This is a genomic window from Sphaerisporangium fuscum (genome assembly GCF_018531465.1).
GTDB classification, from domain to species: Bacteria; Actinomycetota; Actinomycetes; order Streptosporangiales; family Streptosporangiaceae; genus Sphaerisporangium; species Sphaerisporangium fuscum.
This window is the reverse complement of record NZ_JAHDTF010000024.1, coordinates 110,943-165,968: the sequence shown is the minus strand read 5'-3', so window position 1 is coordinate 165,968 and position 55,026 is coordinate 110,943. Positions and strand designations below refer to the sequence as shown.

Sequence of the window (55,026 nt, the reverse complement as noted above, 5' to 3'; positions counted from 1 at the left end):
GCGTCCTCCACCGGCAGGTCGCGCAGGAAGCACATGATGAGGCCGCCGGTGACGCCGTGCTCGCGCCCGGCGGCGGCGAGACCGGCCGACAGGCCGTCGATGACCGCCTCGATGGGGACCCCCCGGCGGGCGTGCGCCTGCGGGTCGAAGAAGACCTCGGCGTGCCGGACGCCCTGCGCCGCCGCGCGGGCGACGTAGGCGCGGGCGAGGTCGGCGAAGTCGTCCTCGGTGCGCAGGGCCGCCATGGTGGCGTAGTAGAGGTCGAGGAACGACTGCAGGTTCTCGAAGCTGTAGCGCGACCTGAGGTCGTCGACCGAGGCGAACGGCAGGTCGACGCGGTTGCGGTCCGCCAGCTCGAAGGCCAGCTCCGGTTCGAGGGTCCCCTCGATGTGCAGGTGCAGCTCCGCCTTCGGCAGCTGAAGCAGCTCGATCACGGCTCTCCCGGTCATGTCGCTCGCGGGAGGGCGGCGCCGCCCGCGCTGATAGCCTTCATGGGTAAGGAAACGGCCTGTCCAGGGTACGAGGAGTCGCGCGTTGGTCGTCTTCGCCGGGCAGGGCGACGCGCGCCGTTCGATGGCGCTCCTGTGGCGGGCCTCGGCGCCCGAGAGGTCCCGCACCGGTCCGGGCCCGAAGCCGGGGCTGAGCGTCGACCTCATCGTCGAGACCGCGATCGCCGTCGCCGACGCCGAGGGCATGGCGGCGCTGTCGATGCGCGCGGTCGGTGAGCGGCTGGGGCGTACGGCCATGGCGCTGTACACCTACGTGCCGAGCAAGAGCGAGCTGGTCGACCTCATGTACGACCACGCCCTGGCGGAGCTGCCCGCCGGCTACGACCTCGGCGACGGGTGGCGGGCGGCCCTGACGTCCTGGGCCGAGGACACCTGCGCGTTCTACCTGCGCCATCCGTGGGTGCTGCAGGTGTCGCAGGCCCGTCCGGTGCTCGGGCCCAACGAGTACGTCACCCTCGAGACGCTGGTGCGGATCCTGCGCGCCACCGGCCTGTCGGCGCGTGTGCTGCGGCGGATCGTCGGCACGTTGTTCCACTTCGTGCGCGGGGCCGCGCAGACCATCGCCGAGGCGCGCCAGGCGCCGGCGGCGACCGGGGTCCCGGACGAGCAGTGGTGGCACACCAGGTCGGGCCTGATGAGCGAGGTCGCTCCCGACTTCGCCGAGCGGTACCCGATGGTGGTCTGGCTGGAGAGCGAGGGGCCCGCGGCCGGGGAGGACGACGGCACGCCGTACCTCGAGCGGGAGGCGAGGAAGACCTTCGACGCCGGGCTGACCGTGCTGCTGGACGGCATCGAGGCCGCCATGCCGGCGGCCGTCCCCCCGCCCCCCTAGCGGCTCTCGGCGGCCGGCCGGGAGCGCGGCCGCGCCCCGGCGTGCCAGGCGGCGACGTAGCAGGCCAGGACGGCGGCCACCCCCTCGATGCCGCCGAGCAGTACGCATCGCACCAGGTCGTACAGGCTCACGGCCGCGACGCCGCGGTGTGCCTGAAGGACGGCCCCGGCGACCGCCGCGGCGGTGCAGGCCGCCGCGACCATCACCCGCACGCGGGCGGGCACGCCGGGCGGACGCCCGGGCCGGGCGGGGGTGCGCCGGTACCAGACGGCGAACCAGATCGCGATCGCGGCGAGCCCGCCCAGCGAGCTGACGTACATCACCACGTTGAACAGCCGGTGCACTCCGGCGACCGAGACCCGCATGATCGGCCAGTGCACGACCGCGAAGCCGTCGACGTGCGTGAACGCGTCCCAGGCGAGGTGGGTGACCACGCCGGCGAGCACCGCGGCGGCGGTCGCGGCGAACCGCGGGGACGGCGCCCGCTCCGGCAGCCGCGCCCGCAGCCCGGCGGGGGCCAGCGACGTCAGCGGCGTCCGCACCAGCAGCTGGAACAGCAGCAGCACGGCGAGTCCCACCGGCAGGTCGGCGAGCGGCGCGCCCCACCAGGCATGGGTGGTCTCGGACGAGAAGGGGGTGGGCACGTAGTAGGGCAGGTCGGGCACCAGCGCGCCGACCGTGAGCGCCGCCGGGGGCAGCAGGCGGCGTAAGGGCACGATCGCGGCGACGTGGCTCGGCGTGAAGGGCACCGTCCGATTATGTCGGCGGGCTCACCGCGCCGGCCTCGCGTCCGATCAGTTGCCGGACGGCTCCGCCCGGGGAGCGGGCGCCACGGAGAAGTGGCGCAGGCCCGGGGTGGTGGCTCCCACCAGGGCGACGGCGCCCACGCACAGCAGGCCGCCCGTGACCAGGGCCACCGTGCCGGAGGTGGCGTCCGCGACCAGGCCGCCGCGCATGTTGCCGAGGTCCGGCCCGGCCTGCCCGACGATCTGTTCGGCGGCGCCGACCCGGCCGAGCAGCTCGCCGGGGGTGTGGGTCTGGACGATGGTGCTCCGCCCCACCACGGAGACGGTGTCGGCGGCGCCGGACACGGCGAGGAGGGCGAGCCCGGCCCACGGGTTCGACGTCAGGCCGAACAGGGCGAGCGCCAGGCCCCAGGTCGCCGACCCGCCGAGCATGAGGAGGCCGGGGCGGGAGAGCCTGGTGAAGGTTCCGGAGAAGACGGACGCGGCGACGCCGCCGACCGCGATGGCCGTGAGGAACAGCCCGAGGCTGCGCGGGTCGCCGCCGAACCGTTCCGCGTTGACCAGGGGGAACAGGCTGACCGGCATCGACAGCACCGTGACGGCCAGGGCCGTGAGCAGAGCTCCGCGGATGACGGGGGTGCGGCCCAGGAAGGCCAGGCCGTCCAGGACGCCGCGCAGTCCGGGCCGGGCCGGCTCGTCTCCCGGGCTCATCGGCGGCAGGCCGAAGGCGCCGTAGAACGCGGCGCCGAAGGTGAGCGCGTCGATCAGATAGCAGCCGCCGACGCCCAGCCGGCCCAGCACCAGGCCGGCGGCGGCCGGGCCCAGGAGCAGGGCGCCGTGGAAGGAGACCCCTCTCAGAGCGAGCCCGGCGGCCAGCTGGTGCTCGGGCAGAAGCCGCGGGATGAAGGTGCGCGCCGCCGGGCCGCCGCCGGCGACGAAGCACGACTGCGCCGTCACCAGCACCAGCACCCCGGCGGGCGGGAGGTTCCCGGCGAGGCCCTGCACGGCGAGGAGCAGGGACGTCACGGCCTGCCCGCCGGTGGTGAACAGGTAGAACCTCCGCCGGTCCACACGGTCGATGACCGTCCCGGCGAACAGCCCGAGCACGACGAGCGGGACGGCCTGGGCCAGGCCGACGGCACCGGTCCAGGCGGTGCTCCCGGTCGCCTGCCAGACCTGGAACATCACGGCGACGAGCGTCATCTGGCTGCCGAACCCGGAGAGGGCCTGCCCGATCCACAGCCGCCGGAACGCCGGGGACGACCGTAGCGGGGCCACGTCGATCAGGACGCGTCCGAGTGCCATCAGCGCTTTCCCCTCGGCCGCGGCGGCGCGCACGGGGCGGGCGTGTCGTCATCGAGCATGGGCGAGATCGTAACAGCGCTTACACAATTCTCCTCGATCGGTCTTCTCGGGCTGAGTAGACAGTGTCTACAGCTAACTGGTAGACAGTGTCTATGGAATCCGATAGCTCTCTACGGGAGCGACTGATCGACGTCGGGGTGGAGCTGGTCATGACCGGCGGATCCGCCTCGCTCGGGTTGCGGGAGATCGCCCGCCGGGCAGGGGTGTCACACGGCGCGCCGCGCCGGTACTTCCCGACCCACCACGCCCTGCTCTCCGCCATCGCCCGGCGCGGTTTCGCCGACCTCGCCGCCCGCGTCGGCGCGGCCACCGAGGGCGCGACCTCCGCGCGCGGCCGGTTGCGGACCACTGCGCGGGTCTACCTCGAGTACGCCCTGGAGCACCGCGGCATGTTCGAGCTGATGTTCCGCCACGACCTGCTCGACAGCGAGAAGCACGACGCGCCGGACGGGCCCCGCCTGCGCGAGTCGACCCTCCCGCTGTTCCGGCTGATCGTCGAGCTCGTCGCCCAGTGCCGCGCCGACGCCGGGCCGCCCCCGGCCGTCACCGCCGCCGCCCTCTGGTCGAACGTGCACGGCATCGCGCAGTTGTGGGGCTGGGGAAGCCTGCAGCTCGTCCTGGACACCGCCCCCGGGGACGACCCCCTCGAGCGGCTCCTCACCGCGACGCTGGACGCCCACCTCGGCCCGGCCCGATGACCGCGGCACGGCGCCGCCTCGCCCTCATGGCCAGCGTGGCGGGCGCCATGATCGTCGCGCTGGACGGCACGGTGCTGGTGGTGGCGCAGCCCAGCCTGCGGCACGACCTGCGTGCGAGCGTGACGCAGATCCAGTGGACCAGCACCGCCTACCTGCTCGCCGTGGCGGCGCTCCTGGTCGTCGCGGGCCGCCTCGGCGACCGGTACGGGCATCGGCGGCTGCTGGTCGCCGGGGTGCTCGGTTTCGGGGCGGCCTCGGCCGGCATCGCCCTCGCGCCGGGAGTCGGGTGGGTGATCGGCCTGCGGGCCGCGCAGGGGGTGTTCGGCGCGCTCCTGCAGCCGGCGACGCTCGCGCTGCTGCGGCTGGCCTACCCGCCGGACCGGCTCGGCACGCCGGTCGCCATCCGGACCAGCGCGATCGGCGTCGCCGCGGGGGCCGGCCCGGTGCTCGGCGGCGCGCTCGTCGAGCATCTCGGCTGGCGCGCCGTGTTCGTCGTCAACGTCCCGGCCGCGATCGCGATCGCCCTGATCACCCTCGCCGTACGCGTGCCGGCCCCCTCCCCCGCCGGAGGCCGGCGGCTCGATCTCACCGGCGCGGCGCTGCTGGCGGCCGCGCTGGCGGCTCTGGTGCACACCCTGTCCGGGGTGCCGGCGCACGGGTGGACCGGCGCGCCGACGTGGCTCGGGTTCGCCGTCGTCGCGGGCCTCGCCGCGGCGCTGGTCGTCCACGAACGGCGCGGCGGGCACCCGATCGTGCCGCCCGCGGTCGCGCGCTCGGTGCCGGTGACGGCGTCGATGGCGATCCTGCTTCTGGCCAGCGCCGGCATGTTCGGCGCGTTGTTCGCCGCCACGTTCGTCCTGCAGGACGCGATCGGGCTCGACCCGCTCACCACCGGCGTGCGGGTGCTCCCGCTGACCGTGTTCATGATCGTCGGAGCGCCCGTCGCCGGCGCCGCGCTGCGCCGGTACGGCCCGCGCCGCGTCGCCATCGCCGGGACGGCCCTGGTGGTCGCCGGCGTGGCGGGACTGTCGGGGGTGGGTCCGGCCACGCCCTGGACGGTGGCGGGCGCGACGTTCGCCGTGCTCGGCGCGGGGTTCGCCACCGTCATGGTCACCGCGACGGGGACCGTCGTGGGCGACGCGCCACCCGGGTACGCCGGGGTCGTCAGCGGACTCAAGCAGACCGCCATCAACGTCGGCCCCACCCTCGGCATCGCCGTCGCCGCCGGGACGATGCCCGCCGACGGCCCGGCGCCGGTGGCCGGCCCCACCCTGCTGGTCCTCGCCGGAGTGGCCGCCCTGGCGCTGCCGGTGGCGTCGCTGCTGCCCAAGGCCCCCGCGGCCGATCCCGCCCCCGCCCCGGCCGCGAATCTGGCGGGACCACCGCCCTGACCACCTCGAGAATATTCAATATTGACTATCAGACATTGAATAGTCGAAACTGAATAAAGTCGCCATGGCGGCGGCCCTGGGAGACATCAGGAGCGGGACATGACAGCGGTCAGGACAGCCGTGGTGATCGGCGGCGGGATCGCCGGGCCGGTCACGGCCATGGCGCTGCGGCGGGCCGGCATCGAGGCCACGGTGTACGAGGCGTACGACGGCACGGCCGACGGGGTGGGCGGCATGCTCGGCATCGCGCCGAACGGCATCAACGCCCTCGGCGTGGTCGGCGCGGGGGACGCGGTGCGCGCCGCGGGCTGGCCGGTCGGCACGATGGTCATGCAGAGCTGGACCGGCCGGCGACTGGCCCGGTTCGGGACCGAGGGCGGCCCGCCGATCATGCACGTGGTGTGGCGTTCCGACCTGTACCGGGCGTTGTACGACGAGGCGGTGCGCCAGGGCGTCCGGTTCGAGCACGGCCGTCGCCTTACCGGAGCGCGGGACACCGGCGACGGCGTCACGGCGATCTTCGCGGACGGTTCCACGGCGAGAGGCGACATCCTCGTCGGCGCCGACGGCATCCGTTCCACCGTCCGGCCGATCATCGATCCGGCCGCGCCCGCCCCGCATTACACCGGCCTGCTCGGCTTCGGCGGGTGGGCGGACGATGTCGGCCTGCCCTCCACCGGCGCCACGATGTACTTCGTCTACGGCAAGCGGGCCCTGTTCAGCTACGCCGCCACGGAGGACGGCCGGGCGGGCTGGTTCGCCAACCTGCCCCGGCGCGAGCCGATGACCGCCGCCGAGGCCCGGGCGGTCGGGGGCGAGGAGTGGCTGCGCGTGCTGCGCGAGACGTTCGAGGGCGACCGGTCGCCCGCCCTCGAGATCCTGCGCCGCGCCGACCCCGCCACTTTGGTGATCACCGGCGCGATGGAGGACCTGCCGACCGTGCCCGTCTGGAGCCGCGGCCGCATGGTGCTGACCGGGGACGCCGCCCACGCCACCTCGCCGAGCTCCGGTCAGGGCGCCTCGCAGGCCGTCGAGAGCGCCGTGCAGCTCGGGCGCTGCCTGCGGGACCTGCCCATGGAGAAGGCGTTCGCGGCCTACGAGCGGCTGCGCCGCGGGCGGGTCGAGCGGATCATCGCCAGCGGTGCGCGCACCGACCGGGACAAGGCCGCCGGGCCCGTCGCCCGCGTGGTGCGCGACCTGACGATGCCGCTGTTCATGAAGCTGTTCGCCAAGCCGGAGAAGATGGCCTGGCAGTTCGACTACCGCATCGACTGGGACGCGCCGGTCACCGCCGAGGTCCCGCTCGCGGCCGCCACCGGCAGGTGAGGGCCGCGAGCGGACCGCTCTAGAGGCCGAGGGCCTCGGCGGCGAGCGCGGTGCCGCGGACTCTGGCGGCGATCTTGGCGAAGGCGGTCTCGCGCGAGGTCGAGGTGTCGTCGGCGAACGGGGAGAAGCCGCAGTCGTCGCAGGTGCCCAGCTGGTCGGCGGGAATGTGCCGCGCGGCGGCCAGCACGCGGTCGCGTACCAGCTCCGGCGTCTCCACCACCGGGTCGATGGGGTCGGTCACCCCCACGAACACCCGTATGCCGGGCCGGAGGTTCTCGGCGACGATGCCGAGCACGCGGTCGGGGTCGGGCTCGCCGGCCAGCTCGATGTAGAAGTTCCCGGCCTTCAGCTGGAAGAGCTTCGGCAGCAGGCCCGCGTAGTCGACGTCGGCGCTGTGGGTGGAGTCCTGGTCGCCGCCGGGGCAGGTGTGCACGCCGATGCGGGCCCGCTCGGCCTCGCCGAAGCGCTCCAGCACCTGGTTGTTGAGCGCGACGAAGTCGTCCAGGAGGGCACCGCCGGGATCGAGCTTGAGCGACAGCCGCCCCTCGGTGAAGTCGAGCTGCACCACGTGGGCGCCCGCGTCCAGGCAACGGCGGATGTCGGCCTCGGCCTCGGCGGTCAGGTCGTCCAGGAAGGTTTTGCGCGGGTATCCGTCGATGCCGTCGGCCGGGTACAGCAGGCTCAGCGCCGAGGGGGCGATGACGGCCTGCTTGACGGGCAGGGAGGTGTGGCGGCGCGCGGCCCGCAGGTAGGACGAGGCGCGGACCTGGTACTGGAACGGGCCGGCCGTCAGGCGCGGCAACTGCCGGGTGTGCCCGTCGGCGAACGGGATCACCGCGCCGTCGGGGCTCAGGCTCGTCAGGCCGCTGAGCGGGTAGGTGACGAAGCTCGGCTTGGACTGCTCGCCATCGACCAGCACGGGACAGTCGAGCTGCTCCAGCCGCTGGATGGTGTCGGCGACCGCCTCGTCCTGCCGTGCGGCCAGTTCCTCGTCGCCGACGCGCCCCTCGGCGTGGCCGGCGAGCGCGGCCAGCAGGAAGGAGGGTCTCGGAATACTGCCGATAGGTTCGGTAGGGATGCCCATGCGGACGAACGTAGATCGAGATCCGCCCGCGGGCAATGGCTGGAGTTCCCGCTTTCTCACCGGCTTCCGGCTTCGCCACGGGCGAATGCGGGGACGGCGGGCGGGAGATCGGGCGCCGGCGCCGGCACCCCTGGCCGCGTCACAGGGGTGCGGGGGCGGCCCCCGCACCCCCGCTCGTCAGCTCTCGGTGTCCTGCGTGGGGGTCGGCGCGGGGGTCGGGACGCCGTTCGGCAGGGCGCTGCCCTTCTTCCACTCGGTCCAGCTGAGCTGCCAGAAGCTCCAGCCGTTGCGCCAGTCGAGCTTGCGCTTGGTGCCGGTGACCTGGACCACGTCGCCGCGCTGGGCGATGCCGTAGAACCACTTGGCCCCGGCGGGGGTCGCCCGCACGCAGCCGTGGCTCTGGTTGGACCTGCCGAGGAACTGGAAGTCGCCCGCGCTCTGGTGGACGTACTCGCCGCTGTCGGAGATCCGGACCGCCCAGGGGATCTCCAGCTTGTAGTACAGCGGGTCCTTGGGGTCGGTGACGCCCATCCACCCGGACGTCATGGTCTCCACCTTCTTCTTGCCCATGGCCAGGTGGACGCCGCTGGTGGTCAGGTAGAGGTCGACCCCGTTGCGCACCAGGCCGCCGCGGCCCGCGCTGATCGGGATGGTCTTGGCGAGCTTGCCGTCGCGGCGGACCTTCATGACGTGCCTGCGGGTGTCCACCAGTGCGATGTTGGCGGTGCCGATCGCGAAGCGCCGGGTGACGTCCTTGGCGCCCTGGTTGCCGGGGATCTGGCTCAGACGCGCGGTGAAGAGGACCTTCTGGTGCGGCTTCCAGTACGTCTTGGTGCGGTAGACGACCTTGTTGGGGGCGATCCAGCGCCAGGCGCCCTCGACGGGCTTGTCGGCCTGGACCTGCAGCACCGCCTCCACCGCGGCCCGGTCGGCCACCTGCTTGTCGAAGGTGACGATGATCGGCGAACCGACGCCGATCTTCTCGACGTCGTCGCCCATCGGCGTGATATCGGCGATGCCGATCGCCGCCGCGCGCAGGTGGACGGGGTGGACGCGGGCGCCCTTCGGCGTCGTCCCTCCCCCGGGCTGCGCGGTGCCGGCCTGCGCCGTGACGCCGGCGGGCGCGGACCGTGCGGACGGGGCGCCCTCGGCCGAACAGGCCGCGACCGAGGCGGCGGCGACAAGGGCGAGCGAGACGTAGGCCGTCCGCTTGGGGGTGTTCACGGTCGTACTCCTCATATGGCCTTACGCAGGTGATGCGCGGGGATGCGTTCCATACGTGAGACAACCGAAAAGCTCCTTTTGTGCACACGCCCTGATAACGATCCAGCAACGAGGTACCAGGAGATCGTCAGCCGCCGGGGCCGGTGCCCCACGAGCGGCCGCACCCGCCGACCTGTGAAGGGCGGACCCGGGGCTCAGGCGTGGGTCTTGGCCAGCAGGCCGAGGATGTCGGCGGTGGTGCCGGTCTCGCCCAGGCGGGGGAAGATCTTCTCGACGCTGTGGCGGTGGGCGTCGCCGTCCAGGTCGGTCATGGCGTCGGTGGCCAGGGTGACGTGGTAGCCGTGCTCGTGGGCGGCGCGGGCGGTGGACTCGACGCCGATGCTGGTCGCCACCCCGGTGAGCACGATCTGCGTGACGCCGCGGCGGCGCAGCTGCAGGTCCAGGTCGGTGCCGTAGAAGGCCGACCAGTTGCGCTTGGTGACGACGATGTCCTCCGGGTGCCCCGCCAGCTCGCCGGCCAGCTCGTCCCATCCGGCGGGCCGGGCCCCGGCGGGGCGGGAGACCTCGCTGCGTCCGGGCGGGGCGTCGGAGCCGTCGGGCGCGAAGGTGACGCGCACCAGGACCACCGGGAGTTCGCGGGCGCGGAACGCCTCGGCCAGCTCGACCGTGCGGGTGAGCACCTCGGAGGTGGGGTGCGGGCTGCCGGACGCGGCCAGCACGCCGTTCTGCAAATCGATGACGACCAGCGCGCTGCGGGGGTCGAGGGTGGTGACGGCCATCGCCGTGTCCTTCTTTCCGGTGTCGGACGCCGCGGCGCCGGGACGGCCGACGCGGCGCAGTGAACGGTCGGCGAGGGTGACGGCCAGGAGCGGCACCGCGACAGCCAGCAGCAGCAGGCTCAGCCGGTGCAGTCCGCCCGTGGTGGCCCCCTCGCGGAAGAACGCGGCGTCGGCCGCCGGGGCCAGCACCGCGCCGAGGTAGGTGAAGGTGCGCAGCAGCCCGGCCGAGGAGCCCATCCGGGCGGGATCGGCCTGGGCGTACAGCGCGTTCTGGTTGGCCAGGCCGTTGAGGCCCTGCGGAACGCCGGCGAGCACGCCGACGAGCGCCAGCAGCCAGACGGGGCTGGAGGGGGCGGCCGCCAGCAGTGCCGCGCAGCCGGCGACCTGCACCACGGCGCCGGTGACGAGCTTGCCGCGCACCTCGGCCCGGCGCCCGGTCAGGGCCGTCACGGCGACGGCCGCCCCCGACATCGGCAACAGCAGCAACCCGGCCGCCGACGGGCTCAGCGAGCGCCCCTCCTCCAGCCACTGCGTGAACCCGTACAGGAACGCGTAGCCGGTGGTGTAGGCCAGCAGTTGCCGCACGTAGGTGGCCAGCAGGGCCGGGTTGCCGCGCAGCACCCGCAGGTCGAGGAACGGCCGGGCGGCCCGCAGCTCCCACACGGCGAAGCAGGCCGCCGCGACCACGGTGATCGCCAGGAGGTGGGCGTGGTCCGCGGCCGGCGCCATCAGGAACAGCATGAACGGCGTCAGCGTGCCCGCGAACAGGGCCATGCCCGGGACGTCCACGCCCTCCGCGCGGCCGGGGGCCGACCGCGTGAGAGCCCGGCGCCGGGGCAGGTACAGCGCGCCCAGCACCAGGCAGGCCGCCGACAGCGGCACGTTGACGCCGAAGATCAGCCGCCAGCCTCCGGCCCCGATGAGCAACCCTCCGAGGGTCGGGCCGACGACCGCGACGACCTGGCCGGAGATCGACAGGGCGGCCAGGATGCCGCTCGGGCTGCGCACCCCGGTGCGTTCGGACTCGGCGCGCAGCAGGAACATCGACGCCGGGTAGGCGGCCGAGGTGCCGAGCCCGAGCAGCACCCGGGAGACGACCAGCACGCCGAGGTGGGGAGCCAGGACGCCCGTCAGGCCGGCGACGCCGACCAGGGACGTGCCCGCCAGGTACAGCGGCCGCGGGCCGTAGGTGTCCACCAGCCGGCCGATGACCGGCTGCCCGACCGCCGTGGCCAGGTACAGCGCGGACACCAGCCACGCGGTCCGCGCGGGCGAGACGCCGAACGAGTGTCCGATGGGGACCAGCGCCACGGCCAGCATCGAGGAGTTGACCGGGTTCAGGATCGACCCGAGGACCATCGGCGTGATGAGACGCCGGTCGAACGCCCCGTCCCGCCGTGGCCCGCGCCCGGCGCCGCGGCGACGGCCCACCCCCAGCCCCGGGCTCGCCGGCCCGGCCGCACCGCCGTCCGGGCGGACGTCGTCGCCGTGCGGGTCCGCACCGGCGGCCCCGGTCCCCGTGCCGCCGTCCGGGCGGGTGTCGTCGCTCTCCGGGCCTGCGCCGGCGGCTCCGGACCCGGTGCCGCCGTCCGGGCGAGCGCGGGCCCGGAGCCACGTCATGACTGCGCCACCTCGTCCAGCAGGGCCATGACCTCGGTGATCATCTGGAGCTGCCGCTCGCTGCACCGCTCCTGCAGCGCCCGCGCCAGCCACGCCTCGCGGGCGCGCCGGACGTCCAGCCGCCGCTCGAGCCCCCGCCCGGTCAAGGTCACCAGGCGGCGGCGCCCGTCCTGCGGATCGGGGTGCCGCTCCACCAGGCCGGCCTCCTCCAGGCCCATGACCATCTTCGCCATCGACTGCGGACGCACGCGCTCGGCCGCCGCCAGCTCGCTGGCCGACGCCGGGCCGTGCTTGTCCAGCCGGGTCAGGACGGACACCTGGCCGGCGCTGAGCTCCCCTTCGACGGCCAGCTCCCTGAGCCTGCGCACCAGGCGGCCGACCGCCACCCAGGCGTCCCGCGCCGCCCGTTCCGCCGACTCCGAGACCTCGTCACGCCGTTCGCTCACGCGCCGACCCTAACTCTTCAGCCCAGACTGTGCAATCCAGACTGAACAGTCCAGGCTGTCCATTAGGGCGAGGGTCGCCGGCGATGCTTGGTAGGCTCCCCGGCGTGCGGATTCCCGGGGACGACGAGATTCGCCGGCTGCACGAGAAGCACGCGCCCACCCGGGAGGCGTTCGAGCTCGTGCACACCCACTGCCGGATCGTCTGCTCGATCGCCGAACAGCTCCTCGCCCGCGACGGCCTCGGCCTCGACGCCGAGCTGGTGCGCGCCGGCTGCCTGCTCCACGACATCGGCGTCTACCGGCTCTACGACGCCGAGGGGAACCTCGACCACGCCCGCTACGTGCGTCACGGCGTGCTCGGGCACGAGCTGCTCCGGGAGGAGGGGTTCCCGGAGGAGATCTGCCGGTTCTGCTCGTGCCACACCGGCATGGGCCTCACGCGTGAGGACGTCCGCCGGCAGGGGCTCCCGCTCCCCCCGGGCGACTACCTGGCGGTGTCGGGCGAAGAGCGGCTGGTGATGTACGCCGACAAGTTCCACAGCAAGACGACCCCGCCGACGTTCGTCTCCGCCTCCTCCTACGCCCGGCAGGTCCGGCGCTTCGGCGAGGAGAAGGTCGCGGCCTTCGGGCGGCTGCGCGAGCACTTCGGCACGCCCGACCTCGCGCCGCTCGTCACCGCCCACGGGCACGCCCTGGTGTGACCGCCACCGGCCCGGCCCCGGCCGCCGGGTGGGTGCTGAGTAGCATCGCTGCTGATGGAGGTGTACCACTTACGCTATTTCGTCGCCGTCGCCGAGCAGCTGAACTTCTCCGAGGCGGCGCGGCGGTTGCACATGGCCACCTCCCCCCTGAGCCGCCGGGTGCGTGATCTGGAACGCGAGCTCGGTACCGCCCTGTTCGAACGCGACTCCCACCACGTCCGGCTGACCGAGGCCGGCGCCGCGCTGCTCCCCCTGGCCAAGGAGATCCTCGGCCGCGTCGACGACATTCCTTGGCGGCTGCGACAGGCCACCGGCGAGGAACCGGTGGCCGTGCTCGTCGGCGTCCCCCCGGGCCTGCACACGCGGCTGCGGGAGAGGCTCCGGGAGCTGGAGTGCCGCTGCGCGGGGCGGCACACGATCAGGCGGTGGCCGGGGGTGACCGACGACCTGGTGCGCGGGGTCGAGCGGGGCGAACTGGCCCTGGCCCTGGCCCGCCTCCCCGTGCACGGCGCCGGGCTCGCGGTGCGGGAGGTGTTCTCCGAGCCGCTCGGCGCGCTGCTGCCTGCGGCGGAGTTCGGCTCGCGCACGTCGGTCTCCCTGGCCGAGCTCAGGGACCACGCCTACGTGCTCCCCGCTCCCGGAACGGCGCCGGCCTATTTCCGGCAGATCGACGAATGGCTCTCCTCCGCCGGGATAAAGAAACGTGTCCAGTTGAAGTCCGCCGATTACGCGAGCGTCGGGGAAATCATCGCCGGAGGGTCGGCTTTCGCCGTTTCGATGCTCGATCCCGAAAGCACCATGCAGAAATACCGGGATGAGCAGAACGTAATGCTGCCGTTCTCCGATTTCCGCCCCGCGCTCGCCACCGGCCTCGTGTGGCGCTCGGACAGATTCGATCAAGACGCTGACGTGCGCGAAGTCGTCGAGCGGGCGCAGGAGATCTTCATGCCCCCCTTCACGGACGCCCCGGCGTGACCGGCGCGGTCACGCCGCCTTTCTCCAATCGGCACAGCCGATAGTCAGCATTGCTGAAGTTCGGGCGGTACCGTCGAAATCGTAGGAACCAGAAAGCGCACGACGGCGACGTCGGTGTTATTCCAGGAGTCACGATGCCGAGAACACAGGGCCCCGGCCGGACGGCCACCGGCCCCCTGGCGGGGGTGCGGGTCATCGACATGTCGACGGTGGTGATGGGCCCGTACGCCGCGCAGATCCTCGGCGATCTGGGCGCGGACGTCGTCAAGATCGAGTCGCCCCGGGACGTCGTCCACGCCGGCACGATGCGCCGCAGCCCCGGCATGACGTCCCTGCACCTCAACGTCAACCGCAACAAGCGCAGCGTCCGGCTGGACCTCAAGGACGACACCGGTCGTGAGCGGGCGCTGGAGCTGATCGGCGCGGCCGACATCCTCATCACCAACATGCGGATCGGCGCGCTGCGCAGGCTCGGGATGGACCACGAGTCGTTGCGCGAGCGGTTCCCCCGGCTCGTCTACGCGCACGCGCAGGGGTTCCGTCCCGACTCCGACCGGGCGGAGCTGGCCGCCTACGACGAGACCATCCAGGCCGCGTCCGGCATGATCGACATGGCCGCCCGCGCCGGCGACCTCGGCGAGCCGGTGGTGCTGCCCACCATCCTGGCCGACAAGGTCTCGGCCCTGACCATCGCCTACAGCGTCCTGGCCGCGCTGGTCCACCAGCGCGCCACCGGACAGGGGCAGCTCGTCGAGATCCCCATGGCCGACACGATGATCGCCTTCAACCTCGTCGAGCACCTGCAGGGCAGGACGTTCGAGCCGGCCCTGGGCCCCACCGGGTACGCCCCGGCGATGAACAGAGGCCACCGCGCCCGCCCCACCAGAGACGGCCTGGCCATGATCATCCCCTACACTCCCCAGAACTTCCGGGACCTGTTCGCAGCCGCCGGCCGGCCCGACCTGGCCGAGGACCCGCGCCTCGGCGGCGCCTTCGTCGACGCAGTGCAGGACGGCGCCGCCCTGTCCGAGCTCGTGGAGTCGGTGACACCGCTGCTGACCACGGCGGAGTGGGCGGAGGTGTGCGCCAAGCACAGCATCCCCTTCGGCCCGGTGCTGCGCCTGGAGGAGGCGGCCGAGGACCCCTATGTCCGTGAGGGCCACCTCCTGGACCTCGCCGAGCACCCCACCGAGGGGCCGTACCGCGTGATCGGCATCCCCATGCGCTTCTCGGCGACCCCCGCGTCCGTCCGCCGCCACGCGCCGCGCCCCGGGCAGGACACCGAGGACGTGCTCGCCGAGCTGCCCGGGACGCGGCCCGCCTGACCCCGAAACGACCTTCTCCGACTCTCCTGTGACAGGTGATGTGCGATGACCTCCGCCGCCAAGACCGACCCCGACTTCTTCGGCTTCGCCGACCTGCTGACCGACGCCGAGCGCGCGAGGCTCGCCGGGATCCGTGAGTATCTGGAACGCGAGATCAGGCCGCTCGCCGACGCGGCGTGGGCGTCCTCGGAGTTCCCGTTCGAGGTGATCCCGAAGTTCGCCGAGCTGGACCTCGCGGCGCTGTCCGCCCCCGCGTTCAGCGGCGCCGAGCCCGCGCGGGCGCTGTTCAGCGGCTTCGTGTCGCTGGAGATGAACCGCGTTGACCCGTCCATCGCGGTGGCGCACGGTGTGCACGCGGGCCTGGCCATGAGCAGCATCGACGGGGGCGGCGACGACGACCAGCGCGCCCGCTGGCTGCCCGACATGGTGAAGTGGAACAAGATCGGCGCCTTCGCGCTCACCGAGCCGGAGGGCGGCTCGGACGTGGCGGGAGGCATGCGCACCACCGCGCGCCGCGAGGGCGGCCACTGGGTGCTCAACGGCGCCAAGCGGTGGATCGGCAACGGCACCTTCGCCGACCTGGTCGTGGTGTGGGCCCGCGACGTCGCCGACGGCCGGGTGAAAGGCTTCGTCGTCGAGAAGGGAGCCCCCGGCTTCACCACGAGCAAGATCGAGGGCAAGATCGCGCTGCGGAGCGTGCAGAACGCCGACATCAGGCTGGACGACGTGCGGGTGCGGGAGGAGGATCGCCTGCAGCGTGTCAACGGCTTCCGGGACGTCGCCAACGTGCTGCGCAGGACGCGCGGCGGGGTCGCCTGGCAGGCCCTCGGCGTGTCGGTGCGCGCCTACGAGCTGGCCCTGCGCTACGCCGGTGAGCGGGAGCAGTTCGGCCGGCCCATCGCGGGCTTCCAGATGATCCAGGATCTGCTGGTGAGGATGCTCGGGAACGTCACCGCGTCGTTCGGCGTGGTGGTGCGCCTGGCGCAACTGGCCGACGAGGGCGAAGCGACCCCCGAGCGGGCGGCGCTGGCCAAGGCGTTCACCACCACGCGGATGCGCGAGGTCGTCTCCTGGGCCCGGGAGCTGTTCGGCGGGAACGGCATCGTGCTCGACCACGAGATCGCGAAGTTCTTCGCGGACGCCGAGGCGATCTACTCCTTCGAGGGCAGCCGCGAGATGAACACGCTCATCGTCGGCAAGGCCGTCACCGGGCACAGCGCCTTCGTCTGAGCACGGCGGGCGGCGTGCCCGGCCCTTCGCCGGGGCCCGGCACGCCGTCGCCGTCAGCCCGCGGAGGCGTTCGAGTCGCCGGACGGTTTCACGCTCGCGACGTCGTGCGCCCGGAGGGCGGTCTCCACCGCCGCGACGGTCGAGCTCGAACCCGACGAGCCGCTCGTCAGGCCGAACGGCTGGCCCGCGAACTTCAGCCGCACGATGACGTTGTCGAGCACGGACGGCGTGCCGCCGTTCTTGTCGTTGTTCGTCGAGGTCAGCCACAGGCCGCCGTCCGGGGTCTTGACGACGGTGCGCAGCCGGCCCCAGCGGCCGTTGAAGAACGCCCTCGGCGTGTCGGTCGTACTGCCGGTGATCTTCATGACCCACAGGCGCTCACCGCGGACGGCCGCCATGTAGATCCAGTCGTTGACGATCTCGATGCCGCTGGGCGAGGCGGAGGCGACGTCCCACTGCCGCACCGGGCTGACGTACGCCGAGTTGCCGCACTTGCCCTCGCAGTTCGGCCAGCCGTAGTTCTTGCCCGGCTGGATCAGGTTGAGCTCGTCCCAGGTGCTGTCGCCGAACTCGGCCTCCCACAGCCGTCCCTGCGAGTCCCACGCCAGCCCCTGCGGGTTGCGGTGGCCGAGGCTGTACACGCGGGGGGCGCTCGGGAACGGGTTGCCGGGCGCGCCGGCGCCGGTGGGCGTGACGCGCAGGATCTTGCCGTTGAGGGAGTTGAGGTCCTGCGCCCGGTCGGGCACCTGGCCCTCGCCGGTCGTGATGTAGAGGTATCCGTCCGGCCCGAACTTGATCCGGCCGCCGTTGTGGAACTTGTTCTTGGCGATACCGGTGACGATCGGCTCGCGGGGGCCGATCTGCCCGTTCTCGTACTTGAACCGGGCCACGCGGTTGTCGGAGGAGGAGGTGTACATCACGTAGACGTAGTGGTCGGTGGAGAAGTTCGGCGAGGCGGCGAGGCCGAGCAGGCCGCCCTCACCGCCGGTGGTCACCGCTTCGGTGATCTTGCCGACGACGGTCTTCTGGCCGCTCAGCGTCACCCGCACGATCTCGAACCGGTCGCGCTCGGCCACCAGGGCGCTCTTGTCGGGCAGGAAGGTGATGCCCCACGGCAGGTCGAGCGTGGTGACGTCCTTGTCGTAGACCGGGTCGCCGCCGGTCGCGGTGGTGCCCGTCCTGACGGTGATCGCGGCGCTGCGGGACGAGGTGTTGCCGTTGGCGTCGAACGCCTCGACGGCGAAGGAGTAGCTCGTGTTCGGCGTCAGCCCGTCCGCGGTGGCGGTGAGGTCGGGCACCGTGGCGAACCTCGTCCCGTCGCGGTACACGTTGTAGCCGGTGACGGCGACGTTGTCGGTGGCGGCGTCCCAGGCCAGGGTGATGCTGCTCGCCCCGATATTGGTGGCGTGCAGGTTCGGCGGCGTGCCGGGCGGCTGGGTGTCGTCGCTCGGCGGCGTGGTGACGTCGACGTTGTCGCTGCCCTGCGAGGCGTTCCCGGCCGCGTCGTAGGCCAGGACGCTGAGCACGTAGCGCGTGTTCGGCGTGAGTCCCGGGACGGTCGTGCTCGTGACGTTGCCGCCCACGACGGCCAGCACGTTCCCGCCGTTGTAGATCTTGTACTGGGACACGCCGACGTTGTCGGCCGAGGCGTCCCAGGCCAGGTCGACCGACGTGGGCCTGACCTCGCCCACGACGCGCAGGTTGGACGGCGCGGACGGCGGCTGGGTGTCCGACGGTGCCGAGGCGCTCAGGCGGTCGAGGTTGGGCCCGCCGTTGGCGGTGGTGGCGGTGGCCCGCACCTTGTTGGCCCCGGCGGTCAGGACGGCTCGCACGGTCTTGCCGGCCCAGGTGTCCCAGTTCCCGGTGCCGGGGAAGGACACGCCCGAGGAGACGACGGTGCCGTTGACCGTGACGTCCATCGGCCTGTCGACCGTGGTGCCGTTGGCGTACCGCAGGGTCAGGGCGTAGTCGCCGGCGGTCGCGGCGTTCACGGTGAACTCGACGTAGGAGCCGGTGACGTTGTCGTAGTCGACGAACCCGGTGCCGGTGTACCCGGTGTGGTTGGACTCGACGACGCCCCGGGAGATCGTGGCGTTCTCGGCCTGGTAGTCCGGGCTCGGGGCCGCCACCTCGACGTCGACGTAGTCGAGGTTGGGGTTGCCGCCCGCGCTGGTGGCCGTGATCCTGATGGTGTTGGCGCCCGCCTTGACCGGGGCGGTCAGGGTCGAGGTGGCCCAGGTGTCCCAGTCGGCGGTGGCGCCGAAGGCGCGGGCGGCCGAGACGACGGTCCCGTTGACGGCGACGTCGGCGGGCCGGTTCGCGCTCGTGCCGTTGGCGTACCGGATGCCGATGGTGGCCGTTCCGGCCGTCGCCGCGGTGACGGAGAACTCGACGTAGCCGCCCGCGACGTTGTCGCCGTTGACGAAGCCGGTGCCGGAGTATCCGGTGTGGTCGGACTCGACGGCGCCCTGGGAGATGGTGGCCGACTCCGCCTCGTACCGCGTGGGGGCGGCGGAGACGGGGAGGGCCGCCTGCAGACTGAGCAGCAGCCCTGCCACGAGCGCGCCCGCGAGTGGGCGCACCCGGTGTGGAGACCTCATCGGTCCTCCTGCTGGGTCGGGGGGAGAAGGCGGAGGCATTGTTAGGAAGGCTTCCTAACATTTTCCGCCAGAATCGACCAGTACCGCGCACCTGTCAAGACGGTCCCGCCCACGGGAACCGCGGAGCAGCGGGATAAGATCGCCCCCAAACTCCGGCGAAAGCAGAGGGCATGCCAGAGGCGACCATCCGTCCCGCGCGGCGGGACGACCTGACGGCCGTGGCCGAGATCTACGCGCACTACGTGGCCGGCACCGTGATCACCTTCGAGGAGACGCCGCCGACCGTCGCCGACTGGGGGCAGCGGCTCGACGACCTCACCCGCCGCGGCCTCCCCTTCCTGGTCGCCGAGACCGCCGGGGAGGTCGCCGGCTACGCCTACGCCGGCCCGTGGCGTCCCAAACCCGCCTACCGGTACACCGTGGAGGACTCGATCTACCTCGCCCCCGGCCGGACCGGACAGGGGCTGGGCGGCGCCCTGCTGGAGGCGCTGCTGGCGGGGGCCACCGCCGCCGGTGCGCGCCAGATGATCGCCGTGATCGCCGACACCGGCAGCGACGCCTCGGCCGCGCTCCACCGCCGTTTCGGCTTCAGCGAGGCGGGCCGTCTGGCGGACGTGGGCTTCAAGCACGACCGGTGGGTCGACACCCTGCTGATGCAACGGGCCCTGCACCCCGGCACGTCCGGCCGGGCGGAGCGGCCGGATCCGGTGTGACCCCGGCCGCTCCGCCCGGTCCTCGGCTCAGCCGAGGAGGGTTTCGCCGATCCAGCCCGTGGGGCCGCATCCGGGTGGGATCGCGAACACCGCCGAGCCGATAGGGGTGGTCCATTCGTTGAGGAGGTCCAGCTCGGCCAGCTTCCGCTGGACGGGGATGTACTGCCGGGCGATGTCGGCCTGGTAGGAGGCGAACAGCAACCCCGAGTCGGACTTCCCTTCCGCGTTGACGCCCTCGTCGTAGTTGTAGGGCCTGCGCAGCATCCGCATCGAGGGGTCCGGCACGCGGGCCCGCCTGATGTGGGCGAACTCGGAGATCACCGGCAGCCCGGACGGGTCCGTCCTGCCGAAGTCCGGCTCGTCGTGCTCGGCCCGGCCGGTGAGCGGCGCGCCGTCGTCCAGGCGGCGCCCGACGCTGAACTCCCTGCCCGACCGGTCGACGGCGTCCCAGGTCTCCAGTTCCATCCGGATACGCCTGAGCACCAGCGTGGTGCCGCCCCGCAGCCACGACGGCCCTTCGCTCACCCAGACCGCCTTGTCGAACTCCGGCGAGCCCGGCCGGGGGTTGACGGTGCCGTCCAGCTGCCCCATCAGGTTGCGCTGCGTCATGCCCGCCGGCTGGGTGTGGGGGCTGCGACGGAAGCCGCGCTGCGTCCAGCGCACCGTGGCGAAGGCCCGCGCGTCCTTGACGATCACACGCAGCGCGTGGGCGAGGGCGAGGCCGTCGTCGGCGCAGATCTGCACCAGCAGGTCCCCGCCACTCCAGTGCTCCTCCAACTTGTCGATCTTGAAGGACGGCAGCACGGCCACCGACCCGGGCCGCAGATCATCGGCCTTGACGGCGGTGAACAGCCCGGGGCCGAAACCGAAGGTCACCGTGAGCCGGGCGGGCAGCGCGGCGAGTTCGGTCTCGAGGTCGGCCAGGGCCGGTCGTCCGGCGGTGAGCCGGCGGGCGTCGTCGGTGAGCAGCCGCATCAGCCGTACGACGGCCTCACGGTCGGTGCCCGGCCGCAGGTCCAGGCCGAGGAACACGGCGTGGGCCTGCGGGAGGGTGGCGACACCGGCCTGGTGCGGCCCGTGGAACTCCTCGGCCGCCGAGCCGTCGGCGACGGGACGGGCGGCCGGGGCCGCCGCGGGGGCGGCCCGGTCGGGAGCGCAGGCGGCCAGGGCGCCGACCGCGGTGACGGCGCCTCCCGCGAGCAGTCCCCTGCGGCTGAGGCGATGTTCGGGGGTGGACCTCACCGCTCAGCCCTTGCCCTTGTCCATGCCGGGCTGGTAGTCCTCCTTGCCGCCGGCGAAGTCCTTGCCGACCGCCGTGAACTCCAGCTTCCCGCCGTCCTTGAGCGTGAGCGTGAACGGGATCTGCGCGCCCGGCTTCACCTCCTGGCCCACGCCCATGAGCATGATGTGGTCGCCGCCGGGCTGGAGCTGATGGGTGCCGTGCGCCGGGACGGCGAAGCCGCCCTCCTTGGGCCGCATCACCATCTTGCCGCCGGAGTCGACGACCTCGTGCAGCTCGATCCTCGGGGACGCCGGCGAGGACGCCGAGACGACGGTGATCTCCGCGTCGGTGGTGTTGACGAGCGTGCCGAACGCGGCCGTCATCCCCTTCTTGGTGGTCTTGACCCAGGGGTCGGTGATGGAGAGCGCCGGGGCGGCGGCGGGCGCCGCGGTGGACGGCGCCGCGGCGGGGGTGGCGGTGGCGGGCGCGGGGGCCGGGGAACCGCAGCCGGCGAGAGCCGCGGCCGTGGCGAGCACGAGCGCGGCGGGGGCGAGACGACGAGCGAGCATGGTCGAGCCTTTCTGTGGCGGTCCGGAGCAGGCGCACGCCGAAGACGGCCTCGGCGCGGACACGCCGGACACGGAAGGTCACGCTGGTTTCGTGAGCCGGGCGGCGGAAGACGGCCCGGCAGGTCGAGGCCGGGCGGCGCCTCGGCGGCGGCCCGGCGGCATCGAAACGGCCGCGACGCCTCCGGCGACCGGAACGGTACGGTCAGGCGAAGGCGCCGGCGGCCGCCGAAGGCGGACCACGCCTGCTCACCGCGTGGCGCAACACGGCCGAGCGCAGGACCGGGGGCTCGGGGTCGCAGGCCGCCGGAGACGCCGGCGCGTACACCGGGTGCAGGTACGCCACCAGCAGGCGGCGGAGCCGGACGCCGAGCCGTCGCACCAGCCCCCACAGCAGGGCCTCGCCGCGTGCCAGCCACAATCCGGTGAGCGTCACGGCCCACCCGTGCATGAGCAGCATGCCGATGTCCGGCACGAGCCCCGAGTGGACGTGCGCGCCGGTCCCCCAGTGCGCTCCGGTGTGCGCCGAGGAGAACATCACGTGCAGGGCGACCTGCACGGCGGCGAGGAGCGGGAGGATCACGCGGATCGTGCGCTCACGACCCGTCAGGGGCAGCGCCGCGCCGAACGCCAGCACCAGACCGCCGGCCAGGTGGGGCGCCGACAGAGTGCCGCCGCCCAGGACGTGCGCCCCCACGCCCAGCACGAGGCACACCACGGCGAACGTGGCGGCCCGGACGAGGCGGAAGGGGAGGGTCACGGCCATAGGATCTTCATCATCTTATGCCAGGGTCCCGGGTTCGCACCCGGGTATGCGCCAGAAACCCGGACGGTCCAGGCATTCCGGAGTGGAGGCCCCCAGGAAATGCTCGAACCGTCCGGGGCGGGCCGGCACGTGGCCGGTGCCGGCTACTTCCCGCCGCTGACGGGGGTCTCGCCCGCCGTCGCGATCGAGACGGCGCCGGGTTTGCGCGCCCGGGTGAGCAGGTAGTACAGGCCGCCCGCCACGACGGCTCCCGACAGCCAGGAGAAGTCGGTGTTCCCCAGGGCCCGGGCGATCGGGCCCTGGGTGGCGGGCACCACGCCGTACTCCCAGCTCCACGCCGCGATCAGGCCGAGGCCGAGGCTCAGCAACGCCCGGCCGTTGACCGAGACGGCTCCCGGGCCGCCGTACAGCGACGGGATGTCCACGCGCCCGCGGCGCAGGACGAAGAAGTCGACCAGGATGACGCTCGCCCACGGGCTGATCCACACCAGGATCGAGACCATCCAGTTGTCGAAGGCTTGGGCGAAGCTCTCGGCGTTGATGAGGATCCCCAGCATGACCGAGGCGACCACGCCGGCGAACAGGACGACCTTCCACCGGGCCGCGCGGACGCCGATCGACAGCGCGGCGAGCGAGCAGGAGTACAGGTTGAGGATGTTGGTGGCGACAGGGCCGTGCATGATCAGAAGAAGGACGGGCACGGCCATGACGCCGAACGCGCCGATCACGAGCGTGGACGGCTCGCTGCCGCCGCCCGCGCCGGCCAGGCAGGCGCCGAGCGCCGCCAGCCACACCGTCGGCACGTACATGCCGAGCGCGGTGGACCAGAACACCGACTTGCCGGAGGCCCCGGGGCGGACGAAACGGCTGTAGTCCGCGGAATAGGGCAGCCAGGTGATGCCCCAGCCGATGCCGATGGCGGTGAGCAGCTGGGTCACGGCCGTGATCTTGGCTGCCGGGGTGGTCGCGGTGGCCGTCGTCCAGTCCAGGTGGGCCTGGCCGAGGGCGAGCACCGTCATGACCGCCATGATCAGTACGGTCGCGGGCACCGTGTACTTCTCGAAGGTGCGGATGGCGTAGAAGCCGTACAGGGCGAGGCCGAGCTGGACCAGCATGATGATCGCCGCGACCAGGTAGCGCAGGCCCGTGCCCCCGTCGACGCCCAGCTGCCGCAGGACGGCCAGGACCAGGTCGAGCACCACCCAGGTGTTGACGCCGACCCAGCCCATGGTCAGCAGGCACTGCACGAGCCCGGGCAGCACCGCGCCCCTGCGGCCGAAGGCGGCGCGCCCGAGCACCATCTGGTTGACCCCGGTGCGGTGGCCCATCATGTTGAACAGCCCGAAGACGGCGCAGCCCGCCAGGTTGCCCACCGCCACCACGGCCAGGGTCTCCAGCAGACTCAGCCCGAGCGTGATGCCCAGCGCGCCGAGCACCCAGTTGATGGGCGCGATGTTGGCCCCGGACCAGATCCAGAACTGCTGCCACGGTGTGGAGTCGCGGGCGGCCGCGGGGATGGGGTCGACGCCGTGCGCGTCGAACCGGACGGTGTCGGACTGCTCGATGGTGGGGACGTCGTGGGCTGGCATGGCCACCTCTCAATCTGTGATGCGGACCACGAAAGCACCGCGCCCGGCCCGGCAGGGAGTGGAGGAACCTCTAGAGATGGCCCGGTTCACAGGATAAGTTCATAGCGTGTTCTCCCTGAGTTCGCTGACGCGGGACCCCTCTCTCGAACTCCGTGTGATCTTCCCCGGCCCTCCGGGGGCACTGGACGCGGAGGTCGCGTGGGTGCACAACACCGAGCTGGCCGATCCGTCGGCCTACCTGCGCGAGCGCGAGCTGGTCATGACCAACGGCCTGTGGCTCAAGGACGCGACGCCGGAGGAGTTCGTGGCGAACGTGCGGCGCGCGGGCGCCGCGGGTGTCCTGTTCGGGCTGCGGCCCGGCGTCCCGGCCACGCCGAAGGAGCTGGTCGAGGCCTGCGAGGCGGCGGAGCTGCCGCTCATCGAGATCTCGCCGGGCGTGCCGTTCACCGCGGTGTCCCATGCCGCCGCCGCGATGTACGCCGAGGAGCGGCAGAGCGCGCTGGTGGGCATGGTGCGCAGAGGGGAGGCCCTGGCCGGGGCGATCTCGCGTGGCGCGGGCGCCTCCGGCGTGCTCGCCCTGCTCCGGCGTGATCACGACCTGCCGCTCGCCGTGGTCGACCGGGCCGGGCGGCTGCTCGCCGCGGCCGGCGCCGAGCTCGACGCCGCCCGGCTCCAAACGGTGGCCCGGGGCCTGGCCCGCCGCCCGCCGGCGCTGGAGGTGGACCTCGGGGAGGCGGGCTCGGCGACGCTCTTCCTGGTCGGCGCGGTCGGCGACGTCGACGCGGCGCTGGTCTGCCTGCGGCCGGTGAGCGCCCTGAGCCGGGCCGAGCACGACGCGCTGGGACAGGCGGCGCAGTTCCTCAGCCTCGAGGTGGCCAGGCAGCAGGCGGTGCAGGCGATCGAGCTCCGCTTCGCCAGTGAGCTGCTGGAGATGATCCTGTCCGGCGGGCGCCGGGCCGAGGTCGCCGGGCGGCTCCGCACGTTCGGGGTGGACGCCGAGGGGCCGCTCGCGGTGTGCGCCGTGGCCTTCTCGCGGGGGGACGCGGCCACCCTGCCCGGGCTCGCCGAGCTCGTCGGAGACTTCTTCGTCGCCGCGGGGATCCCGGTCGTCGCGGCGGGCGGCACCCAGGACGTCGTGGCGGTGCTGTCGTGGCGACGGCCCGGGCACGAACTGCCGCCGCTGGCGGCACGCCTGGTCAGGGCCGTGGAGGAACGCTTCCCCGACCGGCGCCCGGTGGTGGGGCTCGGGGGGACGGCCGATCACGCCGCGCTGCTGCGGGACCCGCTGATCCGTTCCCGGGAGACGTGCCGGGTCCTGCGGCGAGGCAGGAGCGGCTTCCAGGTGCGGACCTTCACCGAGCTGGGGACGCACCGCCTGCTCCTCGGGCTGCAGGATCCCGAGACGCTGCGCGGATTCGCCGACAGCGTGCTGGCGCCCGTCCGGGAGCACGACGTCAGGCGGATGACGGAGCTGGAGACGACGCTGCGCGCGTTCCTCGATCACGACGGGCAGTGGGCGGCGACGGCCGCCGCGCTCCACGTCCACGTCAACACCCTGCGCAACCGGCTGGCCAAGATCACCGAACTGACCGGCCGGGACGTCGGCCGCACCGAGGACCGCGTGGATCTCTACCTCGCCCTGGAGGCCGACGAACTGCGGTGACGGCTCAGCGGCCCGCCACCGGAGACCGGCGGCGGGCCGCTGAGAGCGCACTCACACCGGGTACGTCAGCGGATCGGCCTCGGGCTCCCGTTGCGGACGGACCGGCGTGGCCGGGTCGCCCGCCGCCGCCATCGCGACGTCACGGCAGCGGGCGAAGGTGACGTCGCCGCGCTCCAGCGCGTACTCGACGAGGCGGCGCAGCGCCTCGATCCGCCCCGGGCGGCCCGACAGGAAGGGGTGCAGGCAGAGGTTGAACAGGCATCGGTAGCGCCGCATGCCGTCCAGCTCCGCCCGCCACAGTTCCAGCGCCTTCGCCGGCGACTCGATCACCGAGCCGATGTGCGGCGCGGGCAGGTAGGCGTACTGCTCCCAGTCGTCCAGCGACCAGTGCACGGGCAGTTCGGTGATCTCACCGGCGGCGGTGGGGATCCGGTACGGCCGGTCGTCGCCCATGAGAGAGGAGTCGTAGCGCAGGCCGTGCTCCGCGACGAGCTCGGCCGTCCGCCAGGTCGACTCCCACAGCGCCGCGCGGTGCCCGGCGATCTCGATGTCCTGGTCGGCGAACACCTCCATCGCCCGCTCGAAGTCGGCCCGCTCCTCCTCGGGCGTCATCGAGGTGGGGGGCCGGTGGCTGTAGGAATGGTGCGCCACCTCGTGCCCCCGCTCCACGATCGAGGCCGCGAGGCCGGGCCGGTGCTCGGCGACCCAGCCCGGCACGAAGAACGTCGCGACGACGCCGAGCTCGTCCAGCAGCGTCAGGATGCGCGGCAGTCCGACGTCGGGCCCGTAGGCCTGGTGCGACATGGTGGTGGCGTGCCGCGCGTATTCGCGGCCCTGAGCGAGGATCGGCGTCTCCGCGTCCACGTCGAACGTCAACGTCGCGACGGCGGCGGCGCCGCCGTGCCAGCTATCGGTCATCTCGTCCTGCCATCACGACTCTCAACTCCCGGCTCGGCGAGTCTTGCGCCATTCGGCGGAGTTCGCCAGCGTCGCCATGGGCTCCAGCATGCCAGGATCGAACTTCTCCAGCTCCGCCCCGGCCGCGAGCCGGCGCGGCAGGTCGGGGTTGGCGAGCGCCCAGCGGCCGATCGCCAGCAGGTCGGCGTGGCCGTCCTCCAGCACCTGCGCCGCCTGCTCCGCGTCGTGCATGCCGCCGTTGGCGATCACGGGCAGGCCGCTCACCTTGCGGGCGAGCCCGGTGATCGTGCTGCCTCCGTCCAGGCGAGCGGTCTCCACCCAGTTCCGGCCCTCGCTGGCGACGTGGAGGTAGGTGGCGCCCGCGTCGGCCAGGGCGGCGAAGATGGCCTGCGCCTCGTGGGCCCCCGCCCAGCGGTGGGTGAAGTCGTTCACCTTGGTCTGCGACAGGCGGACTCCCACGCAGAAGTCCGGGCCGACGGCCGCGCGGATCGCGGCGACCACCTCGGCGGCCAGGCGGACCCGGTTGGCGACGGGGCCGCCGTAGGAGTCGTCGCGCCGGTTGGTGTAGGCGGTGAGGAACTGGTCCAGCAGGTAACCGTTGGCGCCGTGCACTTCGACGCCGTCGAAGCCGGCCTCGGCCGCGTTCACGGCGGAGGCGGCGAAGCCGTGGATCGCCTCCTCGATGTCCGCCACACTCATCTCCCGGGGCGTCGGCCACGAGCCGCTTCCGCCGTACTCGGGCAGCATCCGCCCCAGTGGCGGCACGGCGGACGGGCCGGCCGTGGCGGTCCCGTAGTGGCTGCCCTGGGACAGGGCGCCGGCGTGCATCAGTTGCAGCACGATGGGCACGCCCTGCGCGTGCACCCGTCCGGTGACCTCCCGCCAGGCGGCCACGTGCCGGCCGGTGACGATCCCCGGCTGGTTGAAGTACCCCTGGCTGTAGCGGGTGTCGGTGTAGGTGCCCTCGGTGATGACCAGGCCGAAGCCGCCCCGGGCGAACTCGCCGTAGTAGTCGGCCATCTCGGTGGTCGGCACGCCGTCCGGGGACGCCGACACCCTGGTCATGGGAGAGACGGCGAGCCGGTTGGCCAGACGCAGGTCGCCGATCCGGGTCGCGGCCAGCGCGGGGTGGGTGTTCGTGGCGGTGTTCATCGCGCGATCCATTCCTTGTCGTGAGGGGTGATGAGGTCGATCGCCAGATCCGTCGGACGGCCGCCATTGATGCCGACCACGTCCTGCGGGCACGCCGAGACCACGACCACGCAGTCCATTTCGGCCTGGAAGGTGATCGCGTCGCCCGGCCGGCTGGTCGCGGCCAGCCAGCTCAGCCGCCCTGATCCGTCCACGGGGATCCGCATGAACACGTTGACCGGCTGGGGCGTGTCGTCGATCGTCAGGCCGAGTTCGGCGAGGCAGCGGTCGAGGTTCTCCGCGCACGAGGCATGGCCCTGCGCCTCCCCCAGCGCCGCGTACCGCGCCGGGTCGCAGGCGGCGATCAGCATGTCGTGCCGGCCCGGGGAGGTGTCGGACACCAGGGTGAGGATCGGACGGCGGCGGTTGGTGACGAACGACTCGCCCACGGCGGGGAACAGGCTGCTGGTGTGACTGCGCGTGTGCGAGGCGCTGAGACGCTCCTTCACGTCGCCGGCGGCGAAGGCGAACAGATCGCCCACCTGGCCGCCGTGAAGATCGACCACACGGACCTGATGACCGGCGGCCACGGTGACCGCCCTTCCCTCGCGCGCCGGTACCGGCACGCGACCCTCCGAAGGCATCGTTTTCATGACGGCCAGCCAACCACCACACGCCCGCGCCGACCATGGATATTCACCCAGTAATCGGCTCTCTAGATGGAGCTATCTACAGTGGCAGGCTGCCGCCTCTCATGATCCTTAGGTCTCCTGGCGATCACACAGCCCCCCAAAAGCGACAAAACCTACTATTCGGATAGGCTAACCGGCGAAGTCACCGACCAGGAGAATCACGTGAACAGGAAGACGACGCTGCTCGGCGCCGCCATCGCACTCGCGCTCACCCTCACCGCGTGCGGCGGGGGCGGGGGCGGGACGGAGACGAAGAGCGGCGCCCCGGCCGGCTCGTCCGACCCGGACGCGACCATCGCCATCGGATCGCTGTACGAACCGCAGAACCTCGACAACACCGCGGGCGGCGGGCAGGGGGTGACCGAGGCGTTCAACGGCAACGTCTACGAAGGCCTGTTCAGGCTCACCGACGACGGCAAGGTCGAGAACCTCCTGGCGAAGGACTACAAGGTCGGCCCCGACGGCCTGACCTACACCTTCACCCTGCGCGACGGCGTGAAGTTCCACTCGGGCGAGCCCCTCACCTCGGCCGACGTGAAGTACAGCATCGAGAAGGTCACCGCGGACGGCTCCCAGTCGGCCCGCAAGAGCTCCTTCGACGTCATCAAGAAGATCGCCACGCCGGACGAGCACACGGTCACCGTCACGCTGTCCAGCAGGTCGATCTCGTTCGTCTACAACCTCAGCTACGTCTGGATCATCAACGACACGGCGAAGAACCTGACGACCACCGAGGACGGCACCGGCCCCTACAAGCTCGGCGCCTGGAAGCGCGGCTCCGCGCTGACCCTCGACCGGTTCCCGGGGTACTGGGGCACGCAGGCCACCAACAAGCAGGTGGTCTTCCACTACTTCACCGACGCCTCCGCCCTCAACAACGCCCTGCTCACCAACGCCGTCGACGTCGTGACCAGCGAGCAGAGCCCCGACGCCCTGGCGCAGTTCAGCGGCAACCCCGGCTACAAGGTGAACAACGGGCATTCCACGACCAAGCTCCTGCTGGCGTTCAACGACCGCAAGGCGCCGTTCGACAAGCCGCTGGTCCGCAAGGCCGTCACCTCGGCCATCGACAACAAGAAGCTGCTCAACTCCATCTGGGGCGAGTACGGCACGCTGATCGGCTCCATGGTGCCGCCCACCGACCCCTGGTACGAGGACCTGACCAAGGTCAACCCGTACGACCCGAACCTCGCCAAGCAGGAGCTCACGCAGGCGGGGTACGCGAACGGGTTCGCCTTCACGCTGGACACGCCGAACTACGACCCGCACCCCACCGCGGCGACGTTCATCAAGTCGGAGCTGGCGAAGGTCGGCATCACCGTCAAGATCAACGTCATCACGGCCGACGAGTGGTACACCAAGGTCTACAAGAACCGCGACTTCGCCGCCACTCTGCAGGAGCACGTCAACGACCGCGACGTCGTCTGGTACGGCAACCCCGACTTCTACTGGGGGTACGACAACCCGCAGGTCACCACCTGGGTGCAGCAGGCCGAGCAGGCGGACACCGCCCAGCGGCAGACGGACCTGCTCAAGCAGATCAACCGGCAGATCGCCGCGGACGCCGCCAGCGACTGGCTCTACCTCTACCCGCAGATCGTCGTGGCCTCCACCAAGCTGTCCGGCTACCCGGTGAACGGCCTGAACTCGCAGTTCTACGCCTACGCCATCAAGAAGGCCTGATTGACCCTCTACCTGCTACGCCGGGCCGCCTTCCTGATCGTCTCGCTGATCCTCGCGAGCGTCGTGCTGTTCCTGCTGCTGCGCCTGCTACCGGGCGACCCGGCCAACTCCCTCCTGTCGGTGGGGGCCACGCCGGAGCAGATCGCCGCCGCGCGGCACCAGATCGGGACCGATCGGCCGTTGCCCGAGCAGTTCGCCACCTGGCTCGGGCAACTGGCGACCCTCGACCTCGGGACGTCGTTCGTCAGCACCCTGCCGGTGGGCCCCGAGATCGCCTCTCGCCTCGTGGTGACCGTGCCGCTGACGCTGCTGGCGTTCCTGCTGGCCGTCGTCGTCGCGGTGCCGGTCGGCTACCTGGCGGCCCGGCGCGCGGACCGCTGGTACGGCGCGCTGCTCAACGGCGCGTCCCAGCTCGGCCTCGCGGTCCCGGTGTTCTGGGTGGGCATGCTGCTGGTCACGGCGTTCGCGTTGTACCTGCGGGTCCTGCCCGCCGGGGGCTTCCCGCAGGACGACTGGGCGCATCCGGCGGACGCGCTGACCTCCCTCGCCCTGCCCGTCGTGACCGTCGCCCTGGTCATGTCGGCCTCGCTCACCCGGTACGTGCGCTCGGCCGCCGTGGACGTGCTCGACAGCGACCATCTGCGTACCTTCCGGGCGCTCGGCTCCTCCTTCGCCATGGCGATGTGGCGCCACGGGCTGCGCAACGCGGCCGTGCCCGTCATCTCGGTCCTCGGGATCGAGCTGGCCACCACCTTCCTCGGGGCCGTCGTCGTGGAGAACGTGTTCGCGCTGCCCGGGCTGGGCAGCATGCTCGCCAAGGCGATCGCCCAGCACGACTACCCGGTGGTGCAGGGGGTGCTGTTCGTCAGCACCTTCGCCGTGCTGGTGATCGGCTTCGTCGCCGACCTCGCCCAGCGCCTCGTCGACCCGCGCCTGCGCGGCGCCGTCTCCCGGAGGGACCGATGAGCCGCCGTTCGGTGACGCTGGTGGCCGGCTGCGTGCTCACCGGGCTGATCGTCGCGGTCGCGCTCGTCTCGCTGGTCTGGCTGCCGTTCTCCCCCGAGGACACCTCCGGCGGCCGGCTCGCTCCGCCAGGCCCGCCCCACCTGCTCGGCACCGACAAGCTGGGCCGGGACCTGCTCACCCAGCTGATGATCGGCGCGCGGGTCGCGCTGGCGGCCGGCGCCGGCTCGGTGGCGCTCGGCGGCCTGCTCGGCGTCACCGCCGGCCTGCTCGCGGGCTTCGCCGACCGGTGGCTGGACGACACCATCGCCGCCCTGCTCGACATCCTCATCGCGTTCCCGACGCTGCTGCTCGCCATGCTGGTGGTGGCGGCGCGCGAGGCCTCCCTCGGTTCGGCGGTGCTGGCGATCGGGCTCGCCATGTCGGCGATCGTGGCACGGCTGACCCGGGTGCTGGTCAAACGGGTGCTGGCCCAGGACTACATCACCGCCGCCCGCACGTCCGGCACCTCCTGGCCGCGGGTGGTGCTCCACCACGTCCTGCCCAACATCTGGCCGACCCTGCTGGTCAACCTGGCCCTGCAGCTGGGACTCGCCGTGCTCGCCGAGGCGAGCCTGTCCTACCTCGGGCTCGGCGCGCCCCCGCCGAACGCCTCCTGGGGGCGGATGCTGCAGGAGGCCCAGGCGACCGTGCTCACCGCGCCGGCCGGCGCGATCGCCCCGGGCGTGCTCCTGGTGGCGCTGGTCGTCGGGGTGAACCTCGTCGCCGACGGCCTGCGGGACGTGGCCGACCCCACCAGGCGCAGGAGGACGCGATGAACGTGCTCACCGTCGACGGGCTGACCGTGAGGTCGGCCGACGGGCGGACGCTCGTCTCGGACCTGTCGTTCTCGCTCGCGCGGGGCGCGCGGCTCGGGCTCATCGGCGAGTCCGGGTCGGGCAAGTCCCTCACCTCGCTGGCCGTCATGGGGCTGCTCCCGGCCGGCATGACGGCGTCGGGAAGCGTCACGCTGGAGACCCCGGAGTCCGGGCGGACCGAGGTGATCGGCGCGCCGGAACGCCGGCTCAACGGCCTGCGCGGGCGGGTGGCGACCGTCGTCTTCCAGGAGCCCCTGACCGCACTGGACCCGCTGATGCGGATCGGCCGGCAGCTCGCCGAACCCCTCCGCCGCGTCCGCGGGCTGCGGGGCGCGGCGCTGCGCGAGGCCGTCACGGCGGCGCTCTCGGAGGTGCGGATCGCCGACCCGCGGCGCGTCGCCCGGGCGTACCCGCACGAGATCTCGGGCGGGCAGCGCCAGCGGGTGGCGATCGCGATGGCCCTGGCCTGCGAGCCGGCCCTGCTGATCGCCGACGAACCGACGACGGCGCTCGACGTGACCGTCCAGGCGGAGGTGCTCGCCCTGCTGGACGGCCTGGTGTCCGCGCGGGGCATGGCGTTGCTCTTCATCAGCCACGACCTCGCCGTGGTGTCGCGCGTCACCGACCACGTCGTCGTCCTGAAGGACGGGGCCGCCGTGGAGTCGGGGGCCGTCCTCGACATCGTCGGCGCGCCACGCCACCCGTACACCCGCGACCTCGTCGACAGCGCCCGGCGGCTCGACGAGGCACTCGATTGGAGCCGGCGATGACCCACGACCTCGGCGAGCCGCCGATCCTGGAGGCGCGTGAGGCCGGTTTCGCCTACCGCCGTTCCGCTCCGGTGCTCACCGGCGTCGACGTCCGTGTCACGGCCGGGCGGGGAGTGGCGCTGGTCGGCGAGTCCGGCGCGGGCAAGACGACGCTGCTGCGCCTCCTGCTCGGCCTGTCCCGGCCGACGACGGGAAGCGTCCTGTTCGACGGTGAGGAGCTGTCGCCGCGCGACCGGGCGATGATGCGCGGGTTCCGGCGCAGCGTGCAGCCCGTCTTCCAGGATCCGTACTCCTCGCTCGACCCCCGCCGGCGGGTCGGCGCCATCGTGGCCGAACCGCTGCGCTCCCTGGGACTCGCCCCCCGGCGGGAAGGGGTGGACCGGCAGGTGGCGGCGGCGCTGGAGGCCGTCGGGCTTCCCCCGGACGCCGCCGGCCGCTACCCGCACGAGTTCTCCGGAGGCCAGCGTCAGCGCGTCGCCATCGCGCGGGCCATCGTCTGCGAGCCGCGCGTGCTGCTCGCCGACGAGCCGGTCAGCGCGCTGGACGTCTCGACGAGGGTACGGATCGTGGACCTGCTCGCCGAGCTGCGCGAGACGCGCGGCCTGACGGTGGTGATGGTGTCCCACGACCTCGCCGTGGTGGCGACGCTGTGCGAACACACCGCCGTCCTCGAACGGGGCCGCGTCGTCGAACAGGGCGACACCCGGGCCGTCCTCGGCTCCCCCACCCACCCCTACACCCGCAAACTGATCGCCGGCATCCCCCGGCTCCCCAAGCCCTGACCGCTGAGCCCGGGGAAGGAGGCGCCGGCCCGGCGCCTCCTTCCCGTCGTCAGCCGCGGGGGCGGGTGGACTCGACGAGGCGGGCGATCTCCGGGAGGACGGCCTCGGAGACGGTGATCTTCCGGTCGATCAGCCCGCTGGCGTGGAACAGGTCGGCCGCGCGCTGCTGCTCGGCGACGAAGTCCTCGGTGACCGGGTGCAGGCCGAACGGCCGCGTGCGCAGGGCGTGCTCCCAGGCGTCCACGTCTCCCCCGTCGTCGGCGGCGAACAGCTCGGCCGCGGCCCGGTAGTCGTCCTGGATGCGGGCGTCGGACTCCTGCAGGGCGGCGACGATGGCGGCGAGCTGTTCGGGGTGTTCCTCGGCGAAGTCGCGGCGGGTGAACCACAGGGAGCGGTGGCTGAACAGGCCCTCGGTCTCCACGAGCTCCCTGATGGGCGCCTCGCGCTCCACCCGGGTGAGCGCCGGGTAGGACCCGACCCACGCGTCCACCTGGCGGTCGAGGAACAGCTGGGCGGCGTTGTCGTAGGCGTCGACCGGCTCGATGTCCTTCCAGGTCAGCCCGGCCCGGTCGAGGGCGAACAGCAGCAGCGTGGTCTGCCACGACCCGTGCCCGAGCGCGACCCGCCTGCCGGCCAGGTCGGCGAGGGAGGTGATGGGCGAGTCCTCGTGCACGACGAGCCGTCCGTTCTCGTGCCGGGGCCCGGAGATCGCGACGTACACGATGTCGTGCCCCTTGCCCTGGGCGGTGACGGGCGGGGTGGAGCCGGTGCCGATGAAGTCGTACCCGCCGTCGAACAGGTGGTCGCCATGGACCGAGGGCAGCCCCTCGGTCGGGGCGGGACGGTCCCCGGCGGGGAGGTCGCGCAGGTCGACCCACTCGACGTCGGGGATGGAACGTTCGAGGATGCCGCGGTGGCGCAGCACCCAGAGGGAGTTGTTGCTGGGGAAGAAGCCGACGCGGACGCTCATCAGATGGATCCCTTCGAGGCGGAGAGCGAGGTGGTGGGGGACAGCGGGGAACGCGTGCGGAGGTCGTGACCGCGCAGCAGCGGGAGCACCTCCTCCCCGACGCGGTACGCCTCCTCCAGGTGCGGGACGCCGGCGAGGATGAAGGCGTCGACGCCGAGGCCGATCAGCTCGTCCAGCCGTTCGGCGACCTGCCGGTAGCTGCCGACCAGGCCGAACGCCGGGCCGCCGCGCAGCAGGTGGAAGCCGCCCCAGACGTTGGGCGACACCTCCAGCTCCCGGTGGTGACGCACGGGCCAGGACACGAACGACTGGCTGCGCAGCCATCCGACGGAGTCGCCGTCGGCGCTGCGCAGGGCCGAGGGGTCGACGTGCGCCCAGCCGCGCCGGATCTCGTCCCAGGCGGCCTCCTCGGTGTCGCGGGCCAGCACGTCGACGCGCACGGCGAACTTCGGCGCCCGGCCGAGGCCCGAGCTGTGCTCGCGCACCTGGGCGAACTTGGCGGCCAGCTCCGGGAAGGGCTCCAGCCACGACAGGTAGTAGTCGGCGTGCCGCCCGGCGGCCTCGATGGCGGCCTTGGAGGAGCCGGAGAAGTAGATCTCCGGGAACGGCTGCCGGGCGAGCGGCTCGGGCAGGCCGGCCCCCTCGACGCGGTAGAACCGCCCCTCGTAGCTGAACGGCCCGCCCTGCCACACCCCCTTGAGCACGTCGAGGAACTCGGAGGTGCGGGCGTAGCGGTCGTCGTGGTCGACGCGGTCGCCCCACCACAGCTGGGCGGGCCCGCCGCCGCCGGAGATGATGTTGTAGACGACCCGCCCGCCGGTCGCGCGCTGCAGCGTCGCCGACATGCGCGCCGCCTGCACCGGGTGCAGGAACCCCGGCTGGTAGGCGATCATGAACCGGTAGGTCGTCGTCTCCCGGGCCAGGGCGGCGGCCGCGGCCCACGGGTCGTCGGTGAAGGGGAACGACGGCAGCAGCCCGCCGGCGAACCCCGAGATCTCCGAGGCTCGGGCGACGTCGGCCATGTGCTCCAGGTAGGAGTACCCGTCACGGCGGCCGTCGCGCACCCCCGGGGCGAGGCTGCCCGGCACGACCGGCGCCCACTCCCCCCGGCTGGCCGCCCTGCGGCGCAGCGACTGCTGGTCGCCGTGGGTGCCGATCCTCCAGTAGATGTCAACGGACATGCTCGTCCTCCTTCGCCAGCAGCGGCAGCAGCCGCTCGCCCAGCCGGTAGGTCTCCTCGATGGCGGGCCTGGCGTCCAGGACGAACGTCGTGACGCCCCGTTCCAGGTGGCCGCGGACGCCGGCGGCGACCGTCTCGTACGAGCCGACCAGCCCGAGCGTCCCGCCGGACCCCGGTGACGCGGCGGTGATCCGGCCGAAGCCCGGCCACAGCCCCGTGCGCGGGTCGGGGTCCGGCAGGCCGGCGGCGTCCCCGCCGGCGAGGGTCCACAGCCGGCGCGCCTCGTCCCACGCCTCGTCGTCGTCGTCGCGAGCCAGCACCGGCAGCCGCAGCCCGTGGGCGACCCGCCGCCCCTCCCCCGCGGCCAGCGCCGACAGGTGGGCGACGCCGGCGTCGATGTCGTCCTCCGGGGTGAACAGGTGCACGTCGGCGTGCCGCGCCGAGAGCGCGAACGCCTCCGGCGAGGTGCCCCTCAGGTACACGCGCGGGAACGGCAGGCCGGTGTTGGGCGCCTGGAAGCCGCCGGCGAGCACCTGGTAGAAGCGCCCCTCGTAGGTGTAGCCCTCCTCGTGCCACACGCCTTTGGCCACGGTCAGGAACTCGTCGGCCCGGACATAACGATCCGGCCCCTCCAGGAAGTCGCCCTGGGCGCGCGCGAGGGCGGGCTCCAGGTCGACCTCGACCTGCCACCCGAGCCGGTCGCCGGTGAACCGCTGCAGCGACGCCGAGAACTTGGCGGCGTAGACGGGGGTCGCGACCAGCGGATGGAAGCCGGCCACGACACGCAGGTGGCGGCTGTCGCGCAGCAGCTGGGCGGCCACGACGAGCGCCTCCTCGCCCGCCGGGTCGTACGGCACCAGCGCGCCGCCGACCGTGGCGATCTCCGCGGCGCGGCCGATCTGCGCGAGGTGGTCGAACGGGCCGAAGGCGCCGGGCCGCAGGTCGGTGACGAACGGCGGCAGCGGGCGCCGCGCGGCGAGCTGCCAGTCGCCCCGGTCCCGGCGGAGCGGGTCGCGCCCGTCCCCGCGGGTCGGCACGGTGACCAGGAAGTCGGGCCGGTCCGGCGGGGTCAGGCGCGCCGGGTCCGGCTCGGTGAGGTGTCGCGGGTCCGCCATCAGGCCACCGCCTCGCGCGGGGCGGCGAGCCGCTCGCGGGCCAGCTCCAGCGGCTCGGGGGCGGCCCAGGCGGCCAGGTCGACGTCCGCGTCGAGGAAGCCGTGCACGAGCAGGAAGTCCTTCTGGAGGCGCAGCAGCTCCAGCCGTTCCGGCGACAGGTCGGGATGCAGCGACCGGTGGAAGTCGCCCCGGTAGGCCGTCACCACGGCGTCCGCGCCCGACCTCGTCTCCCCGGCCAGGATCTCGCGGACCCGGGCGAGGTCGCCGCGGGCCCAGTCGGCCGCGCGCAGCGTCTGGACCAGGAACCCCACGACCAGGTCGGGGCGTTCGGCGAGAAGCCGCTCGTGCACGGTGATCGGCCGCGGGGTGCCGTTGTTCACCCGGGTACGCGGGTCGGGGTGCGCGTCGAGGTCGACGGCGACCACCGCGCCGATCTCGGCGGCCTGCTCGGCGGCGCGGGCGCCCTTGGCGTAGACCGCGTCGACCTCGCCGCGGGCCAGTTCGGCGATTCCGGGCCAGGAGAACGCCCGGCCGCCCGCCTCACGGCCGACCGAGGGGTTCACCTGGGCGGCCACCTCGACGAACGTGACGTCGTCCAGGGTGAGCCCGCCCTGGGAGAGGGCGCCCTTGACGCCGTGCAGGGCCATGGCGCGGGGGAAGCTCTTGGCGCGGGTCGCGGCCCACGCGGGCAGCGCCACCCTGGCGCCGGCGAGGTCCGCCGGGCCGGTGATGCCGGAGCCGGCGCGGACCAGGATGGACTGCCATTCCTCGATCCAGGTCAGTCCGATCAGCCGGGTCGGCGCGCCGGCCGAGCGGGCGGCGAGGGCCGGGACGTTGCCGCCCTCGCGGAACAGGCCGAGCAGCCGGTGGTCGAAGTGGTGGTCGGCCAGTTCCGGGCCGGCGTCCTGCAGGATGCCGACGTCCAGGCCGGCGGCCCGGAACTCCTCGGCCAGCCATCCCTGGTTGTGGGCGAGGCCGCTGGCGGTGGGCACGGGGCAGCGGGTGTACCAGATCTTGTCGACGGTCGACATGTGGCTCCTAGTGGGCGGAGGTGACGACACCGAGGTGCCGGAGGAGGAGACGGCGGTGGGCGGCGAACTCCGGGCCGTCGCGGTCGCGGGGATGCGGCAGGTCGATCACCTGGTCGACGGCCAGCCGGCCCTCGCGCAGCACCACCACGCGGTCGGCGAGGCGGACGGCCTCGTCCACGTCGTGGGTGACCAGGACGACCGCCGGGCGGTGACGGGCGCACAGCTCGGCGACCAGTTCCTGCATCTGCAGCCGGGTCAGGGCGTCCAGGGCGGCGAAGGGCTCGTCCAGCAGGAGGATCTCCGGATCCCGGACCAGTGCCCGGGCCAGGGCGACGCGCTGCGCCTCGCCTCCGGACAGCGTCGCCGGCCAGGCCCGGCCGTAGCCGTCCAGGCCCACCTCGGCCAGGGCGCGCCGTCCGGCCTCGCGGGCGGTGGCGGGCAGGCCCAGGGTGACGTTGGCGAGCACTCTGCGCGCCGGGATCAGCCGGGGTTCCTGGTAGACGGTCGTCCGCCGCCGGGCCGCCAGCACGGTGCCGGCGTCGGGCCGTTCCAGACCGGCGAGGATGCGGAGCAGGGTGGTCTTGCCGGTGCCGCTCGGGCCGAGGAGCGCGAAGAACTCCCCTCTGCGGATCGACAGGTCGATCCCGTCCAGGACGGTCTTGGTCCCGAAGGCCTTGCGCAGCCCGCCCACCCGCACGGCGACGTCGGTGGTGGTGGCCGTCATCGCGCCACCACGTGCCCGCGCCACGGCATGGCGAGCCGTTCCAGCACCCGGATGGCCGCGTCGAAGACGAGCCCGAGCGCCGCGTAGACGAGGATGCACAGCACCATGTAGTCGATGCGGAAGTACTGCTGGGCCAGGGTGACCAGGTAGCCGATGCCCTCGGTGGCGCCGATCTGCTCGGCGGCGATCAGGCCGGTGAGCGAGACCGACAGGCAGATGCGCAGCGCCATGAGGATGTTGGGCAGCGCGCTCGGGATGACGACGCCCAGCGCCAGCCGGTGGCCGCGCAGCCCGAACCCGCGCGCCGCCTCCACCACCTTGCGGTCGACGTTCCTGACCCCCAGATAGGTGTAGGCGTACATGGGGACGGCCGCCGACACCGCGATCAGCACGACCTTGAAGGTCTCGCCGACGCCGAACCACGAGATGAACAGCGGGACCAGCGCCAGGAACGGCACGGCGCGCAGCATCTGCATCGTCGGGTCGACCAGTTCCTCCCCCAGCGCCGACAGTCCGGCGGCGACGCCCAGCAGCAGGCCGATGCCGCCGCCGGCGAGCACCCCGAGCCCCGCGCGCCGGCCCGAGGCGAGCAGGTACTCGGTGAACTGCCCGGTGGCGACCAGTTCGCGCAGGGCGCCGAGGACCGAGGGCGGCGTGGCGAGCACGTCGGGCGGGACGCGGCCGCTGCCCGTGCCGTACCACCAGCCGGCGAGCAGGAGCAGCGGCACGGCGATCCGCACGGCGACCGACAGCGCGGGGCGGCGGCGGACGCTCCCGATGTGTCGCGGCGCCTCCAGTCCGGTGGGTCCCGCCTCCGCGGCCCGCGGATCCGGGAGAGCGGGCGCGCCGGAGGCGAGGGTGGTGGAGGCGGGGGCGAGTCTCTCTGCCGTCATGGCGGTCACCCGGACGCGGCGGGCGAGGCCGCGCCGGCCGCCGGCCTGAGATCGAACAGGACGTCGGCGGGTTCGACGTCCCTGGACACCACCCCGTACTTGCGGAACAGGCCGGCCACCTGGCGGATGTCGGCGGCGTCGCGCTGCTCGGCGTAGCGGGGGACGTTGGCGTACCGCGCCGTGGCGATGTCGAAGTCGAGGCGCGGGCCGGTCACCGCCGTCGGGCCCTGCTTGAGGAAGACGTTCTCGAACTTCTCCGGGTTCTTCTTCGCCTCCTCGGTCAGCTCCTGCAGGACCTGCAGGTACACGCGTACCGCCTCGGGGTGCCGTTGGAGCAGTTCGTCGCGTGCCGCGAGGATGGTCAGGTCCTTGTCGTCCAGGTCGCGGCCGTGCACCAGGACGCGCGCGCCCCTGGCGACCGCCTCGGGGTAGGCCCGCACGATCGCCCACCAGGCGTCCACCTTGCCGGTGGCGAACGCCGAGGCGCCCTGGTCGGGGTTGAGGTAGACGCGTCTGACCTGGTCGACGGGGATGCCCGCCTTCTCCAGGGCGAGCAGCAGGAGGTATTCGCCCTTGCCGCCCTTGTTCACGGCCACCTGCTTGCCCACCAGGTCCTTGACGGACCTGATCGGGCTGTCGGGCCGGACGACGAGGCCGTCGGTCTGCGGCGCGGCCGGGTCGGTGACCGGGTCGGTGACCGAGAAGATCTTGATGTCGTGGCTGTTGGCGAGGTAGCCGACGGCCGGTGAGACCGCCCCGGCGAGGACGTTGACCGAGCCGGAGTGCACGGCGTCGACGGTGGCGGTGAAGGAGGCGTAGGAGCCGCCCCACTCGACGGACGCGCCGACGGCCTTGAGCCGCTTCTCCAGGATGCCCTCCCGTTTGGCGTAGGCGAGGGGGCCCGCGTTGCCCGGGTCCTGGAGTTTGAGCACGGCGCCCGTGCCGCCGGAGGACGCGGGACGGTCCTCGGCGGCGGAGGAGGTGCCGCAGGCGGCGGAGAGGGCGGCGAGCGAGACCGCGGCCGTCACGGCCGCGAGGCGCGGGCGCCACCGGGACCGGCGGGGTGCGTGGTGTCGGCGAGATTTCCACATGGTGATGACGAGCCCCTAACGGAAGGCAGGCGGAACCGGCGGCGGTCATGCCGCCGGGCGCGGCGAGGAACCCCTGGAGCAGGGGTGATCAGAGGAAAGGAGAGAGGGGACGTCTCCGGCACGGACGGCGCGCGGGACGACGGACGTTCACCGACAGAGACTGCTGTCCACGTACATGAAGTCCACGGCGCGCCGGGCGGTCAAGTTCACATTCGGCACATTACCTATATTTCAGGTAGGTTTTATGCCAGTCAAGGACGTCTCACATCGCGAGACGATCCGCATCGCTTCGCACCGGCCGCCGGGCATGAAGAAGCCTGCCCGGCCCCTGGTGAGGGGGCCGGGCAGGCGGGTGGAACAGGCCTACGACCGGGCCGTGCGGAGCGGCCGGCTCATCCCGGCCCCGCGAGGGAGGACGCCGCGCGCACGGGCGCGTGCTCGCGCACCGGCGCGTGCCCCGGCAGCCGCCTGCCGTCCCTGACCGGTCCCCGCGTCCGCGTGTCGTCCCGGACCGCCGTGCCGTGCGGGCTCTGCGCGTCCTCCCGGACGGGCGCGAGCGCCCCGCCCGCCGGGACCAGGCGGCCCAGGGCGTCCGCCAGCCGGGCGCGCGACGCCGGGTCGACGGACGCGCCGTCCGTCGCCGAGGACACGGCGAGGTCGACGCCGTACACCGTCGCTCCCGCCTCCTCCAGCATCTTGCGCAGCAGCGTCTGGGTCCACATCGCCTCGTACGGACGCGGGCAGGCGGTCACCACGACCACCGGCTTGCCCAGCAGGGCCGTGCCGCCGTGCGACGAGGCCAGCCACTCCAGCAGGTGGCACAACTCCGGCGGCAGGACGCTGTGCGCCGGAGCCGCGATCAGCATGCCGTCGGCCGAGGCCAGCGCGTCGCAGAGCCGCGTCACCGGCGGCGGGGGCGGGCCGTCCCCCACGGGCGGCACGCCGGCCGGCCCGTCCCAGATCTCGAACTCCACCTGCGCCGGCAGCCCTCGCCCCGACGCCTCCAGCAACCTCCGGACATATGACCTCGGCGGCAGACTGCCCGCGATCCCGATGACCTTCATCTCTCACGCCGCCCCGGCGGGGCTCTCAGAATGCGTCACACACCGCCGCTGCCCAGCAGATCGCGGTACGAACATGATCACGAGTTCGGAAATCGAGACATCACGGCCGCGCACCGGTTTGCGCGGCGACCGGCGGGTGTGAGAACGTCCCGGGTGACGGTTCCCCGAAGGAGGTCTGGCGTGACACTCGGCATGGTCCTCGGCGACCTCGCGGCTCACGCTTCGACGCGGGAGCCCGGCACCGCCTGACCTCCGGCGGCCCCGTTCCACCGGCCGCTCTCGCCCCGCCCGCGCGGGGACGGCATCCGCTCCACGTGTCGAAGTGATCTTCGTGTATCCCCTCACGTCCGATCACCTGGAGCCGCAGTGCCCGAGATCCACTGGACCGAAGACGGCGCGCCGAGATCCGCCCGCTGGCGCTCGGAGAGCGCGATGCCGCCGCCGAGGCGGGTGACCGTCGCCGACGACCGCATGAAGGCCGACACCGCCTACCGCCTCGCCTGCGAAGGGACCGCCCTGCTGTGGCGCGGCGACTTCCACAACGCCCGCGCCCTGCTGCGGGCGATGGCCCGCCGCGCCGACCGCAGGCCGCCGCGCCCGGGGCGCGATCCGGCCGAGACCTTCCACCTGCACCGCCGGGCCCGAGGGCGGCGGGCCCGTACGCTCGGCATGCTGCTGGTGCCCCTGGAACCCGACCACGCCGTCCCGCTGCGCAGGGCGCCGGACGTGCGACAGGCCTGCGCCGAGGCGTACGGTCCCGGCGACGGGCCGTCGGTGACCTCGCTCACCGAGCTGCTCGGCGTGATCGGCGCGCACGAATGGCGCCGCAGGGGCGTGGCGGTCCCGGCGCTCGGCGAGCGCGTCCATCCGCACTACGGGGTGTTCTCCCCCGTCAGGGGCGAGTACGTGGAGCTCGTCGCCGAGGCGCCGCTCCCCCGCCTTCCCGCCGCCTCCGCGACCGCGTTCGACATCGGCACGGGGACGGGTGTGCTGGCCGCGGTCCTCGCCCGGCGGGGCGTACGGCGAGTGGTGGCCACCGACGTCGATCCGCGGGCGATCGCCTGCGCCCGCGAGAACGTGGCGCGCCTGGGGCTGGGCGGGCAGGTGGAGGTGATGCGCGCCGATCTGTTCCCGCCGGGCCGCGCGGGGCTCGTGGTGTGCAACCCGCCCTGGCTCCCGGCCCGTCCCACCTCGCCGATCGAACGCGCGGTGTACGACCCGGGCGGCCGCATGCTCACGACCTTCCTCGCCCGCCTCCCCGCCCACCTGGAACCGGGGGGCGAGGGCTGGCTCGTCCTGTCCGACCTGGCCGAACGCCTCGGGCTGCGGCGGCGTGCGGAGCTGACGGCCGCGTTCGCGGCGGCGGGCCTGCGGGTGGCGGGCAGGATGGACGTCTCGCCGGCGCACCCCCGCGCCTTCGACGAGCGCGACCCCCTGTACGCCGCGCGTTCGGCGGAGGTGACCAGCCTGTGGCGGCTGCGCCGCGCGGACGACGAGAGCGGCTGACCTCGCCGCGCCGGAGACGGGACCGGCTGGGGCCTGGGGGACGGTCCGATCGCGCCGGTCGTCCGGGGAGCTCTCAGTGGAGGGCGGTCTGGTGCCGGGCGGGCGGGGCGGCGTCCTCGACCTCCCCGGCCAGGCGGGGCAGGGAGGAGGCCACCGAGCGCGTGGCCTCCTCCACGGTGTCGCCGGCGCCGACCATGAGGCCCGTCAGCTGGGCCTCGAAGACCCGGCCGGCGTCGCAGGGCTCGATCAGGTAGTCGCCGAGCTCGAGCGTCACCAGGCCGTGGATCGCGGTCCACAGCTGGTGGGCGACGAGCTCGGGGTCCCCGGCGCGGAACCGGCCGGCGGCGATGCACCGGGTGGCGCACTCCACGACGGTGCTCAGGGTGTAGCGGCCGTGCTGGCGGTCCTCCGCCGTGAGGGAGAACCCGGCGAGCGACGACCCGCCGAACATCACGGCGTACAGGTGGGGGTTGGTGAGCGCGTTGTGCCGGTAGGCCCGCCCGAACAGGGCCATGTCGGCGACCGGGTCACCGGTGCGGGCGACGCGCGAGAAGTAGGCCTCCAGGCGGGCGAACCCCTCGTACGCCATCTCGCGCACCAGCCCGCTCATCGCGCCGAAGTTGGTGTAGACGGCCATGGTCGAGGTGCCGGCCTCGGCCGCGACGCGGCGCGCCGAGAGCGCCTGCGGCCCCTCGTCGGCGAGCAGGCGCGCGGCGATGTCGACCAGCGCGGACCGGGTCTGCGGTTTCGATCGTCGTGGGCTCACCTTGACAGTATGGCATAACGCCGTTATGTTTTTCATAACGCTGTTATGCCACAGTCGTCCGACCCCACGAGGAGGTGCCCGATCATGACCGTCGCGGAGCACGCCGTCCCCTTCGCCGCGCCCGTCCGCCTGCCCGCCGACGAGCCGCTGGCCGTCGACGGCGTCATCCCTTCCGATCTCACGGGCGTCTTCCTCCAGGCGGGCGCGCACCCCGGCCGTCCCGCGTGGCCCCATGCCGGGAGCCGGGCCCTGCTCTCCGGCGTCCGTTTCACCGGCGGCACCGCCCGCCGGCACAGGACCGCCGACGTCCCGGGCGTCCCGCTCCCCACGCCGCCGGGCACGGCATCCGGCGGACCGGGCGCGGCGAGCTTCGCCACGCCCGTCCGCGACCCCGCCACAGGCCGCTGGCACACCGTCGCCACCTATCCCGGCCTCGGCGTCGCCGAGCACCTGGTCGCGGGCCCCTGCGGACGGATCGAGGAGTCCCGGTCGTTCACCCTCGACGGAGCGCCGATGATGCCGGCGATCGCGCTCACCGAGCGCTTCGTCGTGATCTTCGACCTGCCCGTCGTCCATCACCGCGCGGCCGCCATGATGGGCTCCGCCCTCCCCTACCGCTGGCGGTACGACCGCCCGGCCCGCGTCGGCCTGCTGCCGCGGCAGGGCGGCCAGACGGAGCCTCGCTGGTTCCCCATCGCCCCCTGCTTCGTGTCCGAGGCGGTGAACGCCTTCCAGGCGGGCCACCGCGTGGTGGTCGACGCGGTGCGCCACGACCGGGCGTACGAGAGCGCGTCGCGGGAGCCGGGCGAGGGCGCGGTGCACCGCTGGACGCTCGACCTGGCGGACGGCACCGCCGTGGAGCGGCCCCTGACCGGCGCCATGGCCGCCGCGACGGTCGACTCCCGCCACGCCGGGCGCAGGCACCAGTTCGTCTTCGGCACCACCCCGGGCGGGGACGCCGTCGTCACCCGCGACCTGGCCGCCGAGACCATCCGGGTGCGGCCGCTCGGCCCGGGCGTGCGCGCCGGCCGGCCGGTCTTCGTCCCGCGCGGCACCGCCGAGGGGCACGGGTGGCTGGTGGTCGCCACCCGCGACGCCGCCCGGCGATGCGGCGCGCTGCTGGTGCTCGACGCGCTCCACCCGGACGGCGAGCCGCAGGCCGTGGTCCACCTGCCCGAGGCGCCGCCGGCCGCTCCGTACACCGCCTGGCTCCCCGCCTGATCCGCCCCTCTCCCCGGCCCGGCGGACGGCGGGTCAGCGGGCGGTTCCCGCGCGGTTCAGCCGCAGGTACAGCAGGGCGGCGCCGGCCAGCAGCACGGGCCACAGCAGGTAGGGGCCCGACATGACCAGCAGGAGCACCACGGCCGCCAGCGAGGCCAGCGCGGCGAGCCGTGCGGCGGATCCACGCGGCAGCAGGCGGACGGCCGCGGCCACGCCGATCGCGTAGATGGCGACGAACGACCCGGTGGTGAGCAGCACCAGCGGCCGCGGTCCCGTCCCGGTCGCCGCCGCCGCGAGCAGTGACAGCAACGACAGCCCGCACACCACGCTCAGGCTGCGCCGGGGCACCTCGCCGGCCACGCTGCCGCGGGTGAGCCAGGCGGGCAGCGCGCCGTCCCGGCCGAGGGCGGCGCCGAGCTTGGCGGCGCCGGCGAAGTAGGCGTTCATGGTGCCGAAGGTGAGCAGCAGCGCGGCCCCGGCGGCGAGCAGGCGCGCGTTCCCGCCGAGGCCGCGGGCCATCAGCTCGCCCAGCGGCGCCGGCGTGCCCGCCGCGCCCGGGCCGAGGACCGCGACGACGGCGAAGGCCACCGCCAGGTAGAGCACCCCCACCACCACGACCGCCACCGCCGTCGCCCGTGGCAGGTCACGCGCGGGCCGGCGGAACTCGGCCGCGAGGTGGGTGATCGCCTCCCAGCCCGCGAAGCTCCACACCAGCAGCGCCGCCGCCGGCCCGACCGCTCCCCAGCCGTGCGGGGCGAAGGGGTGGAGGTTGGCCGCCCGGGCGTGCGGCAGGGACAGCGCGACCGCGACCAGCAGCAGCGCGACGAGCAGCCCGGCGAGCGCCAGCTGCAGCCGTCCGGTCACCCGCATCCCGGCGGCGTTGGCCGCGGTGACCGCCACGATCAGCCCGGCGGCGGTGACGAGGGTGGTCGTCGTCCCTCCGCCGAGAGCGGCGGAGACGTACGCGCCGCCGAACAGCGCCGCGGCGGGCGCGCCCGCCGGGACCAGGAAGTAGAAGCACCAGCCCACCACCGCGGCGGCCCGGGGGCCGAACGCCAGGCGGGCGTAAGTGGAGACGCCTCCCGCGTCGGGGTACCGCGCGCCGAGCGCGGCGAACACGCCCGCGAGGGGGACGGACAGCACGACGAGGGCCACCCAGGCCAGCAGGGACGCCGGGCCCGCGACCTCGGCGGCGAGCGCGGGCAGGGCGATGACGCCCGTGCCCAGCACCGCGCCCACGTACATGGCGGCCCCCTGGCCGGCGGTCAGCCGCCCCGCCGGGGCAGGCGCGATCGTATCGGTCACGGGAAGCAAGCCTGGCGCACCATCGCCGCCGATGACCAGCAGGAATACCGGCCATATCCGCTAAATTCCTGCCATGAGCGGACACATCATCGCGATGGCCGTGACCGACGCCACTCCCGTGTTCGAGCTGGCCGTGCCGTACGAGGTCTTCGGCCTGGACCGCAGCGACATCGCCGACCCGTGGTACGACCTGCGGCTGTGCGCCCTCGAACCCGGGCCGCTGCGCACGGGGGGCGGGATGACGACGCACACGCCGTACGGCCTGGACGACCTGCTCGACGCCCACACGGTCGTCGTCGCCGCCTGCGCCCGTCCGGTGCAGCTCGCCCCGCCCCCGCGGCTGGTCGAGATGGTGCGCAAAGCCCACGAGCTGGGCCGCCGGATCGTCTCCATCTGCACCGGCGCCTACATCCTGGCCGAGGCGGGCCTGCTGGACGGCCGCCGGGCCACCACGCACTGGATGAACGCCGGCGACTTCGCCCGCCGCTTCCCCGCCGTCCGGCTCGACACCGAGGCCCTGTACACCGACGACGGTGACATCCTCACCTCGGCGGGCAGCGGCGCCGCCATCGACCTGTGCCTGCACATCGTCCGCACCGACCACGGCGCCGCCGTCGCGAGCGAGGTGGCCCGCCGCATGGTGGTGCCGCCGCACCGGGAGGGCGGCCGGCCACAGTACGCCCCGCTGCTCGTACAGCCCGAGAGGCACGACGATTTCACGCCCGTGCTGCAGTGGGCGCGCGACCACCTCGACCGGCCGCTGACCGTCCCGCAGCTCGCGCGGATCGCCCACCTCAGCGAGCGGACCTTCGCCCGCCGCTTCCGCGACGCCCTCGGCATCACCCCGCTGCAGTGGGTGCTGCAACAGCGGATACGGCTCGCGCAGGAGCTCCTGGAGACCTCGGACGATCCGGTGGAGGAGGTCGCGCGGCGCACCGGCTTCGGCACCGCCGCCAACCTCCGCTACCACTTCGGCCGGGTCGCCGGCCTGTCCCCCCAGAGCTACCGGCACGTCTTCCGCCACCGCGCCGCCGCGGCACGACGTCCTTGGTGATCCCGGACTGCTGTGCCACGGCGGCGGCCTTTACAAAGTAAGGCGAAAGCTCTCCGCGGAGCCGTACGCCCCGGTGCTAGAAGAGGTCGAGCGCCAGGGCGCAGTGGTCGGACACTTCGGGTTCGGCGACGATCTCGAACCGCCGGACGGCGGCGGGCTCGGACACCAGCAGATAACTCGCGTGCCGTAGCGGCTTGCGGTAGCGGGAGGTCCTGGTGTCGGCGTCCCGGACCAGATCGACCAGCCCGAGCCCCTCGAGGACCTGGAACGTCTCGCTGTCGGGCAGGAGGTTGAAGTCGCCGCACACCACCGTCAGGTCGCCGTCCTCACGCGCGCCGGTGATCAGGTCAGCGAGCCGTTTGGCCTGTTCCCGCCGGGCCGGGGTGTCGCCCTTCCCGCGCGGGTCCCGCAGGCCGTGCATGTGAACCACCGTGACGAACCGCCGCGCCCGGCGGTCGAACACCCGCACGGCCTGGGCCGCGCGTGGGCGGCCGTCGATCGGCCACTCACCGTGGTGCTCGGCGTAGGCGGCGTGCACGAACGCCGATCGCACGCCGACGACGGGAAGCGTCTCGGCGACGAAGGCCGCCAGCCCGAAATCCTGCTGGTGGGAAAGGCCGCCGTCGTCGCGGACCGGCCCGGCGTCGCTGGCGGTGAAGAGGCCGTGGTGGCGGGGAAGCAGCGAGCGGACGTCGTCCAGGAGGTTCGCTCGCTGCGGCAGCGACCGCTCGGCGTCGTCGAAGCGCGTCCAGCCGCCGGCACCCGCGGTGTGGGTCACCTCCTGGAGGCAGAGGATGTCGGCGCCGCACGTGTCGAGCCAGCGGGCGAGTTCGTCGAACATCGCGCCGCCCCAGGCGTTGAGAGAGATGATGCGCACGGGACAAGAACCTAGCGGTTGAACGTTCCGCCGCTCCCCCGGCCTCCGTGCCTGCTCCTCAGGCAGGGGCCGCGGCCACCGACGTGGGGCGAGTTCTGCCCGGTCTCGTGGATGCCATGGCCGAGCCACAGAACACGCCGCTGCTGCGGCACAAGAGCGGTATTCAGGCTCGAATGTGCGAGGGGTATGGTGAGACTTGTGACGACGTTCCGGATCAGCGAGGCCGCCGCGTTGCTCGGGGTCAGCTCCGACACCGTCCGCCGGTGGGTGGACGCCGGGCGGCTGACGGCCGAGCGGGACGAGCACGGCCACCGGCGGGTGGACGGCGCCGACCTGGCCGCGTTCGCCCGCGCCCAGATCGACACGGCCGGCGACGGAGGGCGCTCCTCGGCGCGTAACCGCTTCCGCGGGATCGTCACCGAGGTCCTCAAGGACGCGGTCATGGCCCAGGTGGAGATCGCCGCGGGGCCGTTCCGGGTGGTGTCGCTGATGAGCCGCCAGGCCGCCGACGAGCTCGGCCTCGAGGTGGGGGTGGTCGCCGTCGCGGTGATCAAGTCCACCAACGTCGTCGTGGAGATCCCCGACCACGCCCGCGTGGCCAGCCCCTGAAGGAGCCCCCTTGCCGTTCAGCCGCACATCCCGATGGGCCGTGACCCTCCCCGCCGCGTTCGCGCTGGTGGCCCTGACCGGCTGCGGGTCCGCCACGCCCGCGGCGTCCCGATCCGCGGCCGCCTCCGCCGGCGGCGGGGCCACGACGCTGACGGTGTTCGCCGCGGCGTCGCTGACCGGCACCTTCACCGAGCTCGGCAAGAGGTTCGAGGCCGCCCACCCGGGCACGTCGGTGAAGTTCAACTTCGGCTCCAGCGCCACGCTGGCCCAGCAGATCACCCAGGGCGCCCCCGTGGACGTGTTCGCCGCCGCCAGTCCCGCCACGATGAAGACCGTCACCGACGCCTCCCTGGCCGGCGCCCCGACGACGTTCGTGCGCAACAAGCTCGAGATCGCCGTCCCGGCCGGCAACCCGGCCAAGGTCGACGACCTCAAGGACCTCACCGACCCGAAGGTCAAGGTCGCGCTGTGCGCACAGCAGGTGCCGTGCGGCGCCGCGGCGATCAAGGCGCTGGACGCCGCCGGGCTGAAGGTCAAGCCGGTGACGCTGGAGCAGGACGTCAAGGCCACCCTCACCAAGGTCGAACTCGGCGAGGTCGACGCCGCCCTGGTCTACAGGACCGACGTGCTCGCGGCCGGCGGCAAGGTCAAGGGCATCGACTTCCCCGAGGCCGGCAAGGCCGTCAACGACTACCCGATCGCGGCCCTGACCAAGGCCCCCGCGCCCGGCCTGGCCAAGCAGTTCGTCGACCTGGTGCTCTCCTCCCAGGGCAAGGACGTGCTGGCCAAGGCGGGCTTCGAGGCGCCCTGACCGTCATGACCTCCACGACGACCGCGCCCGGCAGGGGCCCGGACCGCCGCCCGGAGGCCGGGGCGGTCACGGGCCGTCTGCCGTGGATCCTGCTGGTCCCCGCCCTGCTCGGCCTGACGTTCCTGGTACTGCCGCTGTCGGGGCTGCTGATCCGCGCGCCCTGGGCGACGCTCCCGCAGCGGCTGGCCGAACCACAGGTGCTCCAGGCGCTGCGGCTCTCGCTGGTGACCGCCACCCTGGCCACGGCCACCTGCCTGCTGCTGGGGGTGCCGCTGGCCTGGCTGCTGGCCAGGGTGTCCTTCCCCGGCCGGCGGCTGGTCCGCGCCCTGGTCACCGTCCCGCTCGTGCTGCCGCCGGTGGTCGGCGGCGTCGCCCTGCTGCTGGCACTCGGGCGGCGCGGGCTGGTGGGGCGGTGGCTCGAGAGCGCGTTCGGCGTCACGCTGCCCTTCACCACCGCCGGCGTCGTGATCGCCGAGGCGTTCGTGGCGATGCCGTTCCTGGTCATCAGCGTCGAGGGCGCCCTGCGCGCCGCCGACCAGCGGTTCGAGGAGGCCGCCGCCACGCTCGGCGCCTCCCGCTGGGTCATCTTCCGGCGGGTCACCCTTCCCCTGGTGTCCCCCGGTGTGATCGCGGGCGCCGTGCTGTGCTGGGCCAGGGCGCTGGGCGAGTTCGGGGCCACCATCACCTTCGCCGGGAACTTCCCCGGCACCACCCAGACCATGCCGCTGGCCGTCTACCTGGCGCTGGAGACCGAGCCGGAGGCCGCCATCGTGCTCAGCCTCGTCCTGCTCGCCGTCTCGGTGATCATCCTGGCCAGTCTGCGGGACCGGTGGGTGAGCAGCCCATGACGCTCACCGCCCACCTGATCGTCACCCGGCCCGCCTTCACGCTCGACATCTCCCTGCGGGTCGCCCCCGGTGAGGTGGTCGCCCTGCTCGGCCCCAACGGCGCCGGCAAGACCACCGCCCTGCGCGCCCTGGCCGGGCTCACCGGCGTCTCCGGCGGGCACATCACCCTGGACGGCGCCCCCCTGCACGACCTGCCGGCCGAGGCCCGCCCCATCGGCATGGTCTTCCAGGACTACCTGCTGTTCCCGCACCTGTCCGCCCTGGACAACGTCGCCTTCGGGCCGCGCTGCCGCGGCGCCGGAAAGGCCGAGGCCCGCCGTACCGCCGCCGCCCTGCTGGAACACGTCGGCCTCGCCGGGCACGCCGCCGCCAAGCCCCGGCAGCTGTCCGGCGGGCAGGCCCAGCGCGTCGCCCTCGCGCGGGCGCTGGCCGTACGGCCGCGCCTGCTGCTGCTCGACGAGCCCCTGGCCGCGCTCGACGCGCACACCCGGCTGGAGATCCGCGCGCAGCTGCGCCGTCACCTGGCCGGCTTCGACGGCGCGACCGTCCTGGTGACCCATGATCCTCTGGACGCCATGGTGCTCGGCGACCGGCTGATCGTCATCGAGAACGGCGCGGTCGTCCAGCAGGGCACCCCGGCCGAGGTGGCCCGCCGCCCGCGGACCGACTACGTCGCCCGCCTGGTCGGCCTCAACCTGTATCGGGGGGTCGCCGACGGTTCCCACGTCAAGGTGGGTGAGCTGCTGATCAGCACCTCCGACCAGGTGGAGGGGCCGGCGTTCGTCGCGTTCGCGCCGGCGGCCGTGGCCCTGTACCGGTCGCGGCCGGACGGCAGCCCGCGCAACGTCTGGCAGGCCCGCGTCGAGGGCGTCGAACGCCACGGCGACAACGTCCGTGTGCACCTCGAAGGCCCGGTCGCCGCCTTCGCCGACATCACCCCCGCCGCCGTGACCGACCTCGACCTGTCCCCCGGCCGGCAGGTGTGGGCGTCGGTCAAGGCCACCGAGACCCACGCCTACCCGGCATGAGCACCCGCCGGCCGGACGGCCACGACCGCGACGCCATCTGCCTCGGCGGCCCGTGTCACGGCCTGGTCACCCACCTCGACCAGGACATCGGCATCCTCACGATCCCCGTCCCGCGCCGCTCGCCCGACGAGTTCCAGGCCAGTGCCCGCTACCGCGTCACCCGCGAGCGGGTGCGCTACCACGGCCACGCCCAGCCGTACGTCGTCCTGCACTGGGCCGGCCCGCCCGGTCCCGGCTGCCCGCGTACCCCCGCCTCCCCATGACCGGCGCCGGCTCACGGGCCCCGGTGTACCGCCGGCCGCCCGCGTGGCGGGCTCACTCGGCGGCGCGCATCCGCCCCACCTCGTTCCGGAAGACCTCCTGCGTCCGTCCCAGAAACCCGGCGATGAGCTCCAGCTGCTCGTCGGTGTAGCCGTCCATCGCCTCCCGCCAGGCCCTGACGAACGGCTGGAACACCGGCGCGACGTCCTTGGCGGCCTGCTCGGTCAGCAGCGTGACCACGACCTTGCGCCGATCGGCGCCGTCGCGCTCGCGCCGTACGTACCCGGCCGCCTCCAGCCGGTCGATCACCCCGGTGACGGACGCCGTCGTGATGCCCGCCCGCCTGGCCAGCTCGCTCGCCGTCATGGGCCCGTCGCTGAGCAGGTTGAGGCAGTGCAGGTCGGTGGTGTTGACGCCGATCCGTTCCGCCGCCGACTGGCTCATCGCGACGGACCAGGCGCCGGTACGGCGGAGCGCGTCCAGCAACTGCCCCATGAGTTCGCCGCGCCTTGACATGCCCACCACAACTCCTTAGTGTCTCTAGTATCTAGAAAAACTAGAGATATGGCTCTCTAGCAATCGGAGTCTACGGGAGGGCACATGCCCGAGAACAAGGACGTCGTCAAGCGTTTCTACGACGAGGTGCTCAACGCCGGCGACCTGGCCGTCGCCGACGAGATCGTCGCCCCCGGCTTCGCGCCGCGCGGCGGCCGCGTCACCGGCCCGGAGGCGCTCAAGGAAACGGCCCGCTACCTGCGCTCGGCCGTACCGGACCTGCGCTTCGACATCGAGGACATGATCACCGAAGGCGACCGCGTGGCCACGCGATGGACGCTGCACGGCACCCACGAGGGCGACTTCTTCGGCTTCCCCGCCACGGGCCGGCCGCTCGAGGTACGGGCCTGCGTCATCTTCCGCCTGGAGGGCGACAAGGTGGCCGAGATCTGGCCGGTCATCGATTCCAGTTCCCTGCCCCGCGCCGCCTGATGCACCAGAGCCCGCGCGGACCGGGGGCGCGCGGGCCGCTCACCGGCGATGACCTCAGAGGTCTCGACGCCCCCGCGTGCCGGCGCCGATGTCGCGATCGAGACGGGTCTGCCTGGTCACGATCACGCCGAAGGTGACGGCGATCGCGGACAGGCACAGGGCCGGCGCGAAGACCAGCCACAGGTGCAACCGGGCGGAGACCACGGTCAGCACGAGAAGCCCGGCGAACGCCACCCACACGGTGGCCACGCGGTTGTGAGTGGCCATATCCCCCTCCTACCCCGGCAGGCGGCGATGATGACGGCAACCGGCGGCCCAAGACCGCGCGGAGGCGTGGCCGCACGGACGGTGTGTGACAGCCCCTGCCGGTCCTGGAAGACGACCTCCGCCATGTCGCCCTTGGCGCCCGATCGGGTCCTGGTGAGAGTCCCCGTGGTGTCGACTCTGCGGGTGCCGGCCTGGGCGCCGGGGACCTGCGGCGCGATGGCCACCAGGCGGGACCCGCGGAGTTTCTCGCGTGGCGGAAAGACCGGTCCCGAGTGCTTGCAACCGGTACCCAGGTACAGGTTTACCGTCGGAGATGTCCCCGCCTCCGGGGGCCGCTGACGGGAGTGAGCGTGATGACCGACCTGGATTGGGTGCCCGCCTCGTGCACCCTGCCCACCGGTGACCGGCCCTTGCGGGTGGCGGAGTGGGATGAGCTGTTCGCCGAGCGGCTGCGGCGGGTGTCGCGGCCCGGGCCGCTGTGCCTGCGCCTGGAGGTGTCCGCCGGCGCCGGCGTCGAGGGGCGGGTCCGGGACCTGGTGGAGCGGGAGAGCGGCTGCTGCTCGTTCTTCACCTTCACCCTCACCGGCGGCCCGGGCACCCTGGTGCTGGAGGTCGCCGTCGACCGGGTCCACGCGCCCGTGCTGGACGCGCTGGCCGCACGGGCGGGCGCGCTAATCGGGGCCGGGGAGTCGCGGTGAGCGTCCTCCTGCGCAGCGGGCAGGTCGCCGAGGCGGCCGGGGTGAACATCCAGACCCTGCGCTACTACGAGCGGCGGGGCCTGCTTCCCGAACCGCCGCGCAGCCCGGGTGGGCACCGCATGTACGAGGGTGAGGCGGTGACCGTGCTGCGTATGATCAAGGCCGCGCAGCGCCTGGGCTTCACCCTGGACGAGGTCGCCGAGCTGCTGGAGGCCGGCCGCCACCGCCACGGCCGCCCCGTGGCCGGCCTGCGGCGGCGCGCGGACGCCAAGCTCGCCGAGGTGGATGCGAAGATCGCCGACCTGGCGGCGATCCGCGCCACCCTGGTCGCGGCCCTGCACGCCGGCTGCGACGAGCTGAGCGCCTGCGTGGAGGATCCGTGCTGCCCCATCCCGTTCACCGGCCTCGCCGGGGAGGAGCGCCGTGCGGGACGCCCGCGCTGACCCGCGTGTCCAGCGCGGCTGCGAGGTCCGTTGAAGATCACGGGGACGGGGCCGGTAGGGTCGGCGGCCATGACCGTCGCTCGTTCCATCGGCTTGTTCCTCGTCGCCGCCCTGTTGGAGATCGGCGGCGCCTGGCTGGTCTGGCAGGGGATCCGCGAGCATCGGGGCTGGATCTGGATCGGCGGCGGCGCCATCGCCCTGGGCCTGTACGGGGTGGTCGCGACCTTCCAGCCGGACGCCGATTTCGGGCGCATCCTCGCCGCCTACGGCGGGATCTTCGTCGCCGGATCGATCGCCTGGGGAGTGGTCGCCGACGGCTACCGCCCCGACCGGTGGGACATCCTCGGCGCGCTCATCTGCCTGGCCGGCATGGCCGTCATCATGTACGCGCCACGCGGCCGGTGATGCCGTCCCGCGTCCGGCCCGCTCCGCGCCGGCCGGCCCGACGCGCCGAGCTCGCCCGTCCCGTACGTCCAGCGGCCTTGATCGCCTCCGACCCGGCCGCGCCGATCGACCTGCCCGCGTGGTGCCATCTGACCGGCCACACCTACCTTGGCCCGGTCCCCGGCGCCGCGGTCGCCACCTACGCGCTCCGCCTCGCCGAGACCCCCGTCCCGACAGGCCAGGACTCCCCGTGGCGGCGCGACGGGGGCTGACGTCCCCTCGCGCCCTGGCACGCCGCCCGCTCACGTCCCGGCGATTCCCGCGGGGAGCTTGGTCGCGTCGTCGGTCTCGGCCGCGTTCAGGTTCGCCACCCCGGTCAGGTCGGCACCCCTCAGGTCCGCACCCTTGAGGTTCGTCCCCTTCAGGTCGGCCCCGCGTAGGCTCGCCCTGCGCAGATCCGCTCCGCGCAGGTCCGCCCCGCGGAGGCTCGCCCCGCTCAGGTTCACCTCGCGCAGGTCGGCACCGCGCAGGTCGGCGTTGAACAGGTCCACCCCGTCGAGGTCGGCCCAGTTCAGGTCCGCCTTTCTCAGGTCCGCCTCGAACAGGTCCACCCCACTCAGGTCCGCGCCGGTCAGGTCCGCCTCTCCGAGGTCGGCCATGAACAGGACCGCGTTCGGCAGGACTGCGCCGTTCAGGTGAGCCCTCTGCAGGTCGGCGCCGGACAGGT

General features: G+C 73.3%; 57 protein-coding genes (2 of these 57 running past the window's edge). 28 read left to right on the top strand and 29 right to left on the bottom strand.

The genetic code is table 11. The features are described from left to right. Nucleotides 1–434, bottom strand: the 5' end (the start) of a protein-coding gene (locus KIK05_RS29495) for an adenosine deaminase (protein ID WP_308250171.1). 577 nt of this gene lie to the left of the window's left edge; only the first 434 of its 1,011 coding nucleotides appear in the window; the start codon lies at nt 432–434; the stop codon falls past the left edge of the window. 100 nt (nt 435–534) lie between these two features. Here KIK05_RS29495 and KIK05_RS29490 point away from each other — a divergent pair, with 100 nt between their 5' ends. Continuing rightward, a complete protein-coding gene (locus KIK05_RS29490; RefSeq protein ID WP_214414128.1) occupies nt 535–1,341 on the top strand; it encodes a TetR/AcrR family transcriptional regulator in 807 nt (268 codons plus the stop codon). Here KIK05_RS29490 and KIK05_RS29485 read toward each other — a convergent pair. Together KIK05_RS29485 and KIK05_RS29480 are read right to left on the bottom strand one after the other, a co-directional pair. Next, nucleotides 1,338–2,090 carry a DUF4184 family protein gene (locus KIK05_RS29485; RefSeq protein WP_214414127.1) on the bottom strand — a complete coding sequence of 251 codons (753 nt, stop codon included), beginning with the start codon at nt 2,088–2,090 and terminating at the stop codon, nt 1,338–1,340. The two genes, KIK05_RS29490 and KIK05_RS29485, sit on opposite strands and share 4 nt — an antisense overlap. 45 nt (nt 2,091–2,135) lie before the next feature. Next, nucleotides 2,136–3,392, bottom strand: coding sequence for an MFS transporter (locus KIK05_RS29480; protein WP_214414126.1), 1,257 nt, complete (start codon nt 3,390–3,392; stop codon nt 2,136–2,138). Nucleotides 3,393–3,544: 152 nt separating this feature from the next. Here KIK05_RS29480 and KIK05_RS29475 point away from each other — a divergent pair, with 152 nt between their 5' ends. The 3 genes from KIK05_RS29475 (at nt 3,545) to KIK05_RS29465 (ending at nt 6,867) form a co-directional block, all read left to right on the top strand. Then, nucleotides 3,545–4,150, top strand: a complete 606-nt coding sequence (locus KIK05_RS29475) for a TetR/AcrR family transcriptional regulator (RefSeq protein WP_214414125.1) — start codon at nt 3,545–3,547, stop codon at nt 4,148–4,150. Then, nucleotides 4,147–5,541, top strand: a complete 1,395-nt coding sequence (locus tag KIK05_RS29470; protein ID WP_250563642.1) for an MFS transporter — start codon at nt 4,147–4,149, stop codon at nt 5,539–5,541. The genes KIK05_RS29475 and KIK05_RS29470 overlap by 4 nt, the downstream gene beginning before the upstream one ends. Before the next feature lie 99 nt (nt 5,542–5,640). Continuing rightward, nucleotides 5,641–6,867, top strand: coding sequence for an FAD-dependent oxidoreductase (locus KIK05_RS29465; RefSeq protein WP_214414124.1), 1,227 nt, complete (start codon nt 5,641–5,643; stop codon nt 6,865–6,867). 19 nt (nt 6,868–6,886) lie between these two features. Here KIK05_RS29465 and KIK05_RS29460 read toward each other — a convergent pair whose 3' ends face one another. The 4 genes from KIK05_RS29460 to KIK05_RS29445 all read right to left on the bottom strand — a co-directional run bounded on the left by KIK05_RS29460 (nt 6,887) and on the right by KIK05_RS29445 (nt 12,020). After that, the gene (locus KIK05_RS29460; RefSeq protein ID WP_214414123.1) at nt 6,887–7,951 is read right to left on the bottom strand and encodes a cobalamin-independent methionine synthase II family protein; all 1,065 of its coding nucleotides are present in this window, start codon (nt 7,949–7,951) and stop codon (nt 6,887–6,889) included. Nucleotides 7,952–8,128: 177 nt separating this feature from the next. Then, nucleotides 8,129–9,175 carry a L,D-transpeptidase gene (locus tag KIK05_RS29455; RefSeq protein WP_214414122.1) on the bottom strand — a complete coding sequence of 349 codons (1,047 nt, stop codon included), beginning with the start codon at nt 9,173–9,175 and terminating at the stop codon, nt 8,129–8,131. Nucleotides 9,176–9,369: 194 nt separating this feature from the next. Then, complete coding sequence (locus tag KIK05_RS29450) at nt 9,370–11,574, bottom strand: isochorismatase family protein (protein WP_214414121.1); 2,205 nt, start codon at nt 11,572–11,574, stop codon at nt 9,370–9,372. Continuing rightward, nucleotides 11,571–12,020, bottom strand: coding sequence for a MarR family winged helix-turn-helix transcriptional regulator (locus KIK05_RS29445; RefSeq protein ID WP_214414120.1), 450 nt, complete (start codon nt 12,018–12,020; stop codon nt 11,571–11,573). Before KIK05_RS29445 ends, KIK05_RS29450 begins: the two co-directional genes overlap by 4 nt. A 104-nt stretch (nt 12,021–12,124) precedes the next feature. On the opposite strand from KIK05_RS29445, the gene KIK05_RS29440 reads away from it, so the two are divergent. From KIK05_RS29440 to KIK05_RS29425, 4 genes are all read left to right on the top strand, one after another. Further along, entirely contained in the window at nt 12,125–12,721 is a 597-nt protein-coding gene (locus KIK05_RS29440; protein ID WP_214414119.1) for an HD domain-containing protein, read from the top strand. A gap of 54 nt (nt 12,722–12,775) precedes the next feature. After that, a complete protein-coding gene (locus tag KIK05_RS29435; RefSeq protein ID WP_214414118.1) occupies nt 12,776–13,696 on the top strand; it encodes a LysR family transcriptional regulator in 921 nt (306 codons plus the stop codon). A 134-nt stretch (nt 13,697–13,830) separates the two neighbouring features. Further along, entirely contained in the window at nt 13,831–15,021 is a 1,191-nt protein-coding gene (locus tag KIK05_RS29430) for a CaiB/BaiF CoA transferase family protein (protein ID WP_214414117.1), read from the top strand. A 45-nt stretch (nt 15,022–15,066) separates the two neighbouring features. After that, nucleotides 15,067–16,251, top strand: coding sequence for an acyl-CoA dehydrogenase family protein (locus tag KIK05_RS29425; RefSeq protein WP_214414116.1), 1,185 nt, complete (start codon nt 15,067–15,069; stop codon nt 16,249–16,251). A 53-nt stretch (nt 16,252–16,304) separates the two neighbouring features. Here KIK05_RS29425 and KIK05_RS29420 read toward each other — a convergent pair whose 3' ends face one another. Further along, nucleotides 16,305–18,851, bottom strand: coding sequence for a PQQ-dependent sugar dehydrogenase (locus KIK05_RS29420; RefSeq protein WP_214414115.1), 2,547 nt, complete (start codon nt 18,849–18,851; stop codon nt 16,305–16,307). 170 nt (nt 18,852–19,021) lie between these two features. Here KIK05_RS29420 and KIK05_RS29415 point away from each other — a divergent pair, with 170 nt between their 5' ends. Continuing rightward, nucleotides 19,022–19,564 carry a GNAT family N-acetyltransferase gene (locus KIK05_RS29415; protein WP_214414114.1) on the top strand — a complete coding sequence of 181 codons (543 nt, stop codon included), beginning with the start codon at nt 19,022–19,024 and terminating at the stop codon, nt 19,562–19,564. 27 nt (nt 19,565–19,591) lie between these two features. Here KIK05_RS29415 and KIK05_RS29410 read toward each other — a convergent pair whose 3' ends face one another. The 4 genes from KIK05_RS29410 to KIK05_RS29395 all read right to left on the bottom strand — a co-directional run bounded on the left by KIK05_RS29410 (nt 19,592) and on the right by KIK05_RS29395 (nt 23,707). Further along, complete coding sequence (locus KIK05_RS29410) at nt 19,592–20,806, bottom strand: Dyp-type peroxidase (RefSeq protein ID WP_214414113.1); 1,215 nt, start codon at nt 20,804–20,806, stop codon at nt 19,592–19,594. A 3-nt stretch (nt 20,807–20,809) separates the two neighbouring features. After that, nucleotides 20,810–21,355: a copper chaperone PCu(A)C gene (locus KIK05_RS29405; protein ID WP_214414112.1), complete on the bottom strand. Its 546-nt coding sequence runs from the start codon at nt 21,353–21,355 to the stop codon at nt 20,810–20,812. A gap of 202 nt (nt 21,356–21,557) precedes the next feature. Next, nucleotides 21,558–22,112, bottom strand: coding sequence for an MFS transporter (locus tag KIK05_RS29400; RefSeq protein WP_214414111.1), 555 nt, complete (start codon nt 22,110–22,112; stop codon nt 21,558–21,560). 149 nt (nt 22,113–22,261) lie between these two features. After that, nucleotides 22,262–23,707 carry a purine-cytosine permease family protein gene (locus KIK05_RS29395; RefSeq protein ID WP_214414110.1) on the bottom strand — a complete coding sequence of 482 codons (1,446 nt, stop codon included), beginning with the start codon at nt 23,705–23,707 and terminating at the stop codon, nt 22,262–22,264. A 106-nt stretch (nt 23,708–23,813) separates the two neighbouring features. On the opposite strand from KIK05_RS29395, the gene KIK05_RS29390 reads away from it, so the two are divergent. Then, entirely contained in the window at nt 23,814–25,370 is a 1,557-nt protein-coding gene (locus KIK05_RS29390; RefSeq protein ID WP_214414109.1) for a PucR family transcriptional regulator, read from the top strand. Between the two features lie 51 nt (nt 25,371–25,421). On the opposite strand, the gene KIK05_RS29385 is transcribed toward KIK05_RS29390, so the two are convergent. Genes KIK05_RS29385 through KIK05_RS29375 form a run of 3 tightly spaced genes read right to left on the bottom strand, consistent with a single transcriptional unit; the run spans nt 25,422 to nt 28,045 of the window. Next, the gene (locus KIK05_RS29385) at nt 25,422–26,288 is read right to left on the bottom strand and encodes a polysaccharide deacetylase family protein (protein ID WP_214414108.1); all 867 of its coding nucleotides are present in this window, start codon (nt 26,286–26,288) and stop codon (nt 25,422–25,424) included. A 21-nt stretch (nt 26,289–26,309) separates the two neighbouring features. Beyond that, nucleotides 26,310–27,440, bottom strand: coding sequence for an oxidoreductase (locus tag KIK05_RS29380; RefSeq protein ID WP_214414107.1), 1,131 nt, complete (start codon nt 27,438–27,440; stop codon nt 26,310–26,312). Further along, nucleotides 27,437–28,045 (bottom strand): DUF1989 domain-containing protein, encoded by a 609-nt coding sequence (locus KIK05_RS29375; protein ID WP_308250170.1) that lies wholly within the window; start codon nt 28,043–28,045, stop codon nt 27,437–27,439. Before KIK05_RS29375 ends, KIK05_RS29380 begins: the two co-directional genes overlap by 4 nt. A 228-nt stretch (nt 28,046–28,273) precedes the next feature. Between KIK05_RS29375 and KIK05_RS29370 the strand changes: the two genes are divergently transcribed. From KIK05_RS29370 to KIK05_RS29350, 5 genes are read left to right on the top strand one after another with little or no spacing between them, the layout of a single operon-like run. Further along, nucleotides 28,274–29,794, top strand: coding sequence for an ABC transporter substrate-binding protein (locus KIK05_RS29370; protein WP_214414105.1), 1,521 nt, complete (start codon nt 28,274–28,276; stop codon nt 29,792–29,794). Then, nucleotides 29,795–30,760 (top strand): ABC transporter permease, encoded by a 966-nt coding sequence (locus tag KIK05_RS29365; protein ID WP_214414104.1) that lies wholly within the window; start codon nt 29,795–29,797, stop codon nt 30,758–30,760. Beyond that, entirely contained in the window at nt 30,757–31,575 is an 819-nt protein-coding gene (locus KIK05_RS29360; RefSeq protein WP_214414103.1) for an ABC transporter permease, read from the top strand. Before KIK05_RS29365 ends, KIK05_RS29360 begins: the two co-directional genes overlap by 4 nt. Beyond that, complete coding sequence (locus KIK05_RS29355) at nt 31,572–32,384, top strand: ATP-binding cassette domain-containing protein (protein WP_250563641.1); 813 nt, start codon at nt 31,572–31,574, stop codon at nt 32,382–32,384. Before KIK05_RS29360 ends, KIK05_RS29355 begins: the two co-directional genes overlap by 4 nt. Next, nucleotides 32,381–33,166, top strand: coding sequence for an ABC transporter ATP-binding protein (locus KIK05_RS29350; RefSeq protein WP_214414102.1), 786 nt, complete (start codon nt 32,381–32,383; stop codon nt 33,164–33,166). Before KIK05_RS29355 ends, KIK05_RS29350 begins: the two co-directional genes overlap by 4 nt. A gap of 49 nt (nt 33,167–33,215) precedes the next feature. Here the strand turns inward: KIK05_RS29350 and KIK05_RS29345 are convergent, their stop codons facing one another. From KIK05_RS29345 to KIK05_RS29310, 8 genes are all read right to left on the bottom strand, one after another. Then, on the bottom strand, nt 33,216–34,136 hold the full coding sequence (locus tag KIK05_RS29345) for an ABC transporter substrate-binding protein (RefSeq protein WP_214414101.1): 921 nt from the start codon (nt 34,134–34,136) through the stop codon (nt 33,216–33,218). Then, nucleotides 34,136–35,317 (bottom strand): LLM class flavin-dependent oxidoreductase, encoded by a 1,182-nt coding sequence (locus tag KIK05_RS29340; RefSeq protein WP_214414100.1) that lies wholly within the window; start codon nt 35,315–35,317, stop codon nt 34,136–34,138. The genes KIK05_RS29345 and KIK05_RS29340 overlap by 1 nt, the downstream gene beginning before the upstream one ends. Further along, a complete protein-coding gene (locus KIK05_RS29335) occupies nt 35,307–36,431 on the bottom strand; it encodes an LLM class flavin-dependent oxidoreductase (protein ID WP_214414099.1) in 1,125 nt (374 codons plus the stop codon). The genes KIK05_RS29340 and KIK05_RS29335 overlap by 11 nt, the downstream gene beginning before the upstream one ends. Next, nucleotides 36,431–37,462 carry an ABC transporter substrate-binding protein gene (locus tag KIK05_RS29330; protein ID WP_214414098.1) on the bottom strand — a complete coding sequence of 344 codons (1,032 nt, stop codon included), beginning with the start codon at nt 37,460–37,462 and terminating at the stop codon, nt 36,431–36,433. The genes KIK05_RS29335 and KIK05_RS29330 overlap by 1 nt, the downstream gene beginning before the upstream one ends. A gap of 7 nt (nt 37,463–37,469) precedes the next feature. Beyond that, nucleotides 37,470–38,186: an ABC transporter ATP-binding protein gene (locus tag KIK05_RS29325; protein WP_214414097.1), complete on the bottom strand. Its 717-nt coding sequence runs from the start codon at nt 38,184–38,186 to the stop codon at nt 37,470–37,472. Further along, nucleotides 38,183–39,079, bottom strand: coding sequence for an ABC transporter permease (locus KIK05_RS29320; protein ID WP_250563640.1), 897 nt, complete (start codon nt 39,077–39,079; stop codon nt 38,183–38,185). The genes KIK05_RS29325 and KIK05_RS29320 overlap by 4 nt, the downstream gene beginning before the upstream one ends. A gap of 5 nt (nt 39,080–39,084) precedes the next feature. Continuing rightward, nucleotides 39,085–40,107, bottom strand: a complete 1,023-nt coding sequence (locus tag KIK05_RS29315; protein WP_308250169.1) for an ABC transporter substrate-binding protein — start codon at nt 40,105–40,107, stop codon at nt 39,085–39,087. A 455-nt stretch (nt 40,108–40,562) separates the two neighbouring features. After that, complete coding sequence (locus tag KIK05_RS29310) at nt 40,563–41,234, bottom strand: NAD(P)H-dependent oxidoreductase (RefSeq protein WP_214414095.1); 672 nt, start codon at nt 41,232–41,234, stop codon at nt 40,563–40,565. A gap of 366 nt (nt 41,235–41,600) precedes the next feature. On the opposite strand from KIK05_RS29310, the gene KIK05_RS29305 reads away from it, so the two are divergent. Beyond that, nucleotides 41,601–42,740, top strand: a complete 1,140-nt coding sequence (locus KIK05_RS29305; protein ID WP_214414094.1) for a methyltransferase — start codon at nt 41,601–41,603, stop codon at nt 42,738–42,740. Nucleotides 42,741–42,813: 73 nt separating this feature from the next. On the opposite strand, the gene KIK05_RS29300 is transcribed toward KIK05_RS29305, so the two are convergent. Then, on the bottom strand, nt 42,814–43,506 hold the full coding sequence (locus KIK05_RS29300) for a TetR/AcrR family transcriptional regulator (RefSeq protein ID WP_214414093.1): 693 nt from the start codon (nt 43,504–43,506) through the stop codon (nt 42,814–42,816). A gap of 84 nt (nt 43,507–43,590) precedes the next feature. Between KIK05_RS29300 and KIK05_RS29295 the strand changes: the two genes are divergently transcribed. Then, nucleotides 43,591–44,727: a carotenoid oxygenase family protein gene (locus tag KIK05_RS29295; protein WP_214414092.1), complete on the top strand. Its 1,137-nt coding sequence runs from the start codon at nt 43,591–43,593 to the stop codon at nt 44,725–44,727. 33 nt (nt 44,728–44,760) lie between these two features. On the opposite strand, the gene KIK05_RS29290 is transcribed toward KIK05_RS29295, so the two are convergent. Next, nucleotides 44,761–46,032, bottom strand: a complete 1,272-nt coding sequence (locus KIK05_RS29290; protein WP_214414091.1) for an APC family permease — start codon at nt 46,030–46,032, stop codon at nt 44,761–44,763. A gap of 73 nt (nt 46,033–46,105) precedes the next feature. On the opposite strand from KIK05_RS29290, the gene KIK05_RS29285 reads away from it, so the two are divergent. Then, a complete protein-coding gene (locus tag KIK05_RS29285; protein WP_214414090.1) occupies nt 46,106–47,086 on the top strand; it encodes a GlxA family transcriptional regulator in 981 nt (326 codons plus the stop codon). A gap of 76 nt (nt 47,087–47,162) precedes the next feature. Here KIK05_RS29285 and KIK05_RS29280 read toward each other — a convergent pair whose 3' ends face one another. Further along, a complete protein-coding gene (locus tag KIK05_RS29280; protein WP_308250168.1) occupies nt 47,163–47,963 on the bottom strand; it encodes an endonuclease/exonuclease/phosphatase family protein in 801 nt (266 codons plus the stop codon). Nucleotides 47,964–48,161: 198 nt separating this feature from the next. Between KIK05_RS29280 and KIK05_RS29275 the strand changes: the two genes are divergently transcribed. Genes KIK05_RS29275 through KIK05_RS29255 form a run of 5 tightly spaced genes read left to right on the top strand, consistent with a single transcriptional unit; the run spans nt 48,162 to nt 51,522 of the window. Continuing rightward, nucleotides 48,162–48,572, top strand: coding sequence for a TOBE domain-containing protein (locus KIK05_RS29275; protein WP_214414089.1), 411 nt, complete (start codon nt 48,162–48,164; stop codon nt 48,570–48,572). Nucleotides 48,573–48,582: 10 nt separating this feature from the next. After that, complete coding sequence (gene modA / locus KIK05_RS29270; protein ID WP_214414088.1) at nt 48,583–49,383, top strand: molybdate ABC transporter substrate-binding protein; 801 nt, start codon at nt 48,583–48,585, stop codon at nt 49,381–49,383. Between the two features lie 5 nt (nt 49,384–49,388). Next, a complete protein-coding gene (modB, locus tag KIK05_RS29265) occupies nt 49,389–50,231 on the top strand; it encodes a molybdate ABC transporter permease subunit (RefSeq protein ID WP_214414087.1) in 843 nt (280 codons plus the stop codon). Further along, complete coding sequence (locus KIK05_RS29260; RefSeq protein ID WP_214414086.1) at nt 50,228–51,259, top strand: ABC transporter ATP-binding protein; 1,032 nt, start codon at nt 50,228–50,230, stop codon at nt 51,257–51,259. Before modB ends, KIK05_RS29260 begins: the two co-directional genes overlap by 4 nt. Beyond that, on the top strand, nt 51,256–51,522 hold the full coding sequence (locus KIK05_RS29255; RefSeq protein ID WP_214414085.1) for a hypothetical protein: 267 nt from the start codon (nt 51,256–51,258) through the stop codon (nt 51,520–51,522). The genes KIK05_RS29260 and KIK05_RS29255 overlap by 4 nt, the downstream gene beginning before the upstream one ends. A gap of 52 nt (nt 51,523–51,574) precedes the next feature. Here KIK05_RS29255 and KIK05_RS29250 read toward each other — a convergent pair whose 3' ends face one another. Then, nucleotides 51,575–52,036: a MarR family winged helix-turn-helix transcriptional regulator gene (locus KIK05_RS29250; RefSeq protein WP_214414084.1), complete on the bottom strand. Its 462-nt coding sequence runs from the start codon at nt 52,034–52,036 to the stop codon at nt 51,575–51,577. Between the two features lie 84 nt (nt 52,037–52,120). Here KIK05_RS29250 and KIK05_RS29245 point away from each other — a divergent pair, with 84 nt between their 5' ends. Further along, nucleotides 52,121–52,507, top strand: a complete 387-nt coding sequence (locus tag KIK05_RS29245; protein ID WP_214414083.1) for an ester cyclase — start codon at nt 52,121–52,123, stop codon at nt 52,505–52,507. Nucleotides 52,508–52,561: 54 nt separating this feature from the next. On the opposite strand, the gene KIK05_RS29240 is transcribed toward KIK05_RS29245, so the two are convergent. Next, nucleotides 52,562–52,774: a hypothetical protein gene (locus KIK05_RS29240; RefSeq protein WP_214414082.1), complete on the bottom strand. Its 213-nt coding sequence runs from the start codon at nt 52,772–52,774 to the stop codon at nt 52,562–52,564. Nucleotides 52,775–53,127: 353 nt separating this feature from the next. Here KIK05_RS29240 and KIK05_RS29235 point away from each other — a divergent pair, with 353 nt between their 5' ends. The 4 genes from KIK05_RS29235 (at nt 53,128) to KIK05_RS29220 (ending at nt 54,571) form a co-directional block, all read left to right on the top strand. After that, nucleotides 53,128–53,472: a hypothetical protein gene (locus tag KIK05_RS29235; RefSeq protein ID WP_214414081.1), complete on the top strand. Its 345-nt coding sequence runs from the start codon at nt 53,128–53,130 to the stop codon at nt 53,470–53,472. After that, complete coding sequence (locus tag KIK05_RS29230; protein WP_308250167.1) at nt 53,469–53,915, top strand: MerR family transcriptional regulator; 447 nt, start codon at nt 53,469–53,471, stop codon at nt 53,913–53,915. The genes KIK05_RS29235 and KIK05_RS29230 overlap by 4 nt, the downstream gene beginning before the upstream one ends. A 69-nt stretch (nt 53,916–53,984) precedes the next feature. Next, nucleotides 53,985–54,320 carry a YnfA family protein gene (locus KIK05_RS29225; RefSeq protein ID WP_214414080.1) on the top strand — a complete coding sequence of 112 codons (336 nt, stop codon included), beginning with the start codon at nt 53,985–53,987 and terminating at the stop codon, nt 54,318–54,320. Then, the gene (locus KIK05_RS29220) at nt 54,320–54,571 is read left to right on the top strand and encodes a sulfurtransferase TusA family protein (RefSeq protein ID WP_250563639.1); all 252 of its coding nucleotides are present in this window, start codon (nt 54,320–54,322) and stop codon (nt 54,569–54,571) included. Before KIK05_RS29225 ends, KIK05_RS29220 begins: the two co-directional genes overlap by 1 nt. Before the next feature lie 30 nt (nt 54,572–54,601). Here the strand turns inward: KIK05_RS29220 and KIK05_RS29215 are convergent, their stop codons facing one another. Continuing rightward, nucleotides 54,602–55,026, bottom strand: the end of a protein-coding gene (locus tag KIK05_RS29215; RefSeq protein ID WP_214414079.1) for a pentapeptide repeat-containing protein. The gene runs 628 nt beyond the window's last position; only the last 425 of its 1,053 coding nucleotides appear in the window; its start codon lies beyond the right edge, outside the window; its stop codon occupies nt 54,602–54,604.

Excerpts from the sequence above, each read along its gene's own strand:
- KIK05_RS29470 (WP_250563642.1), top strand. The coding sequence starts at position 4,147 with ATGACCGCGGCACGGCGCCGCCTCGCCCTCATGGCCAGCGTGGCGGGC.
- KIK05_RS29430 (WP_214414117.1), top strand. The coding sequence starts at position 13,831 with ATGCCGAGAACACAGGGCCCCGGCCGGACGGCCACCGGCCCCCTGGCG.
- KIK05_RS29330 (WP_214414098.1), bottom strand. The coding sequence starts at position 37,462 with ATGTCGACCGTCGACAAGATCTGGTACACCCGCTGCCCCGTGCCCACC.
- KIK05_RS29325 (WP_214414097.1), bottom strand. The coding sequence starts at position 38,186 with ATGACGGCCACCACCACCGACGTCGCCGTGCGGGTGGGCGGGCTGCGC.
- KIK05_RS29335 (WP_214414099.1), bottom strand. The coding sequence starts at position 36,431 with ATGGCGGACCCGCGACACCTCACCGAGCCGGACCCGGCGCGCCTGACC.
- KIK05_RS29355 (WP_250563641.1), top strand. The coding sequence starts at position 31,572 with ATGAACGTGCTCACCGTCGACGGGCTGACCGTGAGGTCGGCCGACGGG.
- KIK05_RS29480 (WP_214414126.1), bottom strand. The coding sequence starts at position 3,392 with ATGGCACTCGGACGCGTCCTGATCGACGTGGCCCCGCTACGGTCGTCC.
- KIK05_RS29255 (WP_214414085.1), top strand. The coding sequence starts at position 51,256 with ATGAGCACCCGCCGGCCGGACGGCCACGACCGCGACGCCATCTGCCTC.
- KIK05_RS29435 (WP_214414118.1), top strand. The coding sequence starts at position 12,776 with ATGGAGGTGTACCACTTACGCTATTTCGTCGCCGTCGCCGAGCAGCTG.
- KIK05_RS29460 (WP_214414123.1), bottom strand. The coding sequence starts at position 7,951 with ATGGGCATCCCTACCGAACCTATCGGCAGTATTCCGAGACCCTCCTTC.
- KIK05_RS29395 (WP_214414110.1), bottom strand. The coding sequence starts at position 23,707 with ATGCCAGCCCACGACGTCCCCACCATCGAGCAGTCCGACACCGTCCGG.
- KIK05_RS29465 (WP_214414124.1), top strand. The coding sequence starts at position 5,641 with ATGACAGCGGTCAGGACAGCCGTGGTGATCGGCGGCGGGATCGCCGGG.
- KIK05_RS29285 (WP_214414090.1), top strand. The coding sequence starts at position 46,106 with ATGAGCGGACACATCATCGCGATGGCCGTGACCGACGCCACTCCCGTG.
- KIK05_RS29220 (WP_250563639.1), top strand. The coding sequence starts at position 54,320 with ATGCCGTCCCGCGTCCGGCCCGCTCCGCGCCGGCCGGCCCGACGCGCC.
- KIK05_RS29405 (WP_214414112.1), bottom strand. The coding sequence starts at position 21,355 with ATGCTCGCTCGTCGTCTCGCCCCCGCCGCGCTCGTGCTCGCCACGGCC.
- KIK05_RS29385 (WP_214414108.1), bottom strand. The coding sequence starts at position 26,288 with ATGACCGATAGCTGGCACGGCGGCGCCGCCGCCGTCGCGACGTTGACG.
- KIK05_RS29360 (WP_214414103.1), top strand. The coding sequence starts at position 30,757 with ATGAGCCGCCGTTCGGTGACGCTGGTGGCCGGCTGCGTGCTCACCGGG.
- modB (WP_214414087.1), top strand. The coding sequence starts at position 49,389 with ATGACCTCCACGACGACCGCGCCCGGCAGGGGCCCGGACCGCCGCCCG.
- KIK05_RS29250 (WP_214414084.1), bottom strand. The coding sequence starts at position 52,036 with ATGTCAAGGCGCGGCGAACTCATGGGGCAGTTGCTGGACGCGCTCCGC.
- KIK05_RS29380 (WP_214414107.1), bottom strand. The coding sequence starts at position 27,440 with ATGAACACCGCCACGAACACCCACCCCGCGCTGGCCGCGACCCGGATC.
- KIK05_RS29350 (WP_214414102.1), top strand. The coding sequence starts at position 32,381 with ATGACCCACGACCTCGGCGAGCCGCCGATCCTGGAGGCGCGTGAGGCC.
- KIK05_RS29450 (WP_214414121.1), bottom strand. The coding sequence starts at position 11,574 with ATGACGTGGCTCCGGGCCCGCGCTCGCCCGGACGGCGGCACCGGGTCC.
- KIK05_RS29415 (WP_214414114.1), top strand. The coding sequence starts at position 19,022 with ATGCCAGAGGCGACCATCCGTCCCGCGCGGCGGGACGACCTGACGGCC.
- KIK05_RS29345 (WP_214414101.1), bottom strand. The coding sequence starts at position 34,136 with ATGAGCGTCCGCGTCGGCTTCTTCCCCAGCAACAACTCCCTCTGGGTG.
- KIK05_RS29340 (WP_214414100.1), bottom strand. The coding sequence starts at position 35,317 with ATGTCCGTTGACATCTACTGGAGGATCGGCACCCACGGCGACCAGCAG.
- KIK05_RS29310 (WP_214414095.1), bottom strand. The coding sequence starts at position 41,234 with ATGAAGGTCATCGGGATCGCGGGCAGTCTGCCGCCGAGGTCATATGTC.
- KIK05_RS29240 (WP_214414082.1), bottom strand. The coding sequence starts at position 52,774 with ATGGCCACTCACAACCGCGTGGCCACCGTGTGGGTGGCGTTCGCCGGG.
- KIK05_RS29295 (WP_214414092.1), top strand. The coding sequence starts at position 43,591 with ATGACCGTCGCGGAGCACGCCGTCCCCTTCGCCGCGCCCGTCCGCCTG.
- KIK05_RS29320 (WP_250563640.1), bottom strand. The coding sequence starts at position 39,079 with ATGACGGCAGAGAGACTCGCCCCCGCCTCCACCACCCTCGCCTCCGGC.
- KIK05_RS29245 (WP_214414083.1), top strand. The coding sequence starts at position 52,121 with ATGCCCGAGAACAAGGACGTCGTCAAGCGTTTCTACGACGAGGTGCTC.
- KIK05_RS29425 (WP_214414116.1), top strand. The coding sequence starts at position 15,067 with ATGACCTCCGCCGCCAAGACCGACCCCGACTTCTTCGGCTTCGCCGAC.
- KIK05_RS29260 (WP_214414086.1), top strand. The coding sequence starts at position 50,228 with ATGACGCTCACCGCCCACCTGATCGTCACCCGGCCCGCCTTCACGCTC.
- KIK05_RS29225 (WP_214414080.1), top strand. The coding sequence starts at position 53,985 with ATGACCGTCGCTCGTTCCATCGGCTTGTTCCTCGTCGCCGCCCTGTTG.
- KIK05_RS29420 (WP_214414115.1), bottom strand. The coding sequence starts at position 18,851 with ATGAGGTCTCCACACCGGGTGCGCCCACTCGCGGGCGCGCTCGTGGCA.
- KIK05_RS29475 (WP_214414125.1), top strand. The coding sequence starts at position 3,545 with ATGGAATCCGATAGCTCTCTACGGGAGCGACTGATCGACGTCGGGGTG.
- KIK05_RS29235 (WP_214414081.1), top strand. The coding sequence starts at position 53,128 with ATGACCGACCTGGATTGGGTGCCCGCCTCGTGCACCCTGCCCACCGGT.